This is a genomic window from Pseudomonas sp. ICMP 561 (assembly GCF_002699985.1).
Classification (GTDB): Bacteria; Pseudomonadota; Gammaproteobacteria; order Pseudomonadales; family Pseudomonadaceae; genus Aquipseudomonas; species Aquipseudomonas quasicaspiana.
On sequence record NZ_LKBT01000023.1, the window covers coordinates 401,191 to 458,861 of the forward strand.

Consider the following 57,671-nt stretch of genomic DNA (forward strand, 5'->3'; position numbering starts at 1 on the left):
TTTAGGCGTAAACCGCTCTTTAAGAATTGCTGACAGCCGGGTCTACGGTGCTGAGTCGGCGGAGAACAGAGGCCTTGGTATCAATGTTATGGGGGCAACCTTGTCGGTGTCCGAAAACAGTCATGTACGCGGTCAGTACAACGGAATTAATGTGGCGCTTGCCTTGGATTCCTCAGCCATTCCACTTCAACATCTGAGTACGATAGTCATTGACAGCTCCGTTGTGGAGGGCGTCGAAGGCCCGGCCATCAGTGTTGGTCCGGGGGAGGCAGGCAGCGATGGCGCGATTGCCGATATCACCATTCAAAATAGATCCACGTTGCTGTCAGGTAATGGCAACTTGCTGGAAGCCGATAATCTGAGCACTGTAAATTTAATCGTCGACAACAGCACCCTCAACGGCAATCTCGTTGCCGACACCACCAGCACCCTGAACGTTACCCTGCAACGCAACGCCCAACTCACCGGCAATATCATCAACGGCGATAAGTTGGCGATCAACTCCGGGGCGAGCTGGACACTGGCGGATAGCAATCAGGTGAATTCGCTGGCGATGAGGGGCGGGCGAGTGAGTTTCGGCGAGGGAGCGCACAAGACGCTGACCTTGGGCGAACTCTCCGGTCGCGGAACCTTTGATATGCGGGTCAATCTGGATGAACGCCAGGGCGATTTACTGCGGGTCGAGGGCCAGGCGAGCGGTAATCACGGTTTGCGCGTGAAAAATACAGGTGTTGAGGTGGTCGACCCCGACATGCAGCGGTTGCTGCTCGTGGACACCGACGGGGGCGATGCGCAGTTCAGTCTTTTGGGCGGGCGTGCGGATCTGGGCGTCTATTCCTACGAGCTGGAGCAGCAGGGCGATGACTGGTTTATCGTCGGCTCGGGCCGGGGCATCAGTCCTTCAACTCACAGTGTGCTGGCGCTGTTCAACGCAGCCCCGAACATCTGGAGCAGTGAGTTGAACACGTTACGTAGCCGCATAGGCGAGGTGCGTGGCCATGAAAAGGGTGGCGGCTGGATGCGGGCGTATGGCAGCCGATTCAATGCCAGCACCGGTGATGGGGTTGATTATCGAAATAATCAGAGCGGCCTTACATTAGGGGCCGATGCACCGCTGCCAGTGAGCGTCGGGCAGTTGTCATTGGGCTTGATGGCGGGTTACAGCAAAAACGATCTGGCAATCGGGCAAGGTACCAGCGGCAAGATCGGCAGTTACTATGTGGGCGGTTACGGTACCTGGCTGCTGGACGACGGCTATTACCTGGACGCGATTCTCAAGCTCAACCGGTTTCGCAATGAATCCAGAGTCGCCATGAGCGATGGTGCGAAAGCCAAGGGGAATTATGAGAGTACCGGTCTTGGTGGATCGCTGGAGTTCGGCAGAAACATCCGCTTTGCCGATGGCTACTTCCTCGAACCCTATGCGCAGTTTTCCAGCGTTTGGGTGAAAGGCGACAGCTATGCGCTGGATAACGGTATGCAGGCACGCAATAACCAGACTCAATCGGTATTGGCCAAGGTCGGAGCATCGGCAGGGCGCAGCATTGCCCTCAAGGATGGCGGCGTGGTGCGCCCCTATCTGCGACTGGCAGCGGCTCAGGAGTTCTCACGTGATAACGAGGTCAAGGTCAACTCCACCCGTTTCGACAATGATCTGTTCGGCTCTCGAGCCGAAGTGGGGGCCGGGGTTTCGGTGTCCTTGTCGGAGCGTCTGCAGTTGCATGCCGATTTCGATTACATGAAAGGCAAGCAGGTCGAGCAGCCATGGGGCGCGAATGTGGGGTTGAAGTTCGCCTTTTGATCTACCTGCGCCCTGCGTAAAGAGGGCGTTAGTCTGCAAAAAACATCACAGAGGTGAATGACCCCCGGCGAGCAATCGTCGGGGGTTTTTACTTTTATGGACTGTCAGGCATTGACTGCCGGGCTACTCGGACCATTCCTCCGTTGTGCTCTCTGCCTGGCAGGCGCTGGATCACGATTGACCGTGACACGTATCGCAGGAGAAGTACCAATCAGATACTCGTCGCGATGCACCTCATAGTAAACGTCCACCAGACCATACTGGGCCTGAGTGATCAGGTCGTAGCTGACGCACAGAACTCGTACCGTACTGTCCTTGCTGATGTCGCGTAGGCGAATCAGGGTCGAGGATTTGTTCTGGCCCCAATAAAACACAAGCGTATCGCCGAGGCGCATTTTCTCCGAGCCGGGAATATTGATGTGGACCCCGGCGTTGGCCTGTTCATAGCTGACGGTGTTGGGCTTGACGTTCGCCAGCCTGGGCGCCTTCAGATAACGGGATATATTCAAGTCGGGGTGCTGTACTGACACAGTGGAGTCCGCGCCTTCTGGCAGTGGGTTAATAGTGACAAGTGTTAGTTCCGAGGCATGCTCTTGCTTAAGCGGTGAGGGCTGTTCGCTGGCTTGGTCGACGGTGGATTTTATATTGTTGGGTGCGTCGGGTGTGAACTCTTCGTTCATCTTTTCGTCCTGAATGACAGATAGATTTAAATATGTTGTTTAACTTGTCGCGTTGCGTCCATGGCTTGTGTTGGGTGTATTAGAAGATGTCGTGTTTGCGAGGTCAAGTCAGACGCTTCCGATAAATGGCTCATACCATTCGGTGTGGTGGAGAATAGTTTTGTTTTGTGAAGTGCAAGCATGTGCGCGGATTTTTCCCGCATGCATATAATAAAAATCCCGCACGCAAACGCGTACAGGATTTTTGTTTTGCTATTCAAACGAGTGGCTGCGATGTTAGCGCTGCATTGTGATCTCAACTGACTGCGCAAGAACCGAGCGGTTACCCGCACGGTCGGTTACGTGGTAAGTAATATTTACCCGGTCACTGAACAGGCCTTCAAGAAACTCCTGAGTGAAGGAAATTTCGATGGGGCTGGTGGTGAGGTTTTCCGGTTGAACGCGGTAGGTTGGACCTTGAATCCCGTTGCAGACCGTCTGGATCAAGTCGCCGGGTTCCATGCCTGCGTAGCTTGGGATTTTTGCATTCAGGAAGTCCCCAAAGCTGACGCTTGCGAATATGGCAGGCGCCAGCAGAGCAGCGCCTGGGGAGGTTCGATCAACGATCAGCGAGGTGGTTGCAGAATCACTACTCACGCCATTTTCATTGTTGGTGGCCCTAAGGCCCAACCTGTAAATACCGTCATTCAGCAAATGTTCGGGATCGAGAACCATCGAAATAATATCCCCTGAGGTGTCGCTATCGGACATGGTCCAGATTGCGCCGACCAACTCACCATTTAGCATCAGCTGTACGTAATAACCTGGGTACGTAAATTCCCAGAGGCGGAACTCAACATCAATAGGGTTGTTTAAAGTACTTACCCGTAGCAGTCCGTCAACGGGATCGGCGGCGGGTACGAACGGGACTGGAAGTCCGCTTTTGGTAATGTGTTTGCTCATTTCTTTTACTCTCCAGATCACGCCTCTAATTCAGCGCAACCATCAATTAATTGAAGTATTCAGAACCCGCCCCTAAAAATATCCACTTGTGCAGTAGTTATCTATGTGAGGTGAACTCTGAAAATCAACTAATCGGAACCCGCTCTGCCTGTCAACGCCACGCACACCAAAAATCAACCAAACACACCCTATCTATTTACTTTCAGAAGTTGCCTACAATCTACTTCATTAATTGTGTAGTCCTGGGGGATCGCTTTACGCTTCAATAGCCAATAAAAAACCCCGGCAGAACATGTCTGTCGGGGTTTTTTGATAACGCTCAATAATCAGCGGTTGAAGCGTTCCACCAGTGAGTACTGAGAGTTGGCGGTGTCAGTCAGTTCGCCGCTGAGGATGGCCGAGCGTTGCGCTTCGCCGGAGGTCTGGTCGGCAAGGTGCGCGATGGTGGCGATGTTGCGGCTGATCTCTTCGGCGACCGAGCTTTGCTCTTCGGTAGCCGCGGCGATCTGGGTGGTCATGTCGGTGATGTTGGCGACGGCTTCGCTGATGCCGACCAGCGCTTCATCGGCTTCCAGCACTTTGGCGACGCCTTCTTCCGCCTGACGATGGCCGGTGTTCATGGTCTGCACGGCGGCGTTTGCCGTGCTTTGCAGCTTGGCGATCAGACCGTGGATCTGCCCGGTGGACTCGGCGGTGCGCTGCGCCAGTTGGCGAACCTCGTCCGCGACGACGGCGAAGCCGCGACCCATTTCCCCGGCGCGTGCTGCTTCGATGGCCGCGTTGAGGGCCAGCAGGTTGGTCTGGTCGGCGATGCCTTTGATCACATCGACCACGCCGCCGATTTCATTGCTGTCCTGAGCCAGTTGGGTGACCGTCAGGCCGGTTTCGCCAACGGCCCGCGACAGGCGTTGAATGGCTTCGCGGGTTTCCCCGGCGATGTCGCGCCCGCGACTTGTCAGCTGGTTGGCTTGCTGAGTGGCATCGGCCGTGCGCTGCACGTGGCTGGCGACTTCCTGGGTGGTAGCGGCCATCTGATTGATAGCGGTGGCAACTTGCTCGGTCTCGACGCGCTGGCGTTCCAGACCACTGGAGCTGGAGTTGGCCAGGCTGTTGGACTGGCGCGCCTGACCGGTCAGTTGTTCGGCGGTGTCCTGCAGACGCGTCAGGCAGGTTTTCAAACGTGCTTCCTGACTGAGGATCGACATTTCCAGACGGGCCTGCGGGCCGCGGCTGTCGGTGTACATCTGCGCGATCAGCGGATCAGAAGTGGTCTGCTCGGCCAGGCGCAGCAGTCGCTTGATGCCACGTTGCTGCCAGGACAGGCCCAGCAGGCCCAGCGGCACCGACAAACCGGCAGCCAAGGCGAAGCCCCAGCTGGTGTTGAGCCATACGCCGATCAGGAAGCTGAGCTGACTGACGAGGATGAATGGCAGCCAGTCCTGTAATACCGGCAGCCATTTGTCACGACCTGGAATGGCTGATTTTCCATTGTTCAGGCGGCCGTAAAGGGCTTCGGCCCGCCTGATCTGCTCAGCAGTCGGTTTAACCCGTACTGATTCGAAACCCACGACTTTCTGGTTTTCGAACATTGGCGTGACATAGGCGTTAACCCAGTAATGATCGCCATTCTTGCTGCGGTTTTTGACGATGCCCATCCACGGCAGGCCTTGCTTGAGCGTGCTCCACATATGTTCGAAAACCGCTGACGGTACGTCTGGGTGGCGAACGGTGTTGTGGGGCGCGTTTAGCAGTTCTTCCCGAGAGAAACCACTGATTTCAACGAAGGCGTCGTTGCAGTAGGTGATCACGCCGCGGGCGTCTGTGGTTGAAATCAAACGCTGTTGTGCTGGGAATGTCCGTTCGCGTTGAGTGATGGGCTGGTTATTACGCATGAGCTGTCCGATCCGCTGGGGCTTTGTGACTTTATCGACAAAAATACTCATTTATTGAGCGTTTTTGCCAAATGACCCACAAGTCACGGACGCCAATGACTGATTTAGCGGTTAAAAACCGGATATGTGAAGAGGCTGAAATGCAGCAGATTGAGCCCGAAATGTGTCGCCACTGCTGCCTGTAGTCCGCCAAAGCGATAGGCAAGGCCATAGCCTGTTCCGGCGATCCCTGCGAGAAGTGCCCATTGCCATCCGCTTCCCAGATGGGCCAGGCCGAACAGCGCGGATGCTGCAAAAAGCGCCAGCGTTGGCCCGTAAGGGAAGCGTTGCAGCAGGCGCTGAAAACCGCCCTGTAGATAGGCGCGAAAGAACAGCTCTTCAGTGAGGGTGACCAGTAACAGATTGTTCAACAGCCATAGCACGCCTTGCGCTGGCCATTTTGGCGACCAGCCGGTGACGCCCAGCATGACTGCCAGTGTCATGCAGACCGAGCTTGTACCTAGCAAGGTCAGCACTGCGGTTTTCAATGCTCGCCTTGCCGGTATTGCCGGTAACAGCCACGGACAGGCCAGCACGATCCAGAAGCCGATCAGTGGTTTGTCCAGATAGAAGTACATCGAGAAGGGTGCTGCTTCGGGGGAAAGGCGTTGAGCCGCGATGACCCGCTCACTGAAGAAGCCGGGCAGCCAGTGAATCGCCAACCCGAAGGCGAGGGCGATGAACAACCCGTGACCGAAGCACACGATCGTCCGCTGGCTGAATTGCGTCACGCAGATGCCTGCCATTACCAGCAGCCCGAAAGTCACCGCTGCTGGCAGGCTGAGGTCGCCAAAGCTCAGGGCAATGCAATAGCCGAGGGTGAGTAAAGTCAGACTGGTCCAGCGTATCGCCGGCATGGTTGCTCCTGGAATCCGTTCGCGCGTGTCGCTTCGGGCCGCTTGCAGAGTGCTGGTGTTTAAGCGGGCGCCAAGCTTCACTGATCCTGCGTGTTCATTTCCAGTTCTTTTGTCAGTGTTGTCTGAGGGAAAGTTTTGTCGGATGTTTCCGCAAGTCAAAAAAAGGCCGCTTGCGAGGAAGCGGCCTGATGGATGCGCAGCGTGAATCAGTCCTTGAGCGTTTCCACCTTGCGTGGGGCCATGAAGTACATCCAGGTCAGGGCAATGAAGTACATCGCCGGGATCATGGTGAACAGCACGCTGTAATTGTTGTTGGTCGCGGTCAGAACGGCGCCCACGATCTGGGTCATGAACATCCCGCCGATTGCAGCGCACATGCCGCCGAAGCCGAACACGGTACTCATCAGATGTTTAGGCGTGTAGTCCATCACCAGACTCCAGATATTGGCAGTCCAGGCCTGATGCGCACCCACGGCGAGGGAGATCGCTAATACTGCGACCCAGAGTCCACTGGCGTTGGCGGCAAAAATCACGCTGCAGATGGTGATGGCAAATATCAGCATCGACAGCAAACGGGCCGTGGTAGCGCGCATGCCTCGGCCGATCAGCCAGGACGAGAGAATGCCGCCGCCTATGCTGCCGAAGTCAGCGGTCAGCCAGATCAGGATCAACGGGATGCCCATCTGGGTCACGCTGATACCCAGGTTGTATTGCTGATTGAGAAACGGCGGCAGCCAGTACAAGTAGAACCAGAACACAGGCGCTGTCAGCGAGTAGGCAATGGCGAAGGCCCAGGTGCCGCGCATTTTCAGGATGTGCGAGAAGGGCACTTTGACCGGCTCGGGTTCAGGGTTCTGATTGATGTAATCCAGTTCGGTCTGGCTGACGCTCGGATGCTCTTCGGGGTTGTAGTACTTGAGGCGCCAGGTCACGACCCAGAACAGGCCGAGCAAGCCCATGCTGACGAACGCGGCTTGCCAGCCCCAGATGGTCAGAATGAACGGCAGCAGCGCAGGGGTGAGCATCGCACCAACGTTGGTCCCGGCATTGAAAATGCCGGTGGCAATGGCCCGTTCACCTGCGGGGAACCACAGCCGGGTGGTCTTGACGCACGCCGGGTAGTTGGCCGCTTCTGTCAGGCCAAGAATGAACCGGCAGATCATGAAGCCTGTGGCCGAAGTGGCCAGACCATGGGCGCCGGTGGCGAAACTCCACAACAGTACGGCGAGGAAGAAGGCGCGTTTCACGCCGACCCTGTCGATGAAGCGACCTTGCAGGAGGAAGCCTGCGGCGTAACCCACCTGGAACCAGAAGTTGATGTTGGCGTAATCCATCGCCGTCCAGCCCATTTCCTTGGCCAGGATGGGCTGCATGACACCCAGGGCGGCGCGGTCGATGTAGTTCAGGGTGGTCGCAAAAAATACCAGCGCGAGCATACCCCAGCGAACTTTACCGACGGCCATGGCACCGCGGATTTTCTCGCCCATACTGGCATGCGGATGAGCGACGTTAGCCGTCTTGGCGGCAGAGTGTGTGTGAATCATGGTTAAGCCGTCCGTTCCAGGATTCAGGCAAGTGGCCCTGAATCAGGCTATAAAAGCCAATCTGTGAAAGCGTCTCGAATCGTGGCCGAAGAGGGCCGCAGTGCTCTACAACGACGGTTACGCCGCAGGAGCTGATTTCGTGGGCGCTGGATTTTAATCAGGCTGAAGCCGATCCGATACGCGTTTCTATCAATGCGGGCGATAGAGAGGTATTTATCGGCTTGCGAGCCAGGGCTGAGTAGCCAACAGGACCGGGACGGAAGCGGGGGGAATCAATATATGAAGGCATGTGCGTGACCCTGTTTTTGAAATTGTTATGGTGTGCTTGCAAGGGTGTTATCAACTTCAGGCGGTTGGCCTTGTTCGACAATGTGCGGCTGATGTTGAGCACGGCCGACAAAAGCGTCAATCAGACAAATCTGCTTTTGGGCGATTATCGAACATTAAACTAACTGTCTGGTACATTATGAATTGCGATGGCCGTTGGCCGGGAGAATAATTCAGTTACCCCCCGTCCGTACTTTTGCCGTCCCTGCGTTCGGGGGGCATTTGAAATGCGATCCGCAGAGGTCGCGATCTCACAGGAGTCAAACATGCAACGTTCGATTGCCACCGTTTCCTTGAGCGGAACCCTGCCGGAAAAACTCGAAGCCATCGCCGCTGCCGGCTTTGACGGTGTCGAGATTTTCGAAAATGACCTCCTTTACTACGATGGCAGCCCCCGCCATGTGCGGCAGATCTGCGCCGATCTGGGCATTGCCATTACCTTGTTCCAGCCTTTCCGGGACTTCGAGGGCTGCCGCCGCGACCGCTTGCCCCGCAACCTGGACCGCGCCGAACGCAAGTTCGATTTGATGCAGGAACTGGGCACCGATCTGGTGCTGGTCTGCAGCAACAGCGCCGCCGACTCTCTGGGTGACGAACATATCCTGCGTGATGACCTGGCGATGCTGGCCGAGCGTGCGGGTGCCCGTCAGTTGCGAGTGGGCTACGAAGCGCTGGCCTGGGGCCGGCACGTCAATACCTGGCAACAAGTCTGGAATCTGGTGAAACAGGTCGATCATCCCGCCTTGGGCGTGTTGCTCGACAGTTTCCACACCTTGTCCCTAAAGGGCGATCCGAGCGCGATTGCGCAGATCCCCGGCGACAAGATCTTCTTTGTGCAAATGGCCGACGCGCCGATTCTGGCCATGGACGTCATGGAGTGGAGCCGTCACTTCCGCTGCTTCCCCGGCCAGGGAGAGTTCGATCTGCCGGGCTTCCTCGCACCGATTCTGAAAACGGGTTACACCGGGCCGCTGTCGCTGGAAATCTTCAATGACGGCTTCCGTGCCGCGCCGCCGCGTTCCAATGCTGCCGATGGCTTGCGTTCGTTGCTTTATCTGGAAGAGAAAACCCGGCTGTTGCTTGAGCAGCAGAATGAACCCGTTGCCAAGGACCTGTTGTTCAGCCCGCCACCTGCCAGCACTTACAACGGCGTCGAGTTTCTCGAGTTTGCGGTGGACGACGCTCAGGGCGCGCGCCTTGCCGGTTGGCTGAGTAATCTCGGTTTCGCCAGGCTTGGCCAGCACCGGTCCAAAGCGGTCAGCCTGATGGGGCAGGGCGATATCAAGATCGTGCTCAACGCCGAACCTTATTCATTTGCCCACAGTTTTTTTGAGGCCCACGGTCCTTCGCTTTGCGCCACTGCCTTGCGTGTCGAGAACGGTTCGGCAGCGCTGGAGCGTGCCCAGGCGTTCAAAGGTCAGCCGTATCGCGGGCTGGTCGGGCCTAACGAGCGGGAAGTGCCATCGGTACGCGCGCCGGATGGCAGCCTGATTTACCTGGTCGAGCCTGCTGTGCCGGGTGAATCGATATACGACATCGACTTCATGGTTAACCCGAACGCCCAGGCCGGTGGCGGCCTACAGCGCATCGATCACATGGCCATGGCGCTGCCCGCCGACAGCCTGGACAGTTGGGTGCTGTTCTATAAAAGTCTGCTGGATTTCGAAGCCGACGACGAAGTCGTTCTGCCCGACCCTTATGGTCTGGTGAAAAGCCGGGCGTTGCGCAGCCGTTGCAGCACAGTGCGTTTGCCGCTGAATATTTCGGAAAACCGCAACACGGCAATCTCTCACGCACTGTCCAGTTATCGAGGCTCAGGCGTGCACCACATCGCTTTTGCCTGCGAGGATATCTTTGCCGAAGTCAGCCGCGCCAAAGAGGCTGGCTTGAAGCTGCTGGACATCCCGCTCAATTACTACGACGATCTGGCCGCGCGCTTTGATTTCGATGACGAATTCCTCAGCGAACTGGCTTATTACAACGTGCTTTATGACCGCGATGCCCAGGGCGGCGAGCTGTTTCACGTGTACACCGAGCCGTTCGACGATCGCTTTTTCTTCGAGATTCTGCAGCGCAAGAATGGCTATGTGGGTTACGGCGCCGCCAACGTTGCAGTACGTCTGGCAGCCATGGCCAAGACACGCAGCGGAGCCGCTCGTCAGGCCCGGCTCTGATCCATGTAGCGCAGTCATTTTGAGCCTCGAGGGCGGCACCAGGACTATGAGAAACATAGCACCGCCCCGATCCGACCGTGGTATGCCGCTGAAATGACAACTATTGATGAAAGTGCCGTGATCGCCCCGGTTAGAACAACGGCGACAGGGCGCAAGAATAATCCGGAAAAAACCCGGGATGACATCCTTCAGGCAGCCATTGCCGAGTTCGTCGCCCAGGGTTTGTCCGGCGCGCGTGTCGACGCTATCGCCGAGCGTACAAAAACCTCCAAGCGGATGATTTATTACTACTTCAACAGCAAGGAGCAGTTGTACGCCGAGGTGCTGGAAAGGCTTTATGGCGACATTCGCCGCACGGAAAGCGGACTCAATCTGGATGCGCTGGAGCCCATGCAGGCCATTGAGCGGCTGGTGGAGTTCACCTTCGATCACCACGACCGTAACGTCGACTTCGTGCGGATCGTGTGTATCGAGAACATCCACAACGGCGAGAACGTCAAACAGTCACCGACCATCCGCCAGTTGAGCCAGAACATTGTCAGCATTCTCGACAATATTTTGCGTCGCGGCGAAGCGCTAGGAGTGTTTCGCCAAGGCGTGAACGCTATTGATCTGCATCTGATGATCAGCTCGTTCTGTTTCTACCGGATCTCGAACCGCCACACCTTTTCCGAGATCTTCCAGATCGAATTGGTCAACGACGAGATCAAACAGCGGCACAAGGCGATGCTGTGTGATTCGGTGAGTCGATACTTGCGGCCGTAGGACCGGCTTTAGCCGGGAGGACGTGGGAACACTCACCGAACCTTCTTCGCCAGAAATACCGCTCTCCCGGCTAAAGCCGGTCCTACGGGATTAAAGGCCACCATGGAATCTCCCACAAGGGAATGGAGGCATCTGAAGACATCAATTCAAGCCAGTAGTCATTCACCCATGCTCGCAAAGTGATCCTGCATGCGCCCCGCATCGGCCGTCTGGCCGCTGAACAGTTCAAAGGCCTTCACCGCCTGAAACACCGCCATGGTGCCGCCGTCCAGCGTGCGGCAACCCAGGGCGCGGGCGTGTTTGAGCAGTTCGGTTTCAAGCGGGAAATAGATAATTTCTGCGACCCACAGGGCTTTATGCAACAGCTCCGGAGGTAGCGGTGTACCAGGCAGTTTGGTCATGCCGACCGGGGTGGTGTTTACCAGGCCATCGGCAGCGGCCATGGCTTCACGCAAATCCCGACCTACCAACGCCCGGTTCGCGCCGAAGTGGCTATTCAGGTTGTCCACAAGGCCCTGGGCTCTTGCCGGATCCACTTCGAAAATACTCAATTGTTCGACGCCTTCGGCCAGCAAGGCATGGGCCACTGCGGCGCCCGCGCCACCGGCACCCATCTGCACCACGCGCTGGCGGGGCACGTCATTGAGGCCGCGACGGAAACCTTCGGCGAAACCCAGGCAATCGGTGTTGTGGCCAATCCGCTGACCATCCTTGAACAGCACCGTGTTCACCGCGCCGATACCCCGGGCCTCAGGCGAGAGGTCATCCAGTAGCGGGATAACCGCCTGTTTGCAGGGAAAGGTAATGTTCAGCCCGGTGTAACCCAGGCGCTGGGCACTGGTGATCAAGTCCGGCAGGGCGGTGATGTCGAGTTTGAGTGCATCGAGGTCGAGCAGTCGATACAGATAGCGGATGCCTTGGGCATCGCCTTCGTGCTCATGCAGCGCCGGGGTGCGCGAGGCCTGGATACCCGAACCGATGAGGCCGGCGAGAATGGACGGTTTACGAATGAAAGTCATGGCGATCGGCTCTTATTAGATGCCGCATTCAGGGATCGAAGGATGCGGTTTAAGCAAAATGTACCAGATGGTTAATTTTGCGGAAGAGCCAGGATGAAGGCAAGGCGATAAATCTGTTCGTTTATCGCCCTTTGAATGTGGTCTGTTGGAGCCGAGCTTGCTCGCGAAGAACGATAACGCGGTACGCAGGCATACCGTGTTGACCGGTTCGCGGGCAAGCCTCGCTCCAACCAGAGTCAGGATGCAATCAACTGCCGCAACACATAATGCAGAATCCCGCCCGCCTTGAAGTACTCCACCTCATTCAGCGTATCGATGCGGCACAGCACATCGACCAGTTCCTGAGTGCCGTCTTCGCGGGTGATCGTCAGCTTGAGGCTCATGCCAGGCCGAAGCTCAGCATGGGTCAGGCCGCTGATATCCAGCGTCTCCTTACCGGTAAGGTTCAACGTCTTGCGACTCTGGCCATTCTTGAACTGCAGCGGCAACACACCCATGCCGACCAGGTTTGAGCGGTGGATGCGCTCGAAGCTCTCGGCAATCACCGCTTTGACGCCCAGCAGGTTAGTGCCTTTTGCGGCCCAGTCGCGGCTTGAACCGGTGCCGTATTCCTGACCGGCAATGATCACCAGTGGTGTTTTTTCGGCCTGATAGCGCATGGCTGCATCGTAAATCGGCATCTTCTCGTCAGTGGGGGCGTGCAGGGTAAAACCACCTTCTTCGCCGCCGAGCATCTCGTTGCGGATACGGATATTGGCGAAGGTTCCGCGCATCATGACTTCATGGTTACCGCGACGTGAACCGTAAGAGTTGAAGTCTCGTGGCTCAACGCCCTGTTGACGCAGATAGCGGCCTGCCGGGCTGTCCGCCTTGATGTTACCGGCCGGGGAAATGTGGTCGGTGGTCACCGAGTCACCCAGCAAGGCCAGCACACGTGCGCTGTGGATGTCTTCGATGACCGGCAGCGGCCCGGCGATGTCTTCGAAGAAGGGTGGATGCTGGATGTAGGTCGAATCGTCCTGCCACACGTAAGTTGCAGCTTGCGGCACTTCGATGGCTTGCCATTGTTCGTCGCCAGCGAACACTTCGGCGTATTCCTTGTGGAACATGCCGGTATTGACCTGTTCAACCGCTTCGGCGATTTCCTTTTGGCTCGGCCAGATATCGCGCAGATAAACCGGTTGACCGTCTTTGCCTTCACCCAGGGATTCACTGCTGATATCCACTCGCACGCTACCTGCCAGCGCATAGGCGACAACCAGCGGCGGGGAGGCCAGCCAGTTGGTTTTGACCAGCGGATGCACGCGGCCTTCGAAGTTACGGTTCCCGGACAGCACTGACGCCACGGTCAGATCCGATTGTTGAATGGCTTTCTCGATAGGATCAGGCAACGGCCCGGAGTTGCCGATGCATGTGGTACAGCCGTAGCCCACCAGATCGAAACCCAGTGCGTCGAGGTATTGGGTCAGCCCGGCTGCTTTGTAATAGTCGGTCACCACTTTGGAGCCAGGGGCCAGTGACGTCTTCACCCAGGGCTTGGTTTTCAGGCCTTTCTCCACGGCTTTTTTCGCCACCAGTCCGGCGGCCATCATTACGCTAGGGTTAGAGGTGTTGGTACAGGAGGTAATTGCCGCGATGACCACAGCGCCGTTTTTCAGGCGATAGGTACGGCCTTCATGCTCGTATTCGGCCTCACCTGTCACTTGATCGGCATTGCCCACCGCGACACCACCGCCGCCTTCGCTTTCCAGACGACCTTCGTCTTTCTGGGCGGGTTTGAATTGCAGGCCAAGGAAATCAGTAAAGGCTTGGGCAACATCCGGCAACGCGACGCGATCCTGAGGACGCTTCGGACCGGCCAGGCTGGCTACGACCGTGTTCATGTCCAGTTCAAGGCTGTCGGTAAACACCGGATCCTGGCCGGGCAGGCGCCAGAGGCCTTGGGCCTTGCAGTAGGCCTCAACCAGTTTCACCGTTTCATCAGGACGACCGGACAGGCGTAGATAGTCCAGGGTCACCTCGTCGACCGGGAAGAAACCGCACGTCGCACCATATTCAGGGGCCATGTTGGCGATGGTGGCACGGTCAGCCAATGGCAGTTCGGCCAGACCATCTCCGTAAAACTCGACAAATTTCCCGACTACGCCTTTCTTGCGCAGCATTTGCGTGACGGTCAGTACCAGGTCGGTGGCGGTGATGCCTTCTCTGAGCTTGCCATTGAGTTTGAAACCGATCACTTCCGGGATCAGCATCGACACCGGCTGACCCAGCATCGCTGCTTCCGCTTCGATACCGCCCACACCCCAGCCCAGGACGCCGAGGCCGTTAATCATAGTGGTGTGAGAATCGGTGCCCACCAGCGTGTCGGGGAAGGCATAGGTGCGGCCATCCTCGTCTTTGGTCCAGACCGTGCGCCCCAGGTATTCCAGATTGACCTGATGGCAGATCCCGGTACCCGGCGGTACTACGCTGAAATTATCGAAAGCGCTCTGGCCCCAGCGGAGAAAGGCGTAACGCTCCCCGTTGCGCTCCATTTCGATATCGACGTTTTGCGCAAATGAATCTGCATCGCCGAATTTGTCGACCATCACCGAGTGGTCGATGACCAGATCCACGGGTGACAACGGGTTGATACGCTGCGGATCGCCGCCAGCCTTGGCCACGGCGGCGCGCATGGCAGCCAGATCGACCACGGCCGGTACGCCGGTAAAGTCTTGCATCAGGACGCGGGCAGGGCGGTACTGAATTTCCCGGTCGGAGCGACGCTCGCCCAGCCATGCAGCCAGCGATTTCAGGTCTGTTCCGGTGACGGTCTTGTTGTCCTCCCAGCGCAGCAGGTTTTCCAGCAGCACCTTGAGGGACATCGGCAATTTGCTCAGATCGCCCAGGCTCTTTGCGGCTTCCGGCAGACTGAAGTAGTGGTAGGTCTTGTTGTCGATTTCGAGTGTTTTAAGGGTGTTCAGGCTATCGAGGGAGGGCATGAAATAACTCCTTTGATGCGTCCGCACGGTACGGACTGGACGATTTAAATCCTTTTGCAAGCTTGGGTCTTGGTATCGCTCGCGATTGAATGCTTATGTGCTAATGACCAGCCGGTTCCACCAGTGGTTCCTGATTCAGCTATCATGCTCGCCTTTTGCGTCGCTGAGGTTAATTCTCTCGTATAGGTCGACGTGTTCAGGAGCACCCCATGAACACCCTGTTTATGCACTGTCGTCCGGGCTTTGAAGGTGAGGTCTGTTCGGAAATCGCCGAGCATGCGGCACGCCTCAATGTGTCCGGCTACGCCAAAGCCAAGCCAAATACCGCCTGCGCCGAATTTGTCTGCACCGAAGACGATGGTGCCGAGCGGCTTATGAATGGCCAGCGCTTCTCGAAACTGATCTTCCCTCGCCAATGGGCTCGGGGTGTGTTTCTGGAGTTGCCGGAAACAGACCGCATCAGTGTCATTCTTGCGCACATGGCTAGCTTTGCCACCTGCGGCAGCCTGTGGCTGGAAGTGGTCGACACCAACGATGGCAAGGAGCTTTCGACGTTCTGTCGCAAGTTCGAAGCCCCGTTGCGCAAGGCGCTGACTCAGGCTGGCAAGCTGGTCGACGATCCGCGTAAGCCACGCTTGTTGCTGACCTTCAAGAGTGGTCGTGAGGTGTTTCTCGGACTGGCTGATGCCGACAATTCGGCGATGTGGCCCATGGGCATCCCTCGTCTGAAATTTCCCCGTGAAGCGCCAAGTCGTTCGACGCTGAAACTGGAAGAGGCCTGGCATCACTTCATCCCGCGTGATCAGTGGGATGAGCGTCTTTCCGGTGACATGACCGGTGTCGACCTCGGTGCTGCGCCGGGTGGCTGGACTTACCAACTGGTGCGCCGCGGCATGCTGGTGACGGCCATCGACAACGGGCCAATGGCCGAAAGCCTGATGGACACCGGGCTGGTTCAGCATTTGATGGCCGATGGGTTTACTTACAAACCGCGCCAACCGGTGGACTGGATGGTGTGTGACATCGTCGAGAAACCTGCGCGTAATGCTGCTTTGCTGGAAACCTGGCTGGGCGAGGGCTTGTGTCGCGAAGCCGTGGTCAACCTCAAATTGCCGATGAAGCAGCGTTATGCCGAAGTCAGTCGCCTGTTGCTGCGCATTGAGGAAGGCTTCGAAGCGCGAGGTATTCGGGTTGAGATCGGCTGCAAGCAGCTGTACCACGACCGCGAAGAAGTGACCTGCCATTTGCGTCGGCTGGACGGGAAGCGCAAGGGCTGAAGATAAGGCCCCCACACGCTCAACTCGTAGGACCGGCTTTAGCCGGGAGGGCTCCGAGATATTCGCTAAATTTGCTTCTGCAGAAATACTGCCCTCCCGGCTAAAGCCGGTCCTACAAGATCAATATAGATCTCCCACAGGTAAAATCGCATTTCTATCGCCGGACACCGGCTGCCCTCGTATAATGCCCGGCCTTGTCGTCCGGCCTTTTGTGAGCCTATGTACCCGATTCCCGAAATTGAAGCCTTCCTCCTTTGCCGCACCCCCGACAGTTGGGTCCAGGCTGCATTATGCAATCTGGATATCCTGCTGATCGACCACGCGAACAACGAAAAGAAGGCGGCCGGGGCGGCGTTTCAGTTCATGTTCCAGTACAACGACAAGTTCGACCTGCTAAGCAAGATGTCGCGCCTCGCCCGTGAAGAACTGCGGCACTTCGAGCAAGTGCTGAGCATCATCCGCAAGCGCGAAATCCCCATGGCCAACGTCAGTTCTGCACGGTATGCCGGGGCTCTGCGCAAGCTGGTGCGCAATCACAATCCGTATCGTCTGACGGATGCGTTGATCGTCGGGGCGATTGTCGAAGCCCGTTCCTGCGAGCGCTTCGCCTGTCTGGTGCCGCATCTGGATGAGGAACTGGGCAAGTTCTACGCCGGGCTGTTGAAATCCGAAGCACGGCATTTTCAGGACTACCTGAAGCTGGCCTATACCTATGGCGACAAGGCTGATGTTGACGCCAAAATCGAAGAAGTCCGCCTCGCCGAACGCGAACTGATCGAAAGCCCGGACGAAGAGTTCCGGTTCCACAGCGGTGTGCCGGCGTTCGGTTGAGCCCGATCTCTCAACCAGCTTTCTGACCTATGGCGACACGCCTACCGCGCTAAACCGGTAGGAGCGAATTTGTTCGCGAGGCGGTGTGTCAGCGACTGATGTTTTTCAGTCATGCCCCTCGCGAACAAGTTCGCTCCTACCGACTTCGCAACCTGCCTTCTCACCTCGCCAAAATCGAAACTATCCACATTGTCGAGCGCTGGCCTTCCTCAATCTGCACTGAACCGGTAGGAGCGAACTTGTTCGCGAAGCGTTGTGTCAGCGACTGATGTTTTTCAGTCATGCCCCCTCGCGAACAAGTTCGCTCCTATCGGTTTAGCACACGTCTCGCTTCCTAAAAATAGTAAGCAAGCTAATAAAAGCTTTGCCATTTGCTGCCTAGGCAGTAATATCACCACATTCTCTGCCTAGGCAGCTAATTTGGTGGATTCATGAAACATTTCAGTCCTGACAATCAGCAGTCGACGATCATGGGCATGCTGATCGGCCGCACCAATTCGCTGAAGGATCGCATTCTCGACAAGCAATTAGTGCCCTACGGCATCACTTTCTCGCAGTTCAAGGTGTTGATCATCGTTGCCCAGTTCCGTGCGGACACTCCCGCTGAATTGTGTCGGCACCTGTCTCTGGACAGCGGTTCCATGACCCGCATGCTTGATCGCCTTGAGCAGAAACAATTGCTGGAGCGCACCCGATCGGCTACTGATCGGCGTCAGGTTCAGCTCGTTCTGACAGAGCAGGGGCGAATCATCACCGACCAATTGCCACAGATTGGCGCTGAAGCCATGAATGAGCTGCTTGGCGTGCTGGATGCGGAAGAGGTGGCAAGTCTGGAGCGAATCCTCAGCAAGGTGCTGATTGATGCCAACGATCACATCGCCATTACCCGTCTGAGTTTCAAAGACAGAGGTGCAGAATGAGCCTTTCTATATCGCGGGCGCGCTATAGCCTGTTGCTGATCGCCCTGAGTGTCGCCGGTTGCGCCAACTACAGCGGCCTGACCACCCAAGGCAAAAGCCTTGACGCTAATAACCTGCAAGCCGAACACAGCCTGCAAGGTATTAGCCTGTCGCCTGCGGCCTGGCCTAAACGTGACTGGTGGACAAACCTCGGCGATCCTCAACTGAACGCCCTGATCGACGAAGCCCTGCGCGATAGCCCCGACATGCAGGTCGCCAATGCGCGCACTCATCAAGCCATGGCTTCGGCTTACGCTGCCGATGCGGCACGTATGCCTACGGTCGACGCCGACGCCAGTGTCAGCCGCTCGCGCCTGGCCCGGGATCAGGACCCAAGTGGCATGGGCGGGCGCTACAGCACGTTGCGCAGTCTCGCGGTGAACTTCAATTACAACTTCGATTTGTGGGGCGGCCAGCGGGCAGCCTGGGAAGCGGCTTTGGGTCAGGCTCGCGCTGCTGAAGTCGATGAACAAGCTGCGCGCCTGACGTTGGCTGCCGATGTGGCACGTGCCTACAGCAATGTAGGCCAGGCTTACATCGTTCATGATCTGGCGACTGAGGATCTCAAGCGCACGCAACAATTGCTCAACCTGGGCAATCAGCGCCTGCAGTCCGGGATCGACAGCCAGTATCAATATCAGCAGACCGAAAGCCTGGAGGCCAACTCCCAAGAGGCGCTGATCGCTGCCGAGAAAAGCCTGCGCAGCGCCAAAATCGCTTTGGCGGTGCTACTCGGTAAAGGCCCGGATCGCGGTCAGGAAATCGCCAGACCCAACGTGCTCAAACCGGCCGTTGTTACCTTGCCGACTTCATTGCCAGCCGAGTTGCTGGGACGTCGGCCTGACATCGTCGCGGCCCGCTGGCGCGTTGAAGCCGCGAGCAAGAACATCGTGGCGGGCAAGACCAATTTCTATCCGAACCTGAACCTCAGTGCCGCTGCCGGGGCTGAGTCGTTGCTGGGTGACGCTATGTTTGGTTCGGCCAGCCGCTTCTTCAATGTTGCTCCGACCATCTCCTTGCCGTTGTTCGACGGCGACCGTTTGCGTGCTGATCTGGACGCTCGCGATGCCGACTACGATCTGGCCGTGGCGCAGTACAACAAGAGCTTGGTGCGGGCCTTGGGCGACGTCAGCGACAACATCGGTCAGTTGCGTGCCATCGATGGCCAGATTCAGGCCCGTCAGCACGCCACGGATGTGGTCCAGCAATCTTTCAACACCGTGACCCAGCGCTATGGCTCGGGGATCGGCAATTACCTGGACGTGCTGACTACAGAGCAGCAATTACTCCAGTCACAACGCCAACTGGCTGATCTCAACGCCGAACGAATCGATTTATCGATCCAGTTGATGCAAGCCCTGGGCGGTGGTTTCGAGGGCGAAAGTCCCTCCGACGCCACTTCATCAACTGCTTCGCTGACTAACTCAAGGTAATCGTCATGGCCACTGCCGCTAGCGAAAACACTTCTGGGAACGCTCCGGAAAACAGTAAAAAAGACACTAACCCACGTAAGCGCAAACTGCTCCTGATCGGCTTGGCGCTCGTGGTCATTCTCGGCGGGTTGGGCGTCTGGGCCTGGCATGAACTGTATGGCCGCTGGAATGAAAACACCGACGATGCTTATGTGAACGGCAACGTGGTGGAAATCACTCCGCTGGTCACCGGCACCGTGACCAGCATTGGCGCGGATGATGGTGATCTGGTTCGCGCCGGTCAGGTGTTGCTGCAATTTGACCCTGCGGATGCCGAAGTCGGTCTGCAAAGTGCCGAAGCCAATCTGGGCAAGACTGTGCGGCAGGTTCGCGGTCTGTACAGCAATGTCGACGGCATGAAAGCTCAGTTGGCAGCCCAGCGCGCTGAAGTGAAAAAGGCTCAGGACAACTACACCCGACGCAAGAGTCTGGCCGCTGGCGGGGCAATTTCTCAGGAAGAACTCTCCCATGCCCATGACGATTTGATCAGTGCGCAAAGCGCCTTGAGCAATGTTCAGCAGCAACTGGCGAGTAGCGTCGCGTTGGTGGATGACACCGAAGTGTCGTCGCACCCGGACGTGAAGGCCGCTGCGGCTCAGGTGCGTCAGGCTTACCTGGCCAATGCTCGCAGCACCTTGATCGCACCCGTCACCGGTTATGTCGCCAAACGAACGGTACAACTGGGTCAGCGCGTTCAGCCTGGCACCGCATTGATGGCGGTGATTCCGCTGGATCAGTTGTGGATCGATGCCAACTTCAAGGAAACCCAACTGGGCAAAATGCGCATTGGTCAGCCGGTGGAAATCGAGTCGGATCTTTACGGCAGCGACGTGAAGTACAGCGGCACCATCGACAGCCTGGGTGCCGGTACCGGCAGTGCATTCGCTCTGCTGCCTGCACAGAACGCCACCGGCAACTGGATCAAGATCGTTCAGCGCGTTCCCGTTCGTGTCCACATCAACGCAGAAGAACTGGCGAAGCATCCGCTGCGCATCGGCCTGTCCACGACAGTTAACGTCGATCTGCATGATCAGAGCGGACCGGTATTGGCGCAACAGCCGCCGAAGCAGGCTTCGTTCAGCACCAACGTCTATGAGCAGCAACTGGCCGAGGCAGATGCCTTGATCAATCGTCTGATTCATGAAAACAGCGCACTGACCGGCAAGACTGCTCAGCGCTGATCCGCCAATCCGCGTGCCCTGGCCTTTGAACGGCCGGGGCAGCGTCAAGTTTTCAGGGATTCGCGATGAGCGCCAACGCCCCCGCATCATTTACGCCGCCCAGCCTGCTGCTGTGTACCATCGGCCTTTCGCTGGCGACCTTCATGCAGGTTCTCGATACGACGATTGCCAACGTCGCCTTGCCGACCATTTCCGGCAATCTGGGCGTCAGCTCGGAGCAGGGCACTTGGGTTATTACCTCGTTCGCCGTGAGTAACGCCATCGCCTTGCCGCTGACAGGCTGGCTGAGCCGCCGTTTTGGCGAGGTGAAGCTTTTTCTGTGGGCGACGATTCTGTTTGTGCTGGCGTCGTTCCTGTGCGGGATTTCCCAGTCAATGCCTGAGCTGGTGGGCTTTCGCGTGCTGCAAGGCGTAGTGGCGGGGCCGTTGTACCCCATGACGCAAACCCTGTTGATTGCGGTGTACCCCCCGGCGAAAAGGGGGATGGCACTGGCATTGCTGGCGATGGTCACGGTGGTCGCACCGATTGCCGGGCCGATTCTCGGCGGCTGGATCACTGACAGTTACAGCTGGCCGTGGATCTTCTTCATCAACATCCCGATTGGCCTGTTCGCAGTGCTGGTCGTACGCATGCAAATGGCCAAACGGCCAGTGGTGACCAGTTACCAGCCCATGGACTATATCGGGCTGATCACTTTGATCATTGGCGTCGGTGCCTTGCAGATCGTGCTCGACAAGGGCAACGACCTGGACTGGTTCGAGTCAAATTTCATCGTCATCGGCGCGCTGATTTCAGCCGTAGCATTGTCGGTTTTCGTGATCTGGGAAATGACCGACAAGCACCCGATAGTCAATCTTCGTCTGTTTGCCTTTCGTAACTTCCGCATCGGCACCATGGTGCTGGTCGGCGGCTATTCCGGGTTCTTTGGTATCAACCTGTTGCTGCCCCAGTGGCTGCAGACCCAGATGGGCTACACGGCAACCTGGGCGGGGCTGGCTGTAGCACCCATCGGTATCTTGCCGGTGTTGATGTCGCCTTTTGTCGGCAAGTACGCACACAAGTTCGACCTGCGCGTGCTGGCCGGATTGGCGTTTCTGGCGATTGGCACCAGTTGCTTCATGCGGGCGGGCTTCACCAACGAGGTGGACTTTGAACACATCGCGCTGGTCCAGTTGTTCATGGGGGCGGGCGTGGCGTTGTTCTTCATGCCGACGTTGAGCATTCTGCTTTCAGACTTGCCGCCTAATCAGATTGCCGATGGCTCAGGGCTGGCGACGTTTTTGCGGACGCTGGGCGGTAGCTTCGCGGCATCGCTGACCACGTGGATCTGGATCCGCCGTGCCGATCAGCATCATGCGTATCTGAGTGAAAACATCAGCACTTATGATCCTGCGACCCGGGATGCGCTGAACTCACTGGGTGGTGCGAGCCCTTCGGCTTATGCGCAACTTGAGCAGACCCTCAATAGCCAGGCGTACATGATGTCCACGGTGGATTATTTCTATCTAATGGGCTGGATATTCATGGGCCTGATTCTGCTGGTCTGGCTGGCCAAACCGCCGTTTACCGCCAAGGCCGGGCCTGCGGCTGGGGGCGGGCATTGAAGTTGTCTTAAGGCTTCTGTGGGCTTTGTTGGAGCGAGGCTTGCCCGCGAAGAACGATAATGCGGTGTATCGGATCCACCGAGTCGGGCGGTTCGCGGGCAAGCCTCGCTCCAACAAATCACCCGGCGGATGTGTGCGTTATCGCCAACGCCTGCTCCGGCACAAAATCAAACGCCCCCAACTGAAACCCTTGCTCATCCACCTGCACAGCCCAGCCTTGCTTGTCCCAGTCACCCAGCACAATGCGCCGCGCCGCCTGATCGCCGATCTGTAGCTTATGGATGGCGGGGCGGTGGGTGTGGCCGTGGATCAGGGTTCGTACGTCAAATTGCTGCATCACGTTGGGCACTTCTTCTGGCGTGACGTCGACGATGTCGTTGGCTTTCATTCGGGTTTGCGAGCGGCTTTCATTGCGCAGTTTGCGCGCCAGCTTGTATCGGGTGCTCTTGGGCAGATTACGCAGCACGAACAGGGTCAGCGGGTTGCGCAGGTAACGGCGCATGCGAATGTAGCCTTCATCCCGCGTACACAGGCTGTCGCCGTGCATCAGCAGAACAGGCTCGCCGTTCAACTGAACGACGCTCGGGTCTGGCAGCAGTGTGCAGCCAGCCGCTTTACAGAAGGCACGGCCAATCATGAAGTCACGATTGCCATGCATCAGAAATATTTGGATGCCGCTATCGCTCAGCTCTCGTAAGGCCTGGCAAATCGAGCGCTGAAAGGGCGACATTGCATCATCGCCAATCCAGACCTCGAAAAAATCACCGAGGATATACAGGGCCTGAGCATCGCGGGCACGGCCCGCGATCAGATCCAGAAACGCCCGGGTAATGTCCGGGCGTTCTTCCTGCAAATGCAGATCGGAGATCAGCAATATCACTCAACGATCTCGGCTTTCTCGATGATCACGTCTTCAGTCGGTACGTCCTGGTGGCCGGATTTGCTGCCGGTGGACACGCCTTTGATCTTGTCGACAACGTCAGTGCCTTCGATCACTTCAGCGAATACAGCGTAACCCCAGCCCTGAGTGGTCTTGGCGCTGTGGTTGAGGAAGCTGTTGTCGGCAACGTTGATGAAGAACTGCGCGGAGGCCGAATGCGGCTCCATGGTACGGGCCATGGCAACGCTGTACTTCTTGTTCGGCAGACCGTTGTCAGCTTCGTTCTGGATGCTTGGGCGCTTGTCTTTCTTTTCTTTCATGCCAGGCTCGAAACCGCCGCCCTGGATCATGAAGTTACCGATGACACGGTGGAAAACGGTGTTTTCGTAGTGGCCGGCGTTGACGTATTCGATGAAGTTGGCAACGGTCAGCGGCGCTTTTTCAGCGTTCAGCTGCAGAACGATGTCGCCGTGGTTGGTGGTCAATTTTACTTTGGACATATCAAAAATCGCTCTTTTGGCATTCGTGAATGGACGCGTTATAACCCAGACGCGCAGTTTACAGAGGTCGTTACATAATTCTTTCGAGTTTTTAACTCGATGGTTTTCTTACAGGGCGCTGTTAGCCTATTGACAGCTTCGGCTATCATAAGCGCTTTGATTTAGTCGGCCTACCCTGGCCGCGCACTTGTATTGTCCAAGGATCCTATGAGCAAGCCCACTCAAGACCCCGCTGCGAATTCAAAGGCAGGCCCTGCAATTCCTACCAATTTCCTGCGCCCGATTGTCCAGGCTGACCTCGATTCGGGTAAGCACACGAAGATCGTGACCCGCTTCCCGCCTGAGCCAAACGGCTATCTGCACATCGGCCACGCCAAGTCGATCTGCGTGAATTTCGGTCTGGCTCAGGAATTCGGTGGCGTCACGCACCTGCGTTTCGACGACACCAACCCGGCCAAGGAAGACCAGGAATACATCGACGCCATTGAAAGCGACGTCAAGTGGCTGGGCTTCGAGTGGGATGGCGAAGTGCGCTATGCCTCGCAGTATTTCGATCAATTGCACGACTGGGCTGTCGAGCTGATCAAGGCTGGCAAGGCTTACGTGGACGATCTGACCCCGGAACAGGCGCGCGAATATCGCGGCACCCTGACCGAGCCGGGCAAGAACAGCCCGTTCCGTGAGCGCAGCGTTGAGGAAAACCTTGACCTGTTCGCCCGCATGAAAGCCGGTGAGTTCGAAGACGGTGCCCGTGTACTGCGCGCCAAAATCGACATGGCTTCGCCGAACATGAACCTGCGGGACCCGATCCTGTATCGCATTCGTCATGCTCACCACCACCAGACCGGCGACAAGTGGTGCATCTACCCGATCTACGACTTCACCCACGGTCAGTCGGATGCCATCGAAGGCATCACGCACTCGATCTGCACCCTGGAGTTCGAAAGCCATCGTCCGCTGTATGACTGGTTCCTCGATAACCTGCCGGTGCCAAGCAAACCGCGCCAGTACGAGTTCTCGCGCCTGAACCTGAACTACACCATCACCAGCAAGCGCAAGCTCAAGCAACTGGTCGATGAGAAGCACGTTCACGGTTGGGACGACCCGCGCATGTCGACGCTGTCGGGTTTCCGCCGCCGTGGCTACACGCCGAAGTCGATTCGTAACTTCTGCGAAATGATCGGCACCAACCGTTCCGACGGCGTAGTCGATTTCGGCATGCTGGAATTCAGTATCCGCGACGATCTGGACCACAGCGCTCCGCGTGCCATGTGCGTGCTGCGTCCGTTGAAAGTCGTGATCACTAATTATCCGGAAGGTCAGGTCGAGAAGCTTGAGCTGCCGCGCCACCCGAAAGAAGACCTCGGCGTACGCGAGCTGCCGTTCTCCCGCGAGATCTACATCGACCGCGACGACTACATGGAAGAGCCGCCAAAGGGCTACAAGCGTCTGGAGCCGAATGGCGAAGTGCGCCTGCGTGGCAGCTACGTGATCCGTGCCGACGAAGCGATCAAGGATGCCGACGGCAACATCGTCGAGCTGCGTTGCTCTTACGACCCCGACACCCTGGGCAAGAACCCTGAAGGCCGTAAGGTCAAAGGCGTTGTGCACTGGGTCCCGGCGGCTGAAAGCGTTGAATGCGAAGTCCGTCTTTACGACCGTCTGTTCCGTTCGCCAAATCCTGAAAAGACCGAAGACGGCGCGACCTTCCTGGACAACATCAATCCGGATTCCCTGCAAGTGCTGACCGGTTGTCGTGCTGAACCTTCATTGGGACAAGCGCAACCGGAAGACCGTTTCCAGTTCGAACGCGAAGGTTATTTCTGCGCGGACATCAAGGACTCGAAACCTGGTCAACCAGTCTTCAACCGCACGGTGACGTTGCGGGACTCCTGGACCTGAGGCAAGCAAGTGCTTTCTATCTACAACACGCTCACCAAGAGCAAAGAAGTCTTCAAACCGCTGGATGGCAACAAGGTGCGTATGTATGTCTGCGGGATGACCGTGTACGACTACTGCCACCTGGGCCACGGCCGCAGCATGGTGGCGTTCGACCTCGTGACCCGCTGGCTGCGCTTCAGCGGTTACGACCTGACGTATGTGCGCAACATCACTGACATTGACGACAAGATCATCAATCGTGCCCGTGAAAACGGCGAGTCGTTTGATGCGCTGACGGCGCGAATGATTGATGCGATGCATGAGGACGAAGCACGGCTGAATATCCTCAAGCCGGATATGGAGCCGCGTGCCACCGATTACATCGACGGCATGCACGCCATGATTCAGACCTTGATCGACAAGGGCTACGCCTATGCACCGGGTAATGGCGACGTTTATTACCGCGTCGGCAAATTCCTCGGTTACGGCAAGCTGTCGCGCAAGAAGATCGAAGACCTGCGCATTGGCGCACGTATCGAAGTGGACGAGTCCAAGGACGATCCGCTGGACTTCGTGCTCTGGAAAGGCGTCAAACCGGGCGAGCCCAGCTGGGAATCGCCATGGGGTGCAGGGCGTCCGGGCTGGCACATCGAGTGCTCGGTGATGTCCACCTGCTGCCTGGGTGAGACGTTCGATATTCATGGCGGCGGCAGCGACCTTGAGTTTCCGCACCATGAAAACGAAATCGCCCAGAGCGAAGCGGCCACTGGCAAGACCTACGCCAACGCATGGTTGCACTGCGGCATGATTCGCATCAATGGCGAGAAGATGTCCAAGTCATTGAACAACTTCTTCACCATCCGCGACGTGCTGGAAAAATACTCGCCGGAAGTGGTGCGGTATCTGTTGGTTTCCAGTCACTACCGCAGCGCGATCAACTATTCCGAAGACAGTCTCAGGGAATCCAAGAGCGCGCTGGAGCGTTTCTACCACGCCCTTCGTGGCTTGCCGGTTTCCGAGCCGGTGGGTGGTGAGGCATTCGTGGAGCGTTTCTCTGCGGCCATGAACGACGACTTCGGTACGCCTGAAGCGTGCGCGGTGTTGTTCGAGATGGTTCGTGAAATCAACCGTTTGCGCGAAACAGACTTGGCGGCCGCCGCCGGTTTGGCGGCGCGCTTGAAACAACTGGCCAGTGTGTTGGGCGTCTTGCAGCTTGAAGCCGATGACTTTTTGCGCGCAGGCGCGGAAGGGCGGGTTGACGCGGCAGAAGTTGAAGCGCTGATCCAGGCGCGTCTCGCTGCCCGCGCAGCCAAGGATTGGGCCGAGTCCGACCGCATCCGCGACCAGATCACCGCCATGGGCGTGGCGCTGGAAGATGGTAAGGGCGGTACGACTTGGCGGTTGGCGGATTGATTCGCTGCGGGTGCTTTTGATTAGTCTCTGTTGGAGCGAGGCTTGCCCGCGAAGAACGATGATGCGGTGTTGCTGAGTAACCGCGCTATCGTTCTTCGCGGGCAAGCCTCGCTCCAACAAGGATCGCATCTTTCTGTCGGGGGAGGCTCAACCCTGCTGTTCCCGTAACCGCTTATAAAGCGTATTCCGGCTTACCCCCAGGCGCTTGGCCAGTTGGGAAATATTACCGCCCGCCGCCCGCAACAGCTCATCCAGATTCTCTACCTCGCTCAGCTGTGCTTTATCGCTGAGGACCGGCTGCATACCCTGTAAGTCCATCTCCAGATCCGCGAAGAAATCATCCGGAAGATGCTCCGTACCGATGACCTCATCGTCCGCCAGCGCCAACGCCACCTGAATCACATTGCTGAGCTGGCGCAAGTTGCCCGGCCACGGGTGGCGATCAAACAACTCCAGCACTTTCGGTTCGAAGCCTCGAGTCTGCTGCACTTCGCGATGCTGGTCCCAGAGCCGCTGAACCAGTGCCGCCTTGTCAGTACGCTCACGCAGCGGCGGCAGCTCCAGATTCAGCCCGCTGATCCGGTAATACAAATCCTGACGAAAGCGCCCGGCCAATACTTCGTCGCGCAAATTGCGGTTCGTCGCGGATATCAGTCGCACATCCACCGCATGCAATTCGCTGCTGCCTAACGGCTGCACGCAACGCTCCTGCAAAACCCGTAACAGACGAGCCTGAACCGGCAGCGGCATGTCGCCGATTTCGTCGAGGAAAAGCGTGCCCTTGTCCGCCTTGCGAATCAGACCGATGCTGCCTTTATGGTGCGCGCCGGTGAATGCGCCTTTTTCATAGCCAAACAGCTCTGACTCCACCAGTTCGGCCGGAATGGCTGCACAGTTGACCGCGATCAATGGCTTGGTGGATCGGGAGCTGGCGTTGTGCAGCGCTTTGACGAACACCTCTTTACCCACACCGGTTTCGCCATGAATCAACAGGGCAATGTTTTTCTCAAGCAGCCGTTCGGCCTGGCGCACGGCTTTGTCGACTCTTGCATCTCCAAGGCTGACCGCCGACAGAGGGACGCCGTCGTGCGATACCGGTTTCGGTGCGGGCTGAAAAGCGTGAATGTTTAGCGGATTACGTTTGGGCCGTCTCAATACGCCATGAAATCGGTTGTTGCCCGAGGCCAGTAGCGAGAAGGGCAGGCCTTCAGGTTGATTGAGCAGAAAAGCCGTCGGGTTATTGAACAGCGCCTCGATACTGGTCCGCATCAGGCTGACCCCCAACAAATTGTCGGCGCGACGGTTCGCGCTGATGATCCGCCCGCTTTCATCAAATATCAGCAAGCCTGCCCACTGGCTGTCGAGGTTGTTCAGTCCGGTGTTGAAGGTCAGCTGGAAGTGGCTGTCCTGAAACTGGTCGAGGATCAGTCGGTTCTCCACCGACTGACTCATCATTTTCACCATGCCCAGCGTGTGGGAAGGCGGCAGGAAGCTATCGCTGGAAACATCCAGTACCGCAACCAATCGTCGCGCCGCATCGTAAATCGGTGCCGCCGAGCCGGTCATGAAACGGTTGGCTTTGAGAAAGTGTTCGTTGTGCTCGATATGTACGGCCTGTTCGCAGACGAGCGCAGTGCCAATGGCATTGGTTCCCGTGGCGCTTTCGATCCAGCTGGCGCCTGCCATGAAACCATGCGCGTGGGAGGGTTCGACAAAACGCTGGGTGCCCCACGACTTGAGCAACTGACCACGATTATCGGCCAGCATGATCAGGCAGTTGGAATTACTGAGGATGTTTTCGTAAAACGGCAGGACTTCCTGGTGGGTGGTGTGCACCAGCGCCTGATGGCGCTCCAGTAACTGCGATACCTGATCCGTCGGCAACTGGCCGAAAGAGGGTCTGGACTGATGACTCAGACCAAAGTCCCTACAGCGGGACCATGAGTCTCGGATGATGGCGTCATGAGCAACGGATGCACGGTGTATGGCCATGGTGGATCCTGCATGTATTTTTATTTTTCTTATTGATCTGGCACGGGCGTCCAATCCCGTGCGTGCGTCCAGTGTCGCTCAGGATTGTTCAAAGTCAATGTTCAGTTTGTTCAGGTGTTCAGTTTTTATTGTTCACTTTTGTTCAGCACTGAACGCTCGTAAGGCCCGTTATATCGGGCCGAGGCTCTATCTCGGGCCTGTGCGCAGCAATGCCCGGTTTGGCACGATTGTCGCTATCTCCTGACAAGAATTCGCGCACACCCTGAATAAGAACTGACAAAAAAGGGCAAGCCATGTCTCTAACGCTGGAGCACGTCAGCCGTGTGGTCGACGGCCAAACCTGGATCGACGACGCATCGTTGAGTTTCGAACCCGGTTCTTTTAATGTCTTGCTGGGCCGTACACTGTCCGGCAAGACCAGTCTGATGCGGCTGATGGCCGGGCTGGACAAGCCTGATCGGGGTCGCATCCTGATGAACGGCAAGGACGTCACGCGGACGGCCGTTCGCCATCGCAATGTGTCGATGGTGTATCAGCAGTTCATCAATTACCCGAGCATGACCGTTTTCGAGAACATTGCCTCGCCATTGCGTCAGGCCGGTGTCGCCGCTGACGTGATCCAGAGCAAAGTGCTGGAAACCGCGAAGATGCTGCGCATCGAGAAGTTTCTGACCCGCTATCCACTGGAGCTGTCCGGTGGTCAGCAGCAGCGCACTGCCATGGCCCGGGCGCTGGTCAAGGATGCCGACCTGATTCTGTTCGATGAGCCGCTGGTCAACCTCGACTACAAGCTGCGCGAAGAGCTGCGTCAGGAAATGCGCGAGCTGTTCGAAGCACGCCACACCATCGCTATCTACGCCACCACTGAACCCAATGAAGCCTTGGCCCTGGGCGGCACGACCACGGTGCTGCATGAAGGCCGGGTGATTCAGAGTGGCCGGACGCCGGAGGTTTACCACCAGCCGCAAACCGTTCTGGCAGCAGAACTGTTCTCCGAGCCGCCGATCAATTTGATGCCTGGTCGTATTCAGGGCAGTGAAGTCAGCTTTGCCAATTTCGTCCATTTCCCCCTCAACGTTGATCTGCGCAAGATCGGCGATGGCGAGTACCGCTTTGGCGTTCGCCCCAGCCACCTGAGTCTGGTGCCATCCAATGATGATGATCTTGAGCTGGCAGTGACGGTAGAGCTGGCGGAAATCAGCGGCTCTGAGACGTTTCTGCATGTGCGTAACGAGCATTTCCCGCTGGTGCTGCACTTGCCGGGGGTACATGCCTACGACGTTGATGCGTCGATTCGGGTGTACATTCCGACCCATAAATTGTTTGTGTTCGATGAGCAGGGTCGCCTGATTCAGGCACCCGGCTTGCGTATGGCGAGGGTTGCCTGATGGCCGAGATTCGACTGCAAAACCTCGCTCACAGCTATAGCAAACATCCGAACGGGCCAGAGGATTATGCGATTCGTGAGATGAGCCATATCTGGGAGCAGGGCGGGGCGTACGCGCTACTGGGGCCTTCCGGGTGTGGTAAATCGACTTTGCTGAACGTCATTTCCGGGCTGCTCAGCCCTTCCGAAGGCCAGGTGATGTTTGACTCCAAAGTGGTCAACGACTTGTCGCCGGAGCAGCGCAACATCGCTCAGGTTTTCCAGTTTCCGGTGGTCTACGACACCATGACGGTGTACGACAATCTCGCCTTTCCCTTGCGCAATCAGGGCATGGACGAGAAGAGGATTCAAACCAAGGTTCATGAAATTGCCGATGTGCTGGACCTGCAGCCTTTACTGAAGAAAAAGGCCCGCAACCTCACCGCTGACGAAAAGCAGAAAGTCTCCATGGGTCGTGGTCTGGTGCGTGATGACGTGTCGGCGATTCTGTTCGACGAACCACTTACGGTGATCGACCCGCATTTGAAGTGGAAGCTGCGGCGCAAGCTCAAGCAGATCCACGAGCAATTCAACATCACCATGGTTTACGTCACCCATGATCAGCTCGAAGCTTCGACCTTCGCTGACAAGATCGCAGTCATGTATGGCGGTGCGATTGTCCAGTTCGGTACGCCACGAGAACTGTTCGAAAAACCACGCCACACATTCGTTGGTTATTTCATCGGTAGCCCGGGGATGAATCTCATTGAAGTCACCCCGCAAGCCGGCGGTGTGGGCTTTGGTGATGCTCATCTGCCGCTGTCCGAATCCATGCAGCAGCTCATCGCCGAGAAAAAATGGACCAGCCTGAAAGTCGGCATCCGGCCCGAGTTTGTGCATGTCTGGGACGGACCGGTGGACGATGCGTTATGCGCTGAGGTCAGTCATGTTGAAGACCTTGGCACTTACAAGATTTTGACCCTGCGCCTCGCCGGGCAAGCCTTGAAAGTGCGGCTGCAGGAAGACAAACCGGTACCCGTGGGCCAGGCCTGGATCAGCTTCCCAAGCCAGTGGCTGATGGTCTATGCGGACGAGTACTTGCTGGAGTCAGGCCATGAATAATAAGGTTCAGAACAACAAGGCGTGGTGGTTGGTATTGCCGGTTTTCCTGTTGGTGGCGTTCAGCGCCATTATCCCGATGATGACCGTAGTCAATTATTCGGTGCAGGACATCTTCGATCAGTCCAGCCGTTACTTTGTCGGCACCGACTGGTTCAGGCAGGTCCTGCAGGACCCGCGTCTGCATGACTCGTTACTGCGTCAGTTCATCTATTCCGCGTGTGTGCTGCTGATCGAGATTCCGTTGGGGATAGCTATTGCGCTGTGCATGCCGAGTAAGGGGCGCTGGTCCACGGTCTGCCTGATCGTCATGACCATTCCGCTGCTGATTCCATTTAACGTCGTCGGCACCATCTGGCAGATTTTTGGGCGTGGCGATATTGGTTTGCTGGGCTATACGCTCAACAACGTTCTGGGCATCAATTACAACTATGCGGCCAACGCATCGGACGCCTGGGTGACGGTGTTGATCATTGATGTCTGGCACTGGACATCGCTGGTTGCGCTGCTTTGCTATTCCGGCTTGCGGGCGATCCCGGATGTTTACTACCAGGCAGCACGCATTGATCGGGCCTCCAGTTGGGCGGTGTTCCGACATATCCAGTTGCCGAAGATGAAAAGTGTGTTGCTGATCGCCGTGATGCTGCGCTTCATGGACAGCTTCATGATCTATACCGAGCCCTTCGTGCTGACCGGCGGCGGGCCGGGCAACTCCACCACCTTCCTCAGTCAGACCCTGACGACCATGGCGCTGGGCCAATTCGACCTGGGCCCTGCAGCGGCATTCTCGCTGGTGTATTTCCTGATCATCCTGCTGGTGTCGTGGGTGTTCTACACCGCCATGACCCATAGCGAAAAGAACTGAGGAGGCGGACATGAATCTGCGCAAAATCATACCGCTGTGGATTTACCTGCTGTTTCTGCTGGTGCCGATCTACTGGCTGGTGAACATGTCGTTCAAGACCAACACTGAAATCCTCGGCGGCCTGACCCTGTGGCCGCAGGATTTCACCCTGGCCAACTACAAAGTGATTTTCACCGACGAAAGCTGGTACAGCGGCTACATTAATTCTCTGTACTACGTTTGCCTCAATACCGTGATCTCGCTAAGTGTCGCCTTGCCCGCCGCTTATGCGTTTTCCCGCTATCGTTTTCTGGGCGACAAGCACCTGTTCTTCTGGCTGCTGACCAATCGCATGGCACCGCCTGCGGTTTTCCTGCTGCCGTTCTTCCAGTTGTATTCGTCCATCGGCCTGTTCGATACCCACATTGCCGTCGCGCTGGCTCATTGCCTGTTCAACGTGCCATTGGCGGTGTGGATTCTGGAGGGCTTCATGTCCGGTGTGCCCAAGGAGATCGACGAAACCGCCTACATCGACGGGTATAGCTTTCCCAAGTTTTTCGCCAAGATATTTGTGCCGCTGATTGGCTCGGGTATCGGTGTGACGGCGTTCTTCTGCTTCATGTTCTCCTGGGTTGAGCTGCTGCTGGCTCGCACCCTGACGTCGGTCAACGCCAAGCCGATTGCGGCGGTGATGACGCGTACGGTATCGGCTTCGGGGATTGATTGGGGTGTCCTGGCGGCGGCGGGGGTGTTGACCATCCTGCCGGGCATGCTGGTGATCTGGTTCGTTCGTAACCACGTGGTCAAGGGCTTTGCTCTTGGTCGGGTCTGAGGAGTCGAAAAAATGGAGTGGATGTCCTGGACACTGCCCACCGCGATCTTCTTTGGCAGCATTGCGTTGCTGCTGGCAGGGATGACGGTGTGGGAATTGCGCTCGGCCAGTCTTGAGCGTCGTGGTTTTCTGCCGATTGCCACCACCCGTGGCGACCGACTGTTCATCGGGCTGTTGGGTAGCGCTTATCTGCATCTGCTGGTGATCGGCGCGACTGACTGGAGTATCTGGGTTGCTTCAGGGATTTCTCTGGTGTGGCTCCTGGTAGTAATGCGGTGGGGTTAGAGAGCGGATGGGCGCAAATGCCTGGCTGATCCGCCAAGTGGTATTCGAAGCGGGACTACATAAGAAACAACACTGGAGGTGTCTATGTTCAATAAGAAAAACAAGCTGCGACATAGCGTGACGCTGGCGACAATGGTGATGCTCAGCGGATTGAGCGTTTCGGCATGGGCCGATCAGTATGAAGATGCGGCCAAGAAGTGGGCGGCCAGCGAGTTCAAGCCGAGCACGCTGTCCGATGCCGAACAATTGAAAGAACTGGAGTGGTTCATCAAGGCTGCCGAGCCGTTTCGCGGCATGGACATCAAGGTGGTTTCCGAAACCTTGACCACCCACGAGTACGAATCTAAAACCCTGGCCAAGGCGTTCACCGAAATCACCGGCATCAAGGTCACCCATGACTTGCTGCAGGAAGGTGATGTGATTGAAAAGCTGCAGACCGCCATGCAATCGGACAAGAGCATTTACGACGGCTGGGTGAATGACTCCGACCTGATCGGTACCCATTTCCGTTACGGCAAGGCGATGTCCCTGACCGATCTGATGGCCAGTCCGGAAGGCAGCAAGGTCACGTCTCCAACGCTGGATCTGAAGGATTTCATCGGTACTTCGTTCACTACAGCACCGGACGGCAAGCTCTATCAATTGCCCGATCAGCAATTCGCCAACCTTTACTGGTTCCGCGCTGACTGGTTTGACCGCGCAGACCTGAAAGCGAAATTCAAGGCCAAGTACGGCTACGAGCTGGGCGTGCCGGTCAACTGGTCGGCGTATGAAGACATTGCCAAGTTCTTTAGCGAAGACGTCAAGGAAATCGACGGCAAGAAAGTCTACGGCCACATGGACTACGGCAAGAAAGACCCATCACTGGGCTGGCGCTTCACCGATGCCTGGTTCTCCATGGCGGGCAGTGGAGACAAGGGGCTGCCTAATGGTTTGCCGGTGGACGAGTGGGGTATTCGCGTAGAAGACTGCCATCCGGTGGGTTCCAGCATTACCCGCGGCGGCGACACCAACGGGCCAGCAGCTGTGTTTGCAACCCAGAAATACATCGATTGGCTGAAAGCCTACGCACCGCCTGAAGCCGCAGGCATGACGTTCTCCGAATCCGGGCCGGTACCTTCCCAGGGCAACGTTGCTCAGCAAATATTCTGGTACACCGCTTTCACGGCTGACATGACCAAGGCGGGTCTGCCAGTCATGAACGCCGATGGCACGCCGAAATGGCGTATGGCGCCTTCACCGAAAGGCCCGTACTGGAAAGAAGGCATGAAGCTGGGTTATCAGGACGTGGGTTCCTGGACCTTCCTCAAATCGTCTGACGAGAAAAAACGTCTGGCCGCCTGGCTCTACGCGCAGTTCGTGACGTCGAAAAGCGTTTCCCTGAAGAAAACTATCGTGGGCCTGACGCCGATTCGTGAGTCGGACATCAATTCCAAGGAAATGACCGCACTGGCACCCAAACTCGGTGGTCTCGTAGAGTTCTACCGCAGCCCGGCCCGCGTGCAATGGTCGCCTACCGGGACCAACGTGCCGGATTATCCGAAACTTGCTCAGTTGTGGTGGAGCCACGTTGCAGAGGCTGTGACCGGTGAGAAAACCGCACAGCAGGCACTGGACGGTCTGGCCAAGGATCAGGATGCGATCATGACGCGTATCGAGCGCTCCAAGGTTCAGGAGGCCAGCAAGTGCGCGCCTAAAATGAATCCGGAAACCTCTGCAGAAGAGTGGTACACCAAAGCCGAGCAGAGTGGTGGCAAGTTCCTGGCCCCACAACGCAAGCTGGCCAATGAGAAACCGAAGGGCGAAACCATTGCCTATTCAGACTTGTTGAAAAGCTGGGAAGCGGCCAAGAAGTAAGGTTGTCGAGGAATGAAAAACGGCACCCTTGGGTGCCGTTTTTTATTGCATGACGCGGCGCATCAACCGTGCAGGGTTTCCGCTGCGTACAGGGTGTTTTCAAGCAGGCAGGCGCGAGTCATCGGGCCTACGCCCCCCGGTACCGGCGTGATCCAGCCAGCGCGGGGCAGGGCGGTTTCATAAACCACATCGCCAACCAGCTTGCCGTCGTCCTGACGATTGATGCCAACGTCGATCACGATAGCGCCTTCCTTGATCCACTCGCCTTTGACCAGCCCTGGCTTGCCAGCCGCCACCACCACCAGATCGGCCCGGCCAACGTGGCCCGCCAGGTCCTTGGTGAAGCGGTGGGTCACGGTCACGGTGCAACCGGCCAGCAACAGCTCCATGGCCATCGGGCGACCGACGATGTTGGAGGCGCCCACAACCACGGCGTCCAGGCCATACAAATCAATACCGGTGCTTTCCAGCAGGGTCATGATGCCTTTAGGTGTGCAGGGGCGCAGTAGCGGAATGCGCTGTGCCAGACGACCGACGTTATAAGGATGGAAGCCATCCACGTCTTTGTCCGGGCGAATGCGCTCCAGCAACAGGGAAGCATCCAGATGTTCGGGCAGTGGCAATTGCAGCAGTACGCCGTCGATGTTCGCGTCGTCATTGAGGCGATCGATCAGGCCGGTCAGTTCTGCTTGTGACGTCTGGGCGGGCAGGTCGTAGGCCTGAGAGACAAAGCCGACTTCTTCGCAGTCTTTACGCTTGTGCGAGACATAGACCTGGGAAGCGGGGTCGCTGCCCACCAGAATCACTGCGAGGCCGGGTGTACGCAGGCCTTGCTCGCGACGTTCGGCGACCCGTTTGGCGATCTGCTGACGCAGGTTGGCTGCGATCGCTTTGCCGTCGATTAGTTTTGCAGTCATTACGCGTGATTAACCATCGAGAGGGATCGGAAAAGAGCGCGCATTCTCGCATGTCATCGCGCGTGGGCAAAGGCGCTTGGTCTGCATATTCTCCTAACTCCTTTATCTAACTGAATTTTTTTCTAAAAAAGAGTTGACGACCTTTAGGGTCGTCTATAAGATTCGTCGCACTTGCCGGGTACAACCCAGCACTGGTTAAGCTGGCACTCATAACCAAGTCGATGTTTAGATGAGGTTCGGTGTTGAATCAGGCGGAGCGGTTACTTAGCTCAGTGTGATTAAAAAGCCTTTTAATTTGTAATCGTTAAAGAGTACAGATTATATAAGTGCCCGTAGCTCAGCTGGATAGAGCATCCGCCTTCTAAGCGGATGGTCGCAGGTTCGAGTCCTGCCGGGTGCGCCATTAAGGCAGCTTTGGCAAGTGCAAGTAAGATGTCACGGTTACATGCAATATGGTGGGCGTAGCTCAGTTGGTAGAGCACGGGATTGTGACTCCCGTTGTCGAGGGTTCGATCCCCTTCGTCCACCCCATATTTAGAAAGGCGCCAGACTTATAATCTGGCGCCTTTGCTTTAAAAGCTTGTACGCGGATGTGGTGGAATTGGTAGACACACTGGATTTAGGTTCCAGCGCCGCAAGGTGTGAGAGTTCGAGTCTCTCCGTCCGCACCAGGATTAAACGCGTCACAGCTGCTATGCGGTCGTGACGTTTGAAAAAAAGCCGCCTAGTGCGGCTTTTTTTGTTTCAGGATTATTGTTTTTCGTCTCGCTGACCGGCCAGCCTGGCTGCCGTCGGTCGTGCGGGGTGTGCTTCGCGGAATGGAATCGACGCTGAGGCCGGGTGCGTGACGCCTTGTGCAAGGCCGTGCCAGACGCGTTTCGGTCGGTCGAGAGTGGCTGCGGTTACCTGTCGCTGATCGTCTGATTCCTTCCTTTATATGCGCCCTTTTTCAGTAGGGTGACTTCTTGAGTTTGACCCACTAGAATGCATGCCCTTGATTCTGGGGTCGGAAACGCCGGCTAACGTCTGTGCAACGAGGAATATCCATGCAAGTTTCTGTTGAAAATACTTCCGCTCTTGAGCGCCGCATGACCATTGGCGTGCCTGCCGAACGCATCGAGACTGAAGTCAACAAGCGTCTGCAGCAGACCGCACGTAAAGCCAAGATCCCTGGCTTCCGTCCAGGCAAAGTGCCTATGAGCGTGATCCGTCAGCGTTATGAAGACGGCGCGCGTCAGGAAGCACTGGGTGATTTGATCCAGGCTACTTTCTATGAAGCTGTGGTTGAGCAAAAGCTGAACCCGGCTGGCGCACCTGCTGTAGAGCCAAAGACCTTTGAGAAAGGCAAAGACCTGGAATACATCGCTACTTTCGAAGTGTTCCCGGAATTCACCGTTGCCGGTTTCGATTCCATCGCCGTTGAGCGTCTGTCTGCAGACGTGGCTGATGCCGATCTGGACAACATGCTGGAAATCCTGCGCAAGCAGAACGTTCGTTTTGAAGTGGCTGATCGTGCTGCCCAGAACGAAGACCAGCTGAACATCGATTTTGTTGGCAAGGTTGACGGCGAAGTATTCGCTGGCGGCTCCGCCACTGGCACCCAGTTGGTACTGGGTTCCGGCCGCATGATCCCTGGCTTCGAAGACGGCCTGGTTGGCGCCAAGGCTGGCGAAGAGCGTGTTCTGAACCTTACCTTCCCGGAAGACTATCAGAACCTTGAGCTGGCAGGTAAAGCTGCCGAGTTCACCGTTACTGTCAACACTGTTTCCGAGCCTAAGCTGCCTGAGCTGAACGAAGAGTTCTTCAAGCAGTTCGGTATCAAGGAAACCGGCATCGACGGCTTCCGCACCGAAGTTCGCAAGAACATGGAGCGCGAGCTGCGTCAGGCCATCAAGTCCAAGGTCAAGAATCAGGTAATGGACGGCTTGCTGGCCGCCAACCCGATCGAAGTGCCAAAAGCCTTGCTGGAAAACGAAGTGAACCGTATGCGCGTTCAGGCTGTTCAGCAGTTCGGTGGCAACATCAAGCCTGATCAACTGCCGGCCGAGCTGTTCGAAGAGCAAGCCAAGCGTCGCGTTGAGCTGGGTCTGATCGTTGCTGAAGTGGTCAAGCAGTTCGACCTCAAGCCTGATGACACCCGCGTTCGCGAGATGATTCAGGAAATGGCTTCTGCTTACCAGGAGCCTGAGCAGGTCGTGGCCTGGTACTACAAGAACGAGCAGCAAATGAACGAAGTACGTTCGGTTGTGCTTGAAGAGCAAGTTGTGGATACTGTTTTGCAGAAAGCTAGCGTGACCGAGAAGTCGGTCTCCTACGAAGAAGCAGTCAAGCCGGTGGAAGCACCACAAGCTGACTGATCTGTTTTTTCGTTAGAAAACACCTACAAGCCAGCCTTCGCGCTGGCTTGTGCGTATTCAAGAAATGACTATTTGGGAGTGAATGCGAGACATGTCCCGCAATTCTTATATTCAGCAGCACTCTGACATCCAGGCCGCCGGCGGCCTGGTCCCGATGGTTATCGAGCAGTCCGCCCGTGGCGAACGCGCCTATGACATCTATTCGCGCCTTCTCAAGGAGCGAGTGATCTTTCTGGTAGGCCCGGTAGAAGACTACATGGCCAACCTGATCTGCGCGCAACTGCTGTTCCTTGAAGCGGAAAACCCGGACAAGGATATCCATCTTTACATCAACTCACCGGGCGGTTCGGTGACGGCTGGCATGTCGATCTACGACACCATGCAGTTCATCAAGCCGAACGTATCGACTACCTGTATCGGTCAGGCGTGCAGCATGGGCGCATTCCTGTTGACCGCAGGTGCTCCGGGCAAGCGTTTCTGCCTGCCGAACTCCCGCGTGATGATTCACCAGCCATTGGGCGGTTTCCAGGGCCAGGCTTCGGATATCGAAATCCACGCCAAGGAAATCCTTTTCATTCGTGAGCGTCTCAACACGCTGATGGCCAAGCACAGCGGGCACACTCTGGAAGAGATCGAGCGTGACACCAACCGCGATAACTTCATGAGTGCAGAGGCTGCTCGTGAGTACGGCTTGATCGACGAAGTCATCAGTCAGCGTCCCGCTTAATTAAGCACCTCAAATAAGGCTGGTCGGCTGTTCTGATCACTTGCGGGCTTGAAAAAGCCCGCAATAGCCTTCATCTTGTGTTGCAAGCCTATCGGATTTGGATCGAACGAATGACTGACACCCGCAACGGCGAGGACAACGGCAAGCTGCTCTATTGCTCCTTCTGTGGCAAAAGCCAGCATGAAGTACGTAAGTTGATTGCCGGCCCCTCGGTCTTTATCTGCGACGAGTGCGTCGACCTGTGCAATGACATCATCCGCGAGGAGGTGCAGGAAGCCCAGGCCGAGAGCAGCGCGCATAAATTGCCTTCGCCTAAAGAAATCAGCGGCATCCTTGATCAGTATGTAATCGGTCAAGAGCGTGCGAAAAAGGTTCTGGCCGTAGCGGTGTACAACCACTACAAGCGCCTGAATCAGCGTGACAAAAAGAATGACGACGTCGAGCTCGGCAAAAGCAACATTCTGCTGATCGGCCCGACAGGCTCGGGTAAGACCCTGCTTGCCGAAACACTGGCCCGCTTGCTGAACGTTCCATTCACCATCGCCGACGCAACCACCCTCACCGAGGCGGGTTATGTAGGTGAGGATGTGGAGAACATCATTCAGAAGCTGTTGCAGAAGTGCGACTACGATGTAGAAAAGGCCCAGATGGGTATTGTCTACATCGACGAGATCGACAAGATCTCGCGCAAGTCTGATAACCCGTCGATCACCCGGGACGTTTCCGGTGAAGGCGTGCAGCAGGCCCTTCTCAAGCTGATCGAAGGCACGGTCGCTTCCGTTCCGCCTCAAGGTGGTCGCAAGCATCCGCAGCAGGAATTCCTTCAGGTTGATACCCGTAACATCTTGTTCATCTGTGGTGGTGCGTTCTCTGGTCTGGAAAAGGTTATTCAAAACCGCTCCACCAAAGGCGGTATCGGTTTCAACGCAGAAGTACGCAGCAAGGAAGAAGGCAAGAAGGTTGGCGAATCCCTGCGTGAAGTCGAGCCTGACGATCTGGTCAAGTTCGGTTTGATTCCGGAATTCGTGGGTCGTCTGCCGGTTCTGGCAACGCTGGACGAGTTGGACGAAGCTGCGCTGATGCAGATTCTGACCGAGCCGAAGAACGCGCTGACCAAGCAGTACGCCAAGCTGTTCGAGATGGAAGGTGTGGACCTCGAGTTCCGTACCGACGCTCTGAAGTCCGTCGCTCGTCGTGCGCTTGAGCGCAAGACAGGCGCACGTGGCCTGCGCTCCATCCTCGAAGGCGTTCTGCTCGACACCATGTACGAGATTCCATCGCAGACTGATGTGAGCAAAGTGGTGATCGACGAAAGCGTAATTGAAGGCACGTCCAAGCCGCTGTTGATCTACGAAAACAGCGAGCCACCTGCCAAGGTTGCGCCCGACGCGTGAGTGATACTGCTGCATGAATAAAATGCTGCACAAATAGAGAGGGGCCTTCGGGCCCCTTTTTGCATTTCCTGCTTAAAGGCTTGTTTTTTCAGGTGTCTACCCCCATCTTGGACTCAAGCTCATTCCAGTCCACGGCCACATGGCCGCCGTAGAGGCGAAATCATGAAAACGACCATCGAATTGCCTCTCTTGCCATTGCGCGATGTTGTGGTGTATCCGCACATGGTTATCCCGCTGTTCGTGGGGCGCGAGAAGTCTATCGAAGCCCTGGAGGCGGCGATGACAGGCGACAAGCAGATACTGCTGCTCGCACAAAGAAATCCTGCTGACGATGATCCTGGTGAAGACGCTCTTTATAACGTCGGCACCATTGCAACCGTATTGCAACTGCTCAAGCTGCCTGACGGCACGGTCAAAGTGCTGGTCGAGGGCGAGCAGCGCGGATCCGTTGATCGCTTTATCGAAGTTGATGGCCACTGCCGGGCCGAAGTTACCCTGATCGATGAGGTCGATGCGCCTGATCGTGAATCTGAAGTGTTCGTGCGTAGCCTTCTGGCGCAGTTCGAACAGTATGTCCAGCTGGGCAAGAAAGTCCCTGCTGAAGTCCTGTCTTCACTCAACAGCATTGATGAGCCTGGTCGTCTTGTCGACACCATGGCGGCGCATATGGCGCTGAAGATCGAGCAGAAGCAGGAAATCCTCGAAATCATTGATCTGCCAGCCCGCGTCGAGCATGTGCTCGCGTTGCTGGATGCAGAAATCGACCTGTTGCAGGTTGAGAAGCGTATTCGTGGCCGCGTCAAAAAACAGATGGAGCGCAGTCAGCGCGAGTACTACCTGAATGAGCAGATGAAGGCCATTCAGAAAGAGCTCGGTGACAGCGAGGAAGGCCATAACGAAATCGAAGAGCTGAAAAAGCGTATCGATGCTGCCGGTCTGCCCAAAGACGCTCTGACCAAGGCCACTGCCGAGCTGAACAAGCTGAAGCAGATGTCGCCGATGTCTGCAGAGGCAACGGTGGTTCGTTCCTACATCGACTGGCTGGTTCAGGTGCCGTGGAAGGCGCAGAGCAAGGTTCGTCTGGACCTGGCTCGCGCTGAAGACATCCTTGATGCCGACCATTACGGTCTGGAAGAGGTCAAGGAACGCATCCTCGAATACCTCGCCGTGCAAAAGCGCGTGAAGAAAATTCGCGGTCCTGTTCTTTGCCTGGTAGGGCCGCCAGGTGTGGGTAAAACCTCCCTTGCCGAGTCCATTGCCAGCGCAACTAACCGCAAATTTGTCCGCATGGCCTTGGGTGGCGTGCGTGATGAAGCTGAAATTCGTGGTCATCGCCGGACATATATCGGTTCGATGCCAGGAAGATTGATTCAAAAGATGACAAAGGTTGGGGTGCGCAACCCGCTGTTCCTGCTCGATGAAATCGACAAGATGGGCAGCGACATGCGTGGCGATCCGGCTTCTGCACTGTTGGAAGTGCTGGACCCGGAGCAGAACCACAACTTCAACGACCATTATCTGGAAGTCGATTACGACCTTTCCGACGTGATGTTCCTGTGCACCGCGAACTCGATGAACATCCCGGCGGCGTTGCTCGACCGGATGGAAGTCATCCGTTTGCCAGGCTACACCGAAGACGAAAAGATCAATATCGCCGTCAAATACCTCTCGCCAAAACAGCTGCAGGCCAACGGCTTGAAGAAAGGCGAAGTGGAGTTCGACGAAGAAGCGATCCGCGACATCGTGCGTTATTACACCCGTGAAGCGGGCGTGCGTAGCCTCGAGCGTCAGATTGCGAAGGTGTGCCGCAAGGCGGTCAAAGAGCATGCTCAGGAAAAACGCTTCGCAGTTCGTGTGACGGCCGACATGCTTGAGCACTTCCTCGGTGTTCGTAAATTCCGTTACGGTCTGGCTGAACAGCAGGATCAGATCGGGCAGGTGACTGGTCTTGCGTGGACGCAGGTGGGTGGCGAATTGCTGACCATCGAAGCCGCTGTAGTCCCAGGTAAAGGGCAACTCATCAAAACCGGTTCGCTGGGTGATGTGATGGTTGAGTCGATCACCGCTGCGCTGACAGTCGTGCGCAGCCGCGCCAAGAGCCTGGGAATCCCTCTGGACTTCCATGAGAAGCGTGACACTCACATCCACATGCCGGAAGGGGCCACCCCTAAAGATGGTCCTAGCGCAGGCGTAGGCATGTGCACGGCCCTTGTTTCAGCGCTGACACAGATTCCGGTCCGTGCTGACGTGGCAATGACCGGTGAAATCACCCTTCGCGGACAGGTTCTGGCGATCGGTGGCCTCAAGGAAAAACTGCTGGCTGCACACCGTGGTGGTATCAAAACGGTGATCATTCCAGAGGAAAACGTGCGCGATCTGAAAGAGATTCCGGACAACATCAAGCAGGACTTGCAGATCAAGCCGGTTAAATGGATTGACGAAGTCCTGCAAATTGCGCTGCAATACGCCCCGGAGCCCTTGCCGGATGTCGCTCCCGAGATGGTTGCGAAGGATGAAAAGCGCGAGTCTGACTCTAAGGAAAGAATTAGCACGCATTAGTCTGGACGGCCTTTCTTGACAGCTTTTTGGAGCCCTTGTTATAAAGCGGCTCTTCTAAGCGCCTGTAGGCCATTCAGCGCTCGTTTTTGCTACACCAAAAAAACTTAGAAACATACTCAAAATAGAGATAAGGGGACTTAGAGTGAACAAGTCGGAACTGATTGATGCTATCGCCGCATCCGCTGATATCCCGAAAGCTGCTGCTGGCCGTGCGCTGGACGCAGTAATCGAATCCGTCACTGGCGCTCTCAAGGCTGGCGACTCCGTTGTACTGGTTGGTTTCGGTACCTTCTCCGTTACTGATCGTCCAGCACGTATCGGTCGCAACCCTCAAACGGGTAAGACGCTGGAAATCGCTGCTGCCAAAAAGCCAGGTTTCAAAGCCGGTAAAGCACTGAAAGAAGCTGTCAACTAAGTTCTCAAAGCCTTTGCCCAACCGATCAGGATTCACTCTGTATCGGCAGCGAAGCGGTAGTGCGGCTGGTCTGAATCCGGCCTGACACACCCGGGTCGTGGGTTTCAGCCCCGTCCGCTTCGCCAGTTACGAGAAGGCGCATCCTCGGATGCGCCTTTCTTCTATCCGCTTTCTACCCACGCTCCGCGGTTGGTTAGTCAGTACAACCGTTTTGGGGGACGCATGCTGCAGAACATCAGGGACAATTCACAAGGCTGGATTGCCAAGACCATTATCGGAATCATCATCGCATTGATGGCGTTGACCGGATTCGATGCGATTTTTACCGCAACCAGTACCGCTCAGGATGCTGCCAAGGTCAACGGTGACGAGATCACCAAGACCGAGCTGAGCCAGGCGATCGATATGCAACGGCGTCAGCTGGTGCAACAGTTGGGCAAGGATTTCGATCCTGCTCTGCTCGATGAAAAAATGCTTCACGACTCGGCCCTGAAAGGTCTGGTTGATCGCAAGCTGTTGCTTCAAGGCGCCGACAACGCGAAGTTCTCCTTCTCGGAAGCTGCGCTGGATCAGCAGATTTTGCAGACGCCTGAGTTTCAGGTAGACGGCAAATTCAACGCTGACCGTTTCGATCAGGTAATCCGTCAACTCGGCTTCACCCGGATGCAGTTCCGCCAGATGCTGGCTCAGGAAATGCTGATCGGTCAGGTCCGTGCCGGTGTTGCCGGTAGCGCATTTGTCACGGATGCTCAGGTAGATGCATTTGCCCGTCTGGAAAAACAGACGCGCGATTTTGCTTCGCTGACGCTGACTGCCGATGCCTCCGCTGTCAAAGTGACCGACGACGAAGTCAAGGCTCACTACGACGAGCACGCCAAAGAGTTCATGAGCCCCGAGCAAGTGGTGCTTGATTACGTCGAGCTGAAGAAGTCTGACTTCTTCGACAAGGTGAAGGTCAAGGACGAAGACTTGCAGGCGGCTTATCAGAAAGAAATTGCCAATCTCGCTGAGCAGCGTCGTGGCGCGCACATCCTCATCGATGTGAACGACAAGATGACTGACGAGCAGGCCAAGGCAAAGATTGAAGAAATTCAACAGCGCCTGGCCAAGGGTGAAGATTTTGCCGCGCTGGCCAAAGAGTTCTCTCAGGATCCGGGTTCGGCATCCAAGGGTGGCGATCTGGGCTACGCAGGCAAGGGTGTCTACGATCCGGCCTTTGAAGAGGCGCTGTATGCGCTGAACAAGGACCAAGTGTCGGCACCGGTGCGCAGTGATTTCGGTTGGCACTTGATCAAGCTGTTGGGCGTTGAAGCACCTTCAGTGCCGAGCTTTGCCAGTTTGAAAGAGAAACTGACCAATGATCTGAAGTCGCAGCAAGTCGAACAGCGTTTCGTCGAGGCTGCCAAGCAACTCGAAGACTCCGCGTTCGAAGCATCCGATCTGGCTCAGCCGGCTCAGGATCTGGGTCTGAAAGTGCAGACGACTGCGCCGTTCGGTCGTGAAGGTGGTGAGGGCCTGACGGCTAACCGTGCGGTCATTCAGGCAGCTTTCAGTCCGGAAGTGCTGGAGGAGGGCTCCAACAGCAGCGCGCTGGAGCTGGATCCTGAAACCATTCTGGTGGTCCGCTCCAAGGAACACCGCATGCCGGAACAGCTGCCTCTGGAAGCTGTAGCCGCTGCGATTCGTACCAAGTTGGTCAAAGACCACGCTGCTGAAGCCGTCAAGGCCAAAGGCGAAGCGCTGTTGGCTGGTCTGCGTGACGGCAAGACGCCGCTCGCTGCCAAGCAGGATGGTCACAGCTGGAAAGTGATGGAAGCGGTTACTCGCGGTCAGGAAGGTGTAGATCCTGCCGTACTGCAAGCGTTGTTCCGTATGCCCAAGCCTGAAGGCAAGGACAAACCGGAATTCACCAGCCTTTCGCTGGCCGATGGCAGTTTCGTGATCGTTCGCCTCAATGGCGTCAACGAGGCTGCACCGGCAACGGATGCAGAGAAATCCCAGTACCGTCGCTTCCTGGCGTCGCGTGCCGGTCAGCAGGATTTCGCTGCTTACCGTGCACAGCTGGAAAGCAAGGCCAAGATCGAACGCTTCTGATGGTTTGATTTTTGCGCTAGTAAAGAAGGCCGCTCATTGAGCGGCCTTTTTTGTTCGCTTTCGAAGGTGTATTGCCGCAGGAAAACGCCCCTCGTGCGCCTACAGATCAAATGTTTGCTGCGCGACAGCGCGGTGTCAGTGACACCGGGGCGGCACCTGCAGGGCTGGGTTCAATCCAGGATTTGCATTTTTTGACAGGTGCTCCCATTCAATCCACGAGGTGCGATTTCAACATTTCGAATCTGCAAAAACTCTCGCCGCGCCCACAGCTGTACTGCTGCCTTCAATCAGGTTGACCCACTGACGCATTCGTTTAAGGTGCTTTTACTGGATTAAAAGGAGAATCTCATGCGTATTGGCTTGGTCGGCTACGGCAAAGGCGGGCGCTATTTTCACGCGCCATTGATCGCCAGTCTGAGAGAGGCGACCTTTGTCGGCGTCGTCACTCGATCGGCAGAGCGGCGGGCTGAGCTCGCCCAGGATCATCCAGGTGCCCAGGCGTTTGACAGTCTGGCCGATCTGGTCGCTGCAGGTGTTGATGCCGTAGCGATCTCTACACCCATGGCTTCCAGGCCAGACTTGATCCGGGAGGCTATTGAGTCAGGCGTTGCTGTGGTCAGCGACAAGCCCTTTGCTGCCGATGCGGCGCAGGCTCAGGCGCTGGTGGAACTGGCCGAGCGCAAAGGAGTGATGCTTAGCGTTTACCAGAACCGTCGCTGGGACTCAGACTTTCTGACCATGCGTAAACTGATCGACGAGGGGAGGCTGGGTGAAATCACCCGCTTTGAATCCCGGGTTGAACGCTATTCGCCTAAATCGGTAGGTAAGGCTGCGGGTGGAGGCATGTTGCGCGATCTGGGCAGCCATCTGGTGGATCAAGCGCTGTTGCTGTTCGGACCGGTGGCGAGGGTTTACGCAGAGCTGGAGTTCTCAGCCCCCGATCAACCTTTCGATCATCAGTTTTTCGTCTCCCTGACCCATGCAAATGGCGTGGTCTCGCATTTGTGGGGCAGTTGTCTGCAAAACGCTCCAGGGCCGCGATTCCGGGTCAACGGGTCCGGCGGCTGTTACACCGTCGAGGGCCTGGACTGTCAGGAAGAGGCCGCGTTGGCGGGGCTGACGCCAGAGTCGGAAGGCAAGCGCTGGGGCGTTGAAGATCAGCAGCGTTGGGGCTGGTTTTTACAAGGTGAACACCGTGAGCGTGTCCCTACGGAGCGAGGCTGTTGGCCGGAGTTTTACCAGCAACTTCAGGCTGCTCTTGCAGGTGAGGGGGTTAATCCGGTCAATCCACACGACGCGGTCGCGTCGGCAAAGGTGCTCGATGCTGCGCGGTTGAGTGCGCTGGAAGGGCGAGTCGTAGGCTTATAGGCCTCAGGCATCCCCCTACCTAATGGCGAATGGCTTTACCTTGATGGCCATTGGCGCTTATATTCGGGAAATCATCAAGGAAGTGGGCATCATTCAGGGCAACTTCGTTCGCACGAGCTGACCAGGACGCTGTCGAATCGCTGCTAAAGGGCCAATCCGGGCCCTTTTTGCTTTGCCGGATTTAATGGAGTGCGGTGATGGCTGGCGTTTATTTGTCGGCTAATTGGCGCTTGTTTAGCAAATGAGTTGCCGACTGCCCAAGGCGGCCTTAGACTGCCGCCCCTCGTAAATTGAGTGCCAGGTGGCGCTTGGAGACTATGGCGCTTTTACGGCATCGCAGAGCCGCTCCTTAATTCGCCTTAATGCACGTTTTTTTTATAGAGAAATCAATGACAAAGGAAAAGTTGCTGGCCATGCCGGCCGATGACTACATGAATGCCGAACAGCATGCTTTCTTCGTCGAGCTGTTGCAGGGTATGAAGGTTGAAATCCACGAGCGCATCGAGCAGAGCCGCATTGCTATCGAGAGCCTGGATACGCCTGCCGATCCTGCCGACGCTGCTTCAGTTGAAGAAGAGCGTCACTGGCTGGTCAATGTGATCGATCGTGATCAGCGCATGCTTCCCCAGTTGGAAATGGCGTTGTCACGCATTGCCGATGACAGCTTTGGCTGGTGTGACGACAGCGGTGAGCCGATTGGTCTCAAGCGTCTGTTGATCAGCCCGACCACCAAGTACTGCATCGAGGCGCAAGAACGTCACGAGCAGATCGACAAGCATCAGCGTCAAGCCTGATCATGCAGGGCGGTGGGGCCTTATGGCCCCGCCGCCTGTTTGTTCTGCGACGTAAAGCAACTCATACCGCTATGTCCCGGTTTCATCCTCTTCTGTGTTATCCCTCGCCTTCCCGATTGCCAACGCGTAATCAACCTGTTTTCAGCAACCACACTTCTGTTGATCGCCCACCCGTTCAGACCCGAAAGCAATATTGAGTCATGGCGAAAAGCCTTTATCTGGCGTCTAATGCAGACACAATAAAGATAAGCATGACGGAGTCGCGCAAATGGTCGCAAACGGAACTGTGGTCAATTCAACGCCTGAGCATCAGCCCGGGAAGGTATCCGGCAATACGCTGCGCGCTTGGTTGATACCTGCATTACAAAGTCTCGCGCTGGGATGTCTCTTCATCGCCATGGGACTTGTTGAGGTGTCGACTTATCTTGCGGTGCCATTGGCGCTTTTGTTTATCTGGCTGCCGCGCTTATTTTCAAACGGACCCCAGCCTGTGAATGCGCAGGACGGACGCGCCGAGATCAATCGTCTGACCCGAGACTTGTCGCGTTCTACCAGCCATAACGCGTTATCGGCTGCAGGCGTGGCGTTTTCCGTGAAGCAACTGGCCAGCCGGCTGAAGTCGCAGCTCAGTGCTGCGGAAAAGATTGTCTCCAGCGCCGATGTAATGATCGCGACCGAGCAACAGGCTGCTCAACTCAGTCAGTTGGCGCTCGACGCTTCCGTGAAGATGCGGCAGAGCAGCGAGGCAGGTAGAGGCGTGCTGGGCGAGTCAATCACCCGTATGCACTCACTCAGCAAGCGTGCGGTCAGCAGTCGCCAGTTCATTGAAGAGCTAAGCCAGCGAAGTGAAGAAATCCAGCGCGTGACGCTGGTGATTCAATCCATCGCCAGTCAAACCAATCTGCTGGCCCTTAACGCGGCCATCGAGGCGGCGAGGGCGGGTGAGCATGGCCGCGGCTTCGCCGTAGTCGCCGACGAGGTCCGCGGGCTGGCAGGACGTACCGCCAGCGCAACCGAGGAAGTCGGGCAGATGGTCGCCGATATTCAGAACCGTACTGTGCAGGTGGTTGAACAGATCCGTCAGTTGTCGTCCGATCTGGACAGTGGGGTCGGTCAGGTCGAGCTTACCGGCCAGCACCTTGAGAACATCGCCCGGCTGGCGGCCGGGGTTGAATCGCAAATAGGCGAAATTGCGCAGGGTGCCGAGACCAATCAGGAGCAACTGTCCAGCTTGTTTGTTGCGGTACAGCAGATGCGCAGCGATCTGGCGATCAGCGACGAGCAGACGCGCAAACTGGCTGATGCTGCGGTACAGATGGAAGGTCAGGCTGAAACGATCAGTGAACGCCTGGCGGAGGTTGGGCTGGACGACTATCACCAGCGTGTCTACGACCTGGCCCGGGAGGGGGCCAGTCAGATTGCGGCAAAATTCGAAGCGGATGTCGACGCAAACCGGATCACGATGAATGACTTGTTCGACCGTAGCTATCAGCCGGTCGCCAATACCCGGCCCGCCAAATTCCAGACCCGCTTTGATCGTTACACCGATGAGGTCTTGCCTGCGATTCAGGAGCCTGTTCTGTCACGTCATGACGGTCTGGTTTTTGTCATTGCCTGCACCCCTGAGGGTTATGTGCCCACCCATAACAAAGCCTTCAGTCAACCGCTGACAGGCGATGTCGCTGTCGATACGGTGAAAAGTCGCAGCAAGCGCAAATTCGATGATCGCACCGGTATTCGCTGCGGCAGTCACCAGCAGGCGGTACTGCTGCAAACCTATACCCGTGACACGGGTGAGCTCATGCATGATTTGTCCGTACCTATTATGGTCAAAGGGCGTCATTGGGGTGGTCTGCGGATGGGCTATAGGCCACAAACGTAACTATCTCTGATTCGCGAACTGTCCAGGCAGGCGATTGAGAAATCAGGCTTTTGTAAAGCACGTCTCATGTTCGGGTTGCCTATTATTGTAAGACTTTGTTGTTTTAATCTTTCAGGGCTGTAGGAGGTTTCTGAAAGTGTTGTGCCCACGTTGACGAAAGTTTATTGCTGCGCAAGATGCTTATATCAAGGTTTTTTAATTGATTTAACGCAGCTTGATGACCTGCTGCGCAATAGGCGGATATGTGATGAAAAATACAAGGAATGTATTGATTGCACAGGGCGCTTCGGGAGCTGCAACACTGGGGGTGACCGTACGCGTTGGCGTGTTCTTCGATGGTACAGGGAATAATCGCAGCAACAGCCAGATCGGAGCTGATTGCCGGGCCATGGCCGAGATCAGCGCAAATAAACATATTGCTGAATGTGGTGGGAGGCACAGTGACCCAAACAGCAGTTACAGTAATGATCTAAGTAACATTGCCAGATTGGCGGATCTCTACTGCAATCGACCCGTCGCTAGTAACCTGGGTGACGGTCTTAAAGTGTATTGGCCCATTTATGTGAGCGGGATTGGCACTTTATCGGGGGGGCGTGATTCAGTCTGGCCTGGACAAAGCTTTGGCCGCGGTAGAACCGGCGTTATTTCCAAAGTCTCACGGGCGGTCGAGAAGCTTGGGGCTCTCCTGACGACATTTTCCCAGCACAACCCTGGCTGTTTTATCAGCACTCTGGAACTGGACGTATTTGGTTTCAGTCGGGGGGCTGCTGCTGCCAGGCATTTTGCCAATGAGGTGCTCAAGGAAGATAAAGGCGAGCTGGAGCCCATGCTCAATCGGCGTCGAGTGCCACTGAGTCCTGGCTTTTCCTGGCAGAACGGCAGCGTCAGAATGAAAGTGATCGGCCTGTTTGATACCGTTGCAGCAGTTGGCGGTATCCGGGATATGGGGAATCTTGGAGACGCCCACAATGACAAAGTTAATCTCTACTTGCCCCCCGGGTGCGCCGAGCAGGTTTTGCATCTGGTCGCCCGCGACGAGGAGCGCCGCAACTTTGCGCTCAACAGTGTCCTGCCACATTGGCCAATGGAAATTGTGCTGCCGGGAGTGCATTCGGATATCGGCGGTGGCTACCATCCGCAGATGATCGAGAAGGTACTGTTGACCCGACCGATCTGGAGTTTTGTAGAGGGTGCGACTCCCAACGAATCAACCCAGGCCTGGCAGCAGGCGTTTGCAGAAATGAAGGGCATGGATCAGGCTGCGTTGATTGATCCAAAAGACGCTGAAGCTTCACTGTCTATAGCCTGCAAGGAACGCCCGACCAAAGGACCTTACAACAGGGGCGTCGGCAAGGCGGTGATGGCTGCTGTTTGCTTGCAGCGTCAGGTGTTCGGACACCTGTCCAGAGTCCATCTGCGTGTCATGCATGCGCTTGCGTGTGATGAAGGCGTTCCTTTCAACCCCATTCCTGGCTCACAGGATTTCCTGATCCTGCCTGAACTGCAAGGTGTCGCCCGCAAGCTGATTGCCTATGCACGAGGGGCGGCTTACTCACTTGATGCAGAAGAGGAACAAATGCTGCGTCATCGTTACATCCATCGATCTGCGCACTGGGATGCATTGATCGACAGCCGTCACAAATTCAACGACGCTCTGTTTGTGCATGCGCCGCAAAGTGGGGGGCGTGTTCGTTGGCCGAATCAGGAGGGGCGAGGTTAGTTTCACTGGAGATCTTATAGCTGCAAAAGCAATGGCCCCGGTTAACCGGGGCCATTGCTTTTGCGAGAGTTTACTTGGCTTCGTGGAGCAGCGCGTTCAACTCGTCAACTACTGGTGCCCAATCGTCATCCAGCAACAATGTCTCTTTAAGATACTTGCCTTGCTGCGGCGTCCAGAACTCTGCCTCGGATACCTTGACGTCACCAGGCAGCGGACCATGCTCATCAACAAACGCATCGATGCTCTCCTGGTCTGAATTCAGGCCCAGTTGTTCAAACAAGGTGGCCAGGGTCGGTGTTTCCAAATCCATATCATCTCCTCGGCGGGCTTGACCCGATCTGTCGGTTGCACGCTTGAAGCTGCGTAAAGCATCTGAGCGTATCCATGACCCAAGAGTTCGACGCAAATAGCGTCAGGTGTTCAATGCGCCGGCATCAACGGCATCTTTCAGTTCCCTGGCTGACTCCTGGGCCGCTTTGGCGGCCAGGTCTGCGGTTTTGAACCAGCGGTCTTTTTCTACCTGATGACAGGAAATGGTATTTACAGATTGCTTGGCGCGCATGACGATGACGGCCTGAAACTCACCCTCTACTTCTCTGGATTCACCCCAGATAAAAAACTCGCCGATATCAAATTCAGTCACTGCTTATCTTCCCCTGGATGACGAGTTGCTTTCGACCTGAGCTTGCGTGCGCAGGACAGCATTCTTGATGCAGGCGAGTATGGCAGTTGTTGACCGTCGCTGGCCGCCTTTAGTCGCAGCAATTAGAAATGCTCTGTCGTCTCGCATGAAGATTGGAGTAGGAATGTGCCCTGAAGGGCGAGGCATAATGCTCTTCTTGTTGTCTGAATGGACTACATCTGTCGATATGCACAAAACGGATATAGGCGGCAGGCATCTCCAACCGGTAGAATCCACCGAATGCCAGCGCTCATCGCGCTTTCGGTATCGTCGACGTTCTCTGCACAAGCACCCCTGGCCTGGGTTGGCGGTGCCATGTGGCTGCAATTGCTGCAAGAGCACGCAAGGGAACTGCCCGTCTGATGCGCTACAACAAGGTAGCGATAGCTTTTTCTGACCGTCCGGTTGTCTCCGGACGGGATCATTTTCAAGTTGGGGGTTTTAACTTTGGCAGTAAGTAATCTGGAGACACACGCGCTGTTCGTGCTTGGTGATCTGCGGGCGAAGTTGGTAAAACAGTTCCAGTCCCGTTTTGTTTATGTCTGCGAGCAGTCTGCTGAAGGCATTTACATCGCTGAAATCGATACTGAAACAGCGCTGGTTGTCGACGACAAGCCGCGGCTTGAGCTGAAGGTCGGCGATCATTTTCGCGCAGCCGTATTGCCCAGCCGAGAAGGCGGAAAATTCGAAATCAAGTTTCGTGAAATCAAACTGACCGTCTATGGCCTTGGCGAATATGCCTATGTCGATATTCCTGAAGGGCACGGTATCGTGTTCAAGGAAGGTCAGAGCATCATGATGGTCTTTGCAGCCCACGAGCAATTGCAGGGCGGATTGACCAAGACCCTGAAGACTGCGACCACCAAAGCTGCAAAGTGGCGCAAGGGCGAGCTGACCTTCAAGGCCAGCGAGTAAACCCGGCAGGCAGCGACTCAGCTGCCGCTGGAGTCACCTTGCTGACCACCACTGCTGACTTCCGGTGGCACATCGTCGCCCGCCATGCGCTTACGAAACAGCCCGGTGCGGGCGAGCAGCAGAGTGGTCACCGGGACGGTGATAGCAAGCAGCACCGGAATCAGCCACGCGTGGATCACCGGTTCTGACTTGAGCGCCGAGAAGTACACAATCGAGGCGAGCGCAACACACCAGGCACCCAGTGTCGAGGCCAGCGCAGGCGGATGCATGCGTTGAAAAAAGTCCTTCAGGCTCAGCAAGCCCAGTGCGCCGGTCAGGGCGAACAGACTGCTGGCGATCAGCAGTATGGCGGTGAGGATTTCGACCCAGAAGGGCAGCACCACTGTCGAGTTCATTCGATCACTTCTCCACGCAGCAGGAATTTGGCCAGGGCAAAAGAGCCGACAAAGCCAAACAGTGCAATCAACAAAGCCGCCTCGAAATAGGTATCACTGGCATAACGAATGCCCAGTACCAGCATCATCAGCATGGCGATGATGTAGAGGTAATCCAGAGCCAGTACCCGATCCTGAGCCGAGGGGCCCTTGAACAGGCGAATCAGGGTGAAGACCATGGCCAGAGCGAAGATGAACAAGCTGGCCAGAATGGCATTGCCGAGCAAGGCACTCATTGGAAAATCTCCATCAGCGGGCGCTCATAGGTAGTTTTGAAATGCTCGATAAACTGCGCCTCATCTTCCAGATCGAAAACATGCATGAGCAGTACGCTGCGGTCCAGCGCAAGTTCTGACCAGACGGTCCCTGGAACCACCGTGGTGATAATGGCCAGGGCTGCCAGACCATTGGCGTTGTGCAGGTCCAGCGGGACTTTTACAAAGGCCGAGCGCGGTGGGCGTCGCTTTACATTCCAGACTCTCCAGCCCACCTCCAGATTCGAGCCAATGACATCGCGACCCACCAGAAAGAACAGTTTGAAGATCACGCCCGGTCGTTTGATGCTCACAGGCAACGGGCGAAGTGGAGACATCAGCAGAGGGGCGAGGAAACCCAGCACGGCTGCCAGAATCAGATTGCCGGGACTGATCGAGAGATTCAGTACCAGCCACAGCACCGCCAGTGCAAGGGAGAACCACGGAGCAGGGAAATAACGCTTCATGGTTGCACCGCCGAGACTGCAGTGTCACTGACCGGCCCGGGCAACGGCCGGGTGGCCATTACCGACTGAATGTACTGTTTGGGTTCGTGCAGCGCGGCGGCCGTGTCGCGGGTATAACGCAGCAGTGGTTCGGCCTGGAATGTCAGGGTGATACACAAGCCCAGCAGGATCACGATGGGCACGCACTCATAGTGCCGCAGCAGCGGCGAAGGGCGTTCCTGTGGTGTCCAGAAGCGCTGGATGCCGATCCTGGAGAAGGCCATCAGCGAAGCAAGGCCGGAGAAAATCAGCAAACCCACCAGCAACCAGCCCTGGCTCGAAATCGTTTCGTCCTGGGCCACATCCAGTCCAAGCGGGTTAAGCAGCGCGCTGAGCAACGTCAATTTGCCGATAAATCCGGAAAGCGGCGGCATGCCGATGATCAGCAAGGCGCAGGCAATGAAGCTCAAGCCAATAAATGCCACGGTCATCGGGATTACCTGACCGACCACGGCTTTCTGCTGGTCATCAAGGTTGGTGCCTGGCGGTGGATTCAATGATTCCACGGTCCGCGGTAACTGGTCGGCATCGTCTTCCAGTGGCAACTCATTGGCTGAGCGCGAGCGTTCGATGAGTTCAGCGATAAGAAACATGGCGCTGAGTGCCAGGGTCGAGCTGACCATGTAAAACAGCGCGCCTGCTGTGAGGCTTGGCTGGGCGAAACCGATGGCGGACAAGAGAATGCCGGCCGAGACGAGAATGCTCAGCGCTGCCATACGCTCCAGGCGTTGTGCCGCGATGATTGCCACTGCTGCGGTAAGAATTGTTGCCATACCGCCATAGATCAGCCAGTCGCCGCCAAAGAACGCAGAAGGGCCAGCCTGCACTGAAAACAGCAAGGTCCAGAGCCGCAGCAAGGTGTAAATGCCGACCTTGGTCATGATCGCGAAAATAGCTGCCACGGGCGCACTGGCGGCGGAGTAGGCGGGCACCAGCCAGAAGTTCAGCGGCCACATGCCAGCCTTGGTCAGGAATGCCACCGCAAGAATCGCGGCGCCGGCGTGCAGCAGGCCCAGATCGGCCTCCGGTACCTGCGGAATCTTGATGGCCAGGTCAGCCATGTTCAGTGTGCCGGTCACGCCATAGATTAGGGCGGCGCCAATCAGGAACAGCGAGGACGCCAGCAGGTTGATCGCAATGTAATGCAAGCCTGCGGAGACGCGGGCACGGCCCGAGCCGTGCAGCATCAGGCCGTAGGAGGCCGCGAGCATGACTTCAAAAAACACGAACAGGTTGAACAGATCGGCGGTGAGGAATGCCCCATACAGGCCCATCAGTTGAATCTGGAACAAGGCGTGGAAGCTGGAACCGGCGCGGTCCCAGCGAGCCAGGGCGAAGAGCAGGGCGCACACACCGACGATGCCAGTCAGCACCAGCATCATTGCCGACAGGTGATCCACCACCAGCACAATGCCAAACGGGACTTCCCAGTTGCCGGGCAAGTACACGCCGATTGAGCCCGTGGTGCCGGTTTTCTGTACCCACATGAACAAGGTGACGGAAATAGCCAGGCCGAGGATGCTCGAAAGCAGATTGATCCGCGCTTTGAGCGGGCGGTGTTTCTCACCGAGCCAGAGCATGATCGCAGCCGTCAACAACGGCAGCAGAATCGGTGCCACGATCAGTTGATTCATCAACGTCATTCTTTGGGCTCCCGGCCGTCAACGTGGTCGGTACCGGTCAACCCTCTGGATGCCAGCAGCAGCACCAGAAACAGCGCGGTCATGGCAAAGCTGATTACGATGGCGGTCAGCACCAGTGCCTGGGGCAGCGGGTCGGTGTAATTCAGCAGGTCCTGAGGAACGCCGTCCTTGATGATCGGCTCCCGGCCGATGAACAGGCTGCCCATGCTGAAGATGAACAGGTTGACGCCGTAGGACAGCAGGCAAAGGCCCATGACCACCTGGAAGGTCCGCGGACGCAGGATCAACCAGACGCCCGAGGCCGCCAGTACGCCGATGGCAATCGCGATAACTTCTTCCATCAGGAGGCTCCTTGTTGTGCGGCGACAATGTCGGCGATTGGGTTCGGCACCGGTTTGGGCAGCGAAGTAGGTCGGTGGCTACGCACCGACTGGTGCGCCAGTGCCGTGAGAATCAGCAGTGTCGATCCCACGACAACCGCGTAGACCCCTACATCAAAAAACAACGCGCTCGCGACATGGATATCGCCCAGCAACGGCAGGTCCAGATGCGCGGTGTGGGTGGTCATGAACGGATAACCCAGGAACATCGAGCCCAGACCGGTGCCAATCGCGAACAACAAGCCGGTGCCCATCCAGCGCAGTGGCCGCAGGCTCATCTGAGCCTCCACCCACTGCGTACCCGCGACCATGTATTGCAGAATAAAGGCCACGGACATCACCAGACCGGCGACAAAACCGCCCCCCGGCTGGTTGTGCCCACGCATGAACAGGTACATCGAAATCACCACAGCAATCGGCAGCAGCAGGCGCACCAGTACTGCCGGAACCATCATGAAGCCCAGCGCGGTATCACTGGCGCTGCGCGGATTGACCAGGTCAGTTACCACATCCGGAGCCAGCAAACGCTGCTGGGCGGGTAACGGAATACTTTCCTTGGGCGGACGGAAGCGGCGCAGCAGGGCAAACACAGTCAAGGCCACAGCCGCCAGCACGGTGATTTCGCCGAAGGTATCGAAACCCCGGAAATCCACCAGCATCACGTTCACCACGTTACTGCCACCGCCTTCGGGAATGGCGCGGCTGAGATAGAACGAGGAAATGGTGTTGGGCGTCGCACGCGTCAGCATCGCGTAGGACAGCAGCGCCATGCCACCGCCGACCAGTGCCGACAGAATGAAGTCGCGAACCCGACGATTTCGTGCACGGACCCGGCTGCTGAGCGAAGGCGCCACGTTCTCGTTACGTCGTGGCAGCCAACGCAGCCCCAGCAGGATCAAGACTGAGGTGACTACTTCCACCACCAGTTGTGTAAGGGCCAGATCGGGTGCGGAGAACCAGACGAATGTGACGCAGGTCATCAGCCCGCAAACACTGACCATCACTACGGCCGCCAGGCGGTGGTACTTGCCTTGCCAGGCCGCGCCCAGTGCACAGGCGATTGCGATCAGCCACAACGTGACGAAGACGCCCGAACCCGGAATCTTCGGCCGGTCGCCCCACGTCAGGCCACTGAAATACATCGGGATAAAACCGCCAATCAGTGCTGCCAACACCACCAGAAATAACTGAGGTTGCAGGCGACGGGTACTGATGAGACTTTCGAAACGCCGTGCCCAGCGGGTCATGATCACCAGCGAACGCTCGAAGAAGCGCTTGCCGTTCATGCGCTGCACCAGCGGCGGGCCAGTGAAGCG

46 protein-coding genes, 3 tRNA genes and 2 pseudogenes (2 of these 51 only partly in view) are annotated in these 57,671 nt (G+C 56.7%); 32 read left to right on the forward strand and 19 right to left on the reverse strand.

Translation table 11 applies throughout. From position 1 onward, the window contains the following. Positions 1 to 1,801, forward strand: the 3' portion of a protein-coding gene (locus AO242_RS18185; RefSeq protein ID WP_257153465.1) for an autotransporter outer membrane beta-barrel domain-containing protein. It extends 467 nt beyond the left edge of the window; the window shows 1,801 of its 2,268 coding nt (coding positions 468–2,268); its start codon lies beyond the left edge, outside the window; the stop codon is at positions 1,799 to 1,801. Between the two features lie 104 nt (positions 1,802 to 1,905). Here AO242_RS18185 and AO242_RS18190 read toward each other — a convergent pair whose 3' ends face one another. The 5 genes from AO242_RS18190 to AO242_RS18210 form a co-directional block, all read right to left on the reverse strand. Further along, on the reverse strand, positions 1,906 to 2,481 hold the full coding sequence (locus tag AO242_RS18190) for a hypothetical protein (RefSeq protein ID WP_257153460.1): 576 nt from the start codon (positions 2,479 to 2,481) through the stop codon (positions 1,906 to 1,908). A gap of 276 nt (positions 2,482 to 2,757) precedes the next feature. Continuing rightward, positions 2,758 to 3,423: a hypothetical protein gene (locus tag AO242_RS18195; RefSeq protein ID WP_218927846.1), complete on the reverse strand. Its 666-nt coding sequence runs from the start codon at positions 3,421 to 3,423 to the stop codon at positions 2,758 to 2,760. A gap of 326 nt (positions 3,424 to 3,749) precedes the next feature. Next, entirely contained in the window at positions 3,750 to 5,315 is a 1,566-nt protein-coding gene (locus AO242_RS18200; RefSeq protein WP_099269880.1) for a methyl-accepting chemotaxis protein, read from the reverse strand. Positions 5,316 to 5,419: 104 nt separating this feature from the next. Further along, a complete protein-coding gene (locus tag AO242_RS18205) occupies positions 5,420 to 6,211 on the reverse strand; it encodes a CPBP family intramembrane glutamic endopeptidase (RefSeq protein ID WP_099269814.1) in 792 nt (263 codons plus the stop codon). A gap of 206 nt (positions 6,212 to 6,417) precedes the next feature. Beyond that, positions 6,418 to 7,755 carry an MFS transporter gene (locus tag AO242_RS18210; RefSeq protein WP_099269815.1) on the reverse strand — a complete coding sequence of 446 codons (1,338 nt, stop codon included), beginning with the start codon at positions 7,753 to 7,755 and terminating at the stop codon, positions 6,418 to 6,420. 593 nt (positions 7,756 to 8,348) lie between these two features. On the opposite strand from AO242_RS18210, the gene quiC reads away from it, so the two are divergent. Continuing rightward, positions 8,349 to 10,256, forward strand: coding sequence for a 3-dehydroshikimate dehydratase QuiC (quiC, locus tag AO242_RS18215; protein ID WP_027902112.1), 1,908 nt, complete (start codon positions 8,349 to 8,351; stop codon positions 10,254 to 10,256). Between the two features lie 93 nt (positions 10,257 to 10,349). Continuing rightward, complete coding sequence (locus tag AO242_RS18220) at positions 10,350 to 11,021, forward strand: TetR/AcrR family transcriptional regulator (RefSeq protein WP_099269816.1); 672 nt, start codon at positions 10,350 to 10,352, stop codon at positions 11,019 to 11,021. 158 nt (positions 11,022 to 11,179) lie between these two features. On the opposite strand, the gene AO242_RS18225 is transcribed toward AO242_RS18220, so the two are convergent. Next, positions 11,180 to 12,040 (reverse strand): shikimate dehydrogenase, encoded by an 861-nt coding sequence (locus AO242_RS18225; RefSeq protein WP_099269817.1) that lies wholly within the window; start codon positions 12,038 to 12,040, stop codon positions 11,180 to 11,182. A gap of 236 nt (positions 12,041 to 12,276) precedes the next feature. Beyond that, positions 12,277 to 15,021, reverse strand: coding sequence for an aconitate hydratase AcnA (gene acnA, locus AO242_RS18230; protein WP_099269818.1), 2,745 nt, complete (start codon positions 15,019 to 15,021; stop codon positions 12,277 to 12,279). 209 nt (positions 15,022 to 15,230) lie between these two features. Here acnA and rlmM point away from each other — a divergent pair, with 209 nt between their 5' ends. The 6 genes from rlmM to AO242_RS18260 all read left to right on the forward strand — a co-directional run bounded on the left by rlmM (position 15,231) and on the right by AO242_RS18260 (position 22,345). Continuing rightward, positions 15,231 to 16,298 (forward strand): 23S rRNA (cytidine(2498)-2'-O)-methyltransferase RlmM, encoded by a 1,068-nt coding sequence (gene rlmM, locus AO242_RS18235; RefSeq protein ID WP_027902108.1) that lies wholly within the window; start codon positions 15,231 to 15,233, stop codon positions 16,296 to 16,298. 219 nt (positions 16,299 to 16,517) lie between these two features. After that, positions 16,518 to 17,129, forward strand: a complete 612-nt coding sequence (locus AO242_RS18240; RefSeq protein ID WP_099269819.1) for a tRNA-(ms[2]io[6]A)-hydroxylase — start codon at positions 16,518 to 16,520, stop codon at positions 17,127 to 17,129. 431 nt (positions 17,130 to 17,560) lie between these two features. Further along, the gene (locus AO242_RS18245) at positions 17,561 to 18,049 is read left to right on the forward strand and encodes a MarR family winged helix-turn-helix transcriptional regulator (protein ID WP_027902106.1); all 489 of its coding nucleotides are present in this window, start codon (positions 17,561 to 17,563) and stop codon (positions 18,047 to 18,049) included. Continuing rightward, the gene (locus AO242_RS18250) at positions 18,046 to 19,521 is read left to right on the forward strand and encodes an efflux transporter outer membrane subunit (RefSeq protein ID WP_099269820.1); all 1,476 of its coding nucleotides are present in this window, start codon (positions 18,046 to 18,048) and stop codon (positions 19,519 to 19,521) included. The genes AO242_RS18245 and AO242_RS18250 overlap by 4 nt, the downstream gene beginning before the upstream one ends. A 5-nt stretch (positions 19,522 to 19,526) precedes the next feature. Continuing rightward, positions 19,527 to 20,741: an HlyD family efflux transporter periplasmic adaptor subunit gene (locus AO242_RS18255; RefSeq protein WP_099269821.1), complete on the forward strand. Its 1,215-nt coding sequence runs from the start codon at positions 19,527 to 19,529 to the stop codon at positions 20,739 to 20,741. Positions 20,742 to 20,806: 65 nt separating this feature from the next. Beyond that, on the forward strand, positions 20,807 to 22,345 hold the full coding sequence (locus AO242_RS18260) for a DHA2 family efflux MFS transporter permease subunit (RefSeq protein WP_099269822.1): 1,539 nt from the start codon (positions 20,807 to 20,809) through the stop codon (positions 22,343 to 22,345). A 118-nt stretch (positions 22,346 to 22,463) separates the two neighbouring features. On the opposite strand, the gene lpxH is transcribed toward AO242_RS18260, so the two are convergent. Further along, on the reverse strand, positions 22,464 to 23,225 hold the full coding sequence (lpxH, locus tag AO242_RS18265) for a UDP-2,3-diacylglucosamine diphosphatase (RefSeq protein WP_099269823.1): 762 nt from the start codon (positions 23,223 to 23,225) through the stop codon (positions 22,464 to 22,466). After that, the gene (locus tag AO242_RS18270) at positions 23,222 to 23,725 is read right to left on the reverse strand and encodes a peptidylprolyl isomerase (RefSeq protein ID WP_099269824.1); all 504 of its coding nucleotides are present in this window, start codon (positions 23,723 to 23,725) and stop codon (positions 23,222 to 23,224) included. Before AO242_RS18270 ends, lpxH begins: the two co-directional genes overlap by 4 nt. 207 nt (positions 23,726 to 23,932) lie before the next feature. Here AO242_RS18270 and AO242_RS18275 point away from each other — a divergent pair, with 207 nt between their 5' ends. Both AO242_RS18275 and cysS read left to right on the forward strand, forming a co-directional pair. Next, entirely contained in the window at positions 23,933 to 25,627 is a 1,695-nt protein-coding gene (locus tag AO242_RS18275; protein ID WP_027902100.1) for a glutamine--tRNA ligase/YqeY domain fusion protein, read from the forward strand. 9 nt (positions 25,628 to 25,636) lie between these two features. After that, positions 25,637 to 27,019, forward strand: a complete 1,383-nt coding sequence (gene cysS, locus AO242_RS18280; RefSeq protein WP_099269825.1) for a cysteine--tRNA ligase — start codon at positions 25,637 to 25,639, stop codon at positions 27,017 to 27,019. A 147-nt stretch (positions 27,020 to 27,166) separates the two neighbouring features. On the opposite strand, the pseudogene AO242_RS30215 reads toward cysS, so the two are convergent. Further along, positions 27,167 to 28,075 (reverse strand): annotated as a pseudogene (locus tag AO242_RS30215) (sigma-54-dependent Fis family transcriptional regulator); the annotation flags it as partial. A gap of 1,229 nt (positions 28,076 to 29,304) precedes the next feature. On the opposite strand from AO242_RS30215, the gene AO242_RS18290 reads away from it, so the two are divergent. The 6 genes from AO242_RS18290 (at position 29,305) to AO242_RS18315 (ending at position 35,314) form a co-directional block, all read left to right on the forward strand. Continuing rightward, on the forward strand, positions 29,305 to 30,399 hold the full coding sequence (locus tag AO242_RS18290) for an ABC transporter ATP-binding protein (protein WP_099269827.1): 1,095 nt from the start codon (positions 29,305 to 29,307) through the stop codon (positions 30,397 to 30,399). After that, positions 30,399 to 31,499, forward strand: coding sequence for an ABC transporter ATP-binding protein (locus tag AO242_RS18295; protein WP_099269828.1), 1,101 nt, complete (start codon positions 30,399 to 30,401; stop codon positions 31,497 to 31,499). The genes AO242_RS18290 and AO242_RS18295 overlap by 1 nt, the downstream gene beginning before the upstream one ends. Next, the gene (locus AO242_RS18300; protein ID WP_027898461.1) at positions 31,492 to 32,361 is read left to right on the forward strand and encodes a carbohydrate ABC transporter permease; all 870 of its coding nucleotides are present in this window, start codon (positions 31,492 to 31,494) and stop codon (positions 32,359 to 32,361) included. The genes AO242_RS18295 and AO242_RS18300 overlap by 8 nt, the downstream gene beginning before the upstream one ends. Positions 32,362 to 32,371: 10 nt before the next feature. Then, positions 32,372 to 33,172: a carbohydrate ABC transporter permease gene (locus tag AO242_RS18305; RefSeq protein WP_027898462.1), complete on the forward strand. Its 801-nt coding sequence runs from the start codon at positions 32,372 to 32,374 to the stop codon at positions 33,170 to 33,172. 12 nt (positions 33,173 to 33,184) lie between these two features. Then, positions 33,185 to 33,457 carry a DUF2160 domain-containing protein gene (locus AO242_RS18310; protein ID WP_027898463.1) on the forward strand — a complete coding sequence of 91 codons (273 nt, stop codon included), beginning with the start codon at positions 33,185 to 33,187 and terminating at the stop codon, positions 33,455 to 33,457. Between the two features lie 84 nt (positions 33,458 to 33,541). Continuing rightward, positions 33,542 to 35,314 (forward strand): ABC transporter substrate-binding protein, encoded by a 1,773-nt coding sequence (locus AO242_RS18315; protein WP_027898464.1) that lies wholly within the window; start codon positions 33,542 to 33,544, stop codon positions 35,312 to 35,314. A gap of 62 nt (positions 35,315 to 35,376) precedes the next feature. Here the strand turns inward: AO242_RS18315 and folD are convergent, their stop codons facing one another. Continuing rightward, positions 35,377 to 36,231: a bifunctional methylenetetrahydrofolate dehydrogenase/methenyltetrahydrofolate cyclohydrolase FolD gene (folD, locus tag AO242_RS18320; protein WP_099269829.1), complete on the reverse strand. Its 855-nt coding sequence runs from the start codon at positions 36,229 to 36,231 to the stop codon at positions 35,377 to 35,379. A gap of 326 nt (positions 36,232 to 36,557) precedes the next feature. Here folD and AO242_RS18325 point away from each other — a divergent pair. From AO242_RS18325 to AO242_RS18390, 13 genes and pseudogenes are all read left to right on the forward strand, one after another. Beyond that, positions 36,558 to 36,634, forward strand: a tRNA-Arg gene (locus tag AO242_RS18325). Between the two features lie 52 nt (positions 36,635 to 36,686). Continuing rightward, positions 36,687 to 36,762: transfer RNA gene (locus AO242_RS18330), tRNA-His, on the forward strand. 55 nt (positions 36,763 to 36,817) lie between these two features. Continuing rightward, positions 36,818 to 36,902, forward strand: a tRNA-Leu gene (locus tag AO242_RS18335). Positions 36,903 to 37,277: 375 nt separating this feature from the next. Next, positions 37,278 to 38,588, forward strand: a complete 1,311-nt coding sequence (gene tig / locus AO242_RS18340) for a trigger factor (protein ID WP_099269830.1) — start codon at positions 37,278 to 37,280, stop codon at positions 38,586 to 38,588. A 91-nt stretch (positions 38,589 to 38,679) separates the two neighbouring features. Then, positions 38,680 to 39,315 carry an ATP-dependent Clp endopeptidase proteolytic subunit ClpP gene (clpP, locus tag AO242_RS18345; RefSeq protein WP_027897813.1) on the forward strand — a complete coding sequence of 212 codons (636 nt, stop codon included), beginning with the start codon at positions 38,680 to 38,682 and terminating at the stop codon, positions 39,313 to 39,315. A gap of 110 nt (positions 39,316 to 39,425) precedes the next feature. Further along, the gene (gene clpX, locus AO242_RS18350) at positions 39,426 to 40,709 is read left to right on the forward strand and encodes an ATP-dependent Clp protease ATP-binding subunit ClpX (RefSeq protein ID WP_027897814.1); all 1,284 of its coding nucleotides are present in this window, start codon (positions 39,426 to 39,428) and stop codon (positions 40,707 to 40,709) included. Positions 40,710 to 40,871: 162 nt separating this feature from the next. Then, positions 40,872 to 43,268: an endopeptidase La gene (gene lon, locus AO242_RS18355; RefSeq protein WP_027897815.1), complete on the forward strand. Its 2,397-nt coding sequence runs from the start codon at positions 40,872 to 40,874 to the stop codon at positions 43,266 to 43,268. Positions 43,269 to 43,410: 142 nt separating this feature from the next. After that, positions 43,411 to 43,683: an HU family DNA-binding protein gene (locus tag AO242_RS18360; protein ID WP_002552737.1), complete on the forward strand. Its 273-nt coding sequence runs from the start codon at positions 43,411 to 43,413 to the stop codon at positions 43,681 to 43,683. 222 nt (positions 43,684 to 43,905) lie between these two features. Then, positions 43,906 to 45,777: a SurA N-terminal domain-containing protein gene (locus tag AO242_RS18370; RefSeq protein WP_099269831.1), complete on the forward strand. Its 1,872-nt coding sequence runs from the start codon at positions 43,906 to 43,908 to the stop codon at positions 45,775 to 45,777. Positions 45,778 to 46,125: 348 nt separating this feature from the next. Further along, positions 46,126 to 47,145, forward strand: coding sequence for a Gfo/Idh/MocA family protein (locus tag AO242_RS18375; RefSeq protein ID WP_099269832.1), 1,020 nt, complete (start codon positions 46,126 to 46,128; stop codon positions 47,143 to 47,145). 389 nt (positions 47,146 to 47,534) lie between these two features. Further along, positions 47,535 to 47,939: a TraR/DksA family transcriptional regulator gene (locus AO242_RS18380; protein ID WP_027897818.1), complete on the forward strand. Its 405-nt coding sequence runs from the start codon at positions 47,535 to 47,537 to the stop codon at positions 47,937 to 47,939. A gap of 862 nt (positions 47,940 to 48,801) precedes the next feature. Continuing rightward, a pseudogene (locus tag AO242_RS30220) lies at positions 48,802 to 49,821 on the forward strand (methyl-accepting chemotaxis protein); the annotation flags it as partial. 247 nt (positions 49,822 to 50,068) lie between these two features. Beyond that, positions 50,069 to 51,541, forward strand: coding sequence for a T6SS phospholipase effector Tle1-like catalytic domain-containing protein (locus AO242_RS18390; protein ID WP_099269834.1), 1,473 nt, complete (start codon positions 50,069 to 50,071; stop codon positions 51,539 to 51,541). A gap of 70 nt (positions 51,542 to 51,611) precedes the next feature. On the opposite strand, the gene AO242_RS18395 is transcribed toward AO242_RS18390, so the two are convergent. Beyond that, on the reverse strand, positions 51,612 to 51,851 hold the full coding sequence (locus AO242_RS18395; RefSeq protein WP_027899361.1) for a DUF2789 family protein: 240 nt from the start codon (positions 51,849 to 51,851) through the stop codon (positions 51,612 to 51,614). Between the two features lie 102 nt (positions 51,852 to 51,953). Next, the gene (locus AO242_RS18400; RefSeq protein WP_027899362.1) at positions 51,954 to 52,184 is read right to left on the reverse strand and encodes a hypothetical protein; all 231 of its coding nucleotides are present in this window, start codon (positions 52,182 to 52,184) and stop codon (positions 51,954 to 51,956) included. Positions 52,185 to 52,463: 279 nt separating this feature from the next. Between AO242_RS18400 and AO242_RS29780 the strand changes: the two genes are divergently transcribed. Then, positions 52,464 to 52,586: a hypothetical protein gene (locus AO242_RS29780; protein WP_255879230.1), complete on the forward strand. Its 123-nt coding sequence runs from the start codon at positions 52,464 to 52,466 to the stop codon at positions 52,584 to 52,586. Positions 52,587 to 52,670: 84 nt separating this feature from the next. Further along, the gene (locus tag AO242_RS18405) at positions 52,671 to 53,138 is read left to right on the forward strand and encodes a hypothetical protein (protein ID WP_027899363.1); all 468 of its coding nucleotides are present in this window, start codon (positions 52,671 to 52,673) and stop codon (positions 53,136 to 53,138) included. Between the two features lie 17 nt (positions 53,139 to 53,155). On the opposite strand, the gene AO242_RS18410 is transcribed toward AO242_RS18405, so the two are convergent. The 6 genes in view from AO242_RS18410 to AO242_RS18435 are tightly spaced (each overlapping or abutting the next) and all read right to left on the reverse strand, a layout consistent with a single transcriptional unit that may run on beyond the window. Continuing rightward, positions 53,156 to 53,533, reverse strand: a complete 378-nt coding sequence (locus AO242_RS18410) for a Na+/H+ antiporter subunit G (RefSeq protein ID WP_027899364.1) — start codon at positions 53,531 to 53,533, stop codon at positions 53,156 to 53,158. Beyond that, positions 53,530 to 53,808 carry a K+/H+ antiporter subunit F gene (locus AO242_RS18415; protein ID WP_027899365.1) on the reverse strand — a complete coding sequence of 93 codons (279 nt, stop codon included), beginning with the start codon at positions 53,806 to 53,808 and terminating at the stop codon, positions 53,530 to 53,532. The genes AO242_RS18410 and AO242_RS18415 overlap by 4 nt, the downstream gene beginning before the upstream one ends. Then, positions 53,805 to 54,293: a Na+/H+ antiporter subunit E gene (locus tag AO242_RS18420; RefSeq protein ID WP_027899366.1), complete on the reverse strand. Its 489-nt coding sequence runs from the start codon at positions 54,291 to 54,293 to the stop codon at positions 53,805 to 53,807. Before AO242_RS18420 ends, AO242_RS18415 begins: the two co-directional genes overlap by 4 nt. Then, positions 54,290 to 55,975 carry a monovalent cation/H+ antiporter subunit D gene (locus AO242_RS18425; protein ID WP_027899367.1) on the reverse strand — a complete coding sequence of 562 codons (1,686 nt, stop codon included), beginning with the start codon at positions 55,973 to 55,975 and terminating at the stop codon, positions 54,290 to 54,292. The genes AO242_RS18420 and AO242_RS18425 overlap by 4 nt, the downstream gene beginning before the upstream one ends. Further along, complete coding sequence (locus AO242_RS18430) at positions 55,972 to 56,316, reverse strand: Na+/H+ antiporter subunit C (protein WP_027899368.1); 345 nt, start codon at positions 56,314 to 56,316, stop codon at positions 55,972 to 55,974. Before AO242_RS18430 ends, AO242_RS18425 begins: the two co-directional genes overlap by 4 nt. Beyond that, positions 56,316 to 57,671: the 3' end of a monovalent cation/H+ antiporter subunit A gene (locus AO242_RS18435; RefSeq protein WP_027899369.1), read on the reverse strand. The gene runs 1,590 nt beyond the window's last position; only the last 1,356 of its 2,946 coding nucleotides appear in the window; the start codon falls outside the window, past its right edge — the gene reads right to left on this strand; its stop codon occupies positions 56,316 to 56,318. The genes AO242_RS18430 and AO242_RS18435 overlap by 1 nt, the downstream gene beginning before the upstream one ends.

Bases quoted from the DNA above. Each gene is read 5' to 3' on its own strand.
- AO242_RS18190 (WP_257153460.1), bottom strand. From the start codon at position 2,481: ATGAACGAAGAGTTCACACCCGACGCACCCAACAATATAAAATCCACC.
- AO242_RS18195 (WP_218927846.1), bottom strand. From the start codon at position 3,423: ATGAGCAAACACATTACCAAAAGCGGACTTCCAGTCCCGTTCGTACCC.
- AO242_RS18200 (WP_099269880.1), bottom strand. From the start codon at position 5,315: ATGCGTAATAACCAGCCCATCACTCAACGCGAACGGACATTCCCAGCA.
- AO242_RS18205 (WP_099269814.1), bottom strand. From the start codon at position 6,211: ATGCCGGCGATACGCTGGACCAGTCTGACTTTACTCACCCTCGGCTAT.
- AO242_RS18210 (WP_099269815.1), bottom strand. From the start codon at position 7,755: ATGATTCACACACACTCTGCCGCCAAGACGGCTAACGTCGCTCATCCG.
- quiC (WP_027902112.1), top strand. From the start codon at position 8,349: ATGCAACGTTCGATTGCCACCGTTTCCTTGAGCGGAACCCTGCCGGAA.
- AO242_RS18220 (WP_099269816.1), top strand. From the start codon at position 10,350: ATGACAACTATTGATGAAAGTGCCGTGATCGCCCCGGTTAGAACAACG.
- AO242_RS18225 (WP_099269817.1), bottom strand. From the start codon at position 12,040: ATGACTTTCATTCGTAAACCGTCCATTCTCGCCGGCCTCATCGGTTCG.
- acnA (WP_099269818.1), bottom strand. From the start codon at position 15,021: ATGCCCTCCCTCGATAGCCTGAACACCCTTAAAACACTCGAAATCGAC.
- rlmM (WP_027902108.1), top strand. From the start codon at position 15,231: ATGAACACCCTGTTTATGCACTGTCGTCCGGGCTTTGAAGGTGAGGTC.
- AO242_RS18240 (WP_099269819.1), top strand. From the start codon at position 16,518: ATGTACCCGATTCCCGAAATTGAAGCCTTCCTCCTTTGCCGCACCCCC.
- AO242_RS18245 (WP_027902106.1), top strand. From the start codon at position 17,561: ATGAAACATTTCAGTCCTGACAATCAGCAGTCGACGATCATGGGCATG.
- AO242_RS18250 (WP_099269820.1), top strand. From the start codon at position 18,046: ATGAGCCTTTCTATATCGCGGGCGCGCTATAGCCTGTTGCTGATCGCC.
- AO242_RS18255 (WP_099269821.1), top strand. From the start codon at position 19,527: ATGGCCACTGCCGCTAGCGAAAACACTTCTGGGAACGCTCCGGAAAAC.
- AO242_RS18260 (WP_099269822.1), top strand. From the start codon at position 20,807: ATGAGCGCCAACGCCCCCGCATCATTTACGCCGCCCAGCCTGCTGCTG.
- AO242_RS18270 (WP_099269824.1), bottom strand. From the start codon at position 23,725: ATGTCCAAAGTAAAATTGACCACCAACCACGGCGACATCGTTCTGCAG.
- AO242_RS18275 (WP_027902100.1), top strand. From the start codon at position 23,933: ATGAGCAAGCCCACTCAAGACCCCGCTGCGAATTCAAAGGCAGGCCCT.
- AO242_RS18290 (WP_099269827.1), top strand. From the start codon at position 29,305: ATGTCTCTAACGCTGGAGCACGTCAGCCGTGTGGTCGACGGCCAAACC.
- AO242_RS18295 (WP_099269828.1), top strand. From the start codon at position 30,399: ATGGCCGAGATTCGACTGCAAAACCTCGCTCACAGCTATAGCAAACAT.
- AO242_RS18300 (WP_027898461.1), top strand. From the start codon at position 31,492: ATGAATAATAAGGTTCAGAACAACAAGGCGTGGTGGTTGGTATTGCCG.
- AO242_RS18305 (WP_027898462.1), top strand. From the start codon at position 32,372: ATGAATCTGCGCAAAATCATACCGCTGTGGATTTACCTGCTGTTTCTG.
- AO242_RS18310 (WP_027898463.1), top strand. From the start codon at position 33,185: ATGGAGTGGATGTCCTGGACACTGCCCACCGCGATCTTCTTTGGCAGC.
- AO242_RS18315 (WP_027898464.1), top strand. From the start codon at position 33,542: ATGTTCAATAAGAAAAACAAGCTGCGACATAGCGTGACGCTGGCGACA.
- folD (WP_099269829.1), bottom strand. From the start codon at position 36,231: ATGACTGCAAAACTAATCGACGGCAAAGCGATCGCAGCCAACCTGCGT.
- tig (WP_099269830.1), top strand. From the start codon at position 37,278: ATGCAAGTTTCTGTTGAAAATACTTCCGCTCTTGAGCGCCGCATGACC.
- clpP (WP_027897813.1), top strand. From the start codon at position 38,680: ATGTCCCGCAATTCTTATATTCAGCAGCACTCTGACATCCAGGCCGCC.
- clpX (WP_027897814.1), top strand. From the start codon at position 39,426: ATGACTGACACCCGCAACGGCGAGGACAACGGCAAGCTGCTCTATTGC.
- lon (WP_027897815.1), top strand. From the start codon at position 40,872: ATGAAAACGACCATCGAATTGCCTCTCTTGCCATTGCGCGATGTTGTG.
- AO242_RS18370 (WP_099269831.1), top strand. From the start codon at position 43,906: ATGCTGCAGAACATCAGGGACAATTCACAAGGCTGGATTGCCAAGACC.
- AO242_RS18375 (WP_099269832.1), top strand. From the start codon at position 46,126: ATGCGTATTGGCTTGGTCGGCTACGGCAAAGGCGGGCGCTATTTTCAC.
- AO242_RS18380 (WP_027897818.1), top strand. From the start codon at position 47,535: ATGACAAAGGAAAAGTTGCTGGCCATGCCGGCCGATGACTACATGAAT.
- AO242_RS18390 (WP_099269834.1), top strand. From the start codon at position 50,069: ATGAAAAATACAAGGAATGTATTGATTGCACAGGGCGCTTCGGGAGCT.
- AO242_RS18395 (WP_027899361.1), bottom strand. From the start codon at position 51,851: ATGGATTTGGAAACACCGACCCTGGCCACCTTGTTTGAACAACTGGGC.
- AO242_RS29780 (WP_255879230.1), top strand. From the start codon at position 52,464: ATGCCAGCGCTCATCGCGCTTTCGGTATCGTCGACGTTCTCTGCACAA.
- AO242_RS18410 (WP_027899364.1), bottom strand. From the start codon at position 53,533: ATGAACTCGACAGTGGTGCTGCCCTTCTGGGTCGAAATCCTCACCGCC.
- AO242_RS18415 (WP_027899365.1), bottom strand. From the start codon at position 53,808: ATGAGTGCCTTGCTCGGCAATGCCATTCTGGCCAGCTTGTTCATCTTC.
- AO242_RS18420 (WP_027899366.1), bottom strand. From the start codon at position 54,293: ATGAAGCGTTATTTCCCTGCTCCGTGGTTCTCCCTTGCACTGGCGGTG.
- AO242_RS18425 (WP_027899367.1), bottom strand. From the start codon at position 55,975: ATGACGTTGATGAATCAACTGATCGTGGCACCGATTCTGCTGCCGTTG.
- AO242_RS18430 (WP_027899368.1), bottom strand. From the start codon at position 56,316: ATGGAAGAAGTTATCGCGATTGCCATCGGCGTACTGGCGGCCTCGGGC.